We start from the raw sequence: 53186 nt of genomic DNA, 5'->3' as shown, positions 1-53186 counted from the left end.
GCAACCCGCTTCGAAAAGACCGCCCGAAACTTCCTCGCCGTCGTCACCCTCGCGGCCATCATCTTATGGATGCGATAAGTGTCCACACCACCTAGCGTGTCCGATCGCAACGGCCATCCACCAATGGAATCATGCCCACCCCAATTTCGGTATTATGCCACTCCGGGGAACTTCCGGGGCCAATGCGACTTGTCATTGCGCATTTTAGATGCACCTGCGGCGGGGGTACGCCTTGGATAATTCGATCGTCATTCTGGTCGTCGAAGACGATCCGATGATCCAGAGCATCGTGCTGGAAGCCCTCGAAGAAGGTGGTTTCGAAGCTGTGATCGCATCCTCGGGCGAGGAAGCGGTTGATCTGCTCACGGACGGCGATCGCTTTCGCGGACTGGTGACCGATGTCAATCTCGGCCGCGACCGGATGCCAGGCTGGGAGGTCGGACGCCGCGTTCGCGAAATCGATCCCGCCTTCCCGGTCGTTTACATGACCGGCGACAGCGCTGCGGAGTGGGCGGCCCGCGGCGTTCCCAACAGTATCCTGCTGACCAAGCCTTTCGCGCCATCGCAGGTGGTTGCCGCCGTCACGCAGCTCCTCAACACCCCCAATGCGGGCGCGTCTCCGAACACATGACATCCGTGTCGATATCCGTCAGCGCGTCAGCTGTTTCCTGACACTATCCGGAATCTTGCTTGCGTCATCGGAGGCAGCTTCGGATCGACAGCCAATCGCAGCCGGTTTATTTTTAAAAATCAGTGACATTACCATCGTTCGGAACCAACCTCCGAGACCGGCTGATTCAGGACCTCAATGAAACGGGGACTTAGTTGGACAAGTTTCTTCGCGAGGAAAACCTGAAGCTGTACAGGCGCCTGCTGGCGGAAACGCACGATGAGGAGCGCCGCCGGGTGTTGGTACAGCTGATCGCCAACCTGACGCGCGAGCAATCCGGTCGTGGCGAGACGTGACGGCAGCTATCAGCTGCGCACGGCAAAGTTAGTGCCAGTTATGCTCCAATCCGATTGGGCTCCAATACGGATGATGCAGTCGACCGACCTTTGAAACTTAGTGGTATTTGATTCCACGCAATGCGGCGCGAAGGCTCGCGGATAGCCTAAGCCTCGTCATTGCCGAACTTTCTAGAGGTGGGGAGTTCCGACGCTGACGGGGAGCCCCGAACATGGCCTCGTTCGGGGCTCTCTTTCGTTCTGCTGATGGGCTCTGTGCTAAATTGGCGCGACACTCTGGCGCACGTTCCGCTGACAGCGGTCTGCGCGAAGCGCACCGCAAAATTCGCCTCGCCGAGCGCCCTCACCATCGCCATTCATCTTCATTGTGCCATCCGTTAGTCTTACGCCATCACAACATTTTCCAATCGCTGATGACCTAGGTATTGTGTCTCCGGCAGCGGCCCGCGAGATCCGGCCCGCCGCTGCCGTTGCGCGACGAGTGACCCGTCGCTTTGCAAAGATCGTGCGCACGGCGAAGGAGGGGCGACGTCAGTCGCTCGCATGGGCCCGAAGGTAAACGCTCGGGTCGTCTGTCAGAGGGAGTGTGGGAATGCGTCTCGGAACTTTGATCGTGATGATGACGGCGGCCATCGCGCTGGCCGGCTGCGATACCGGCCTGGGAACGCCCGGCCCGAAGGGCGAACAGGGCGCGCAGGGACCGGCCGGCCCTCCTGGCCCTCCCGGCAAGGACGGCGCCTCCGCCACCAGCATCCGCACGGTGGCGTCGACCTCGTGCTCGTCGAACGGCTGCCCGTCGGCCTGCGACAGCGGCGAGACACTGGTTTCGGCGCTCTGCGTCGGCAACGCGTCCGCCAAGTTCAGCGACTCGATCAGCGTCCAGAACGGCGTGATGACCGCGCGCTGCGGTCCGAGTTCGACCAGCATCGTGCTGAGCTGCGCGCGCAAGTAACCGCTCAGACGAATCGACAAGGGCTGCCCCGGGAGGGCGGCTCTTGCCACCCGCCAACGATTTGAGCAGCCCCCCGCATCCGGCTACCGCGGCAGTGAGCACGCACGCGATACAAGCGGCGATCACCGATCAATTTCGCGGTATATAAATACCTTATTGATTCAAATCAAATGATCGAAGCCGGGGCCGGCGATTGTGCTGGAAAGTTCGAGGAAGCCCCCGGCCCCGCCCGATGTCGCATGTGATTTATAAATGCCCGCGGACCGCCATGAAGGTTCAGGCATGGGTCGCTGAGGAACACCCTCAAGCGGCATCGACGTTCGAACTGGTGCGCTGTCCGGCCTGCACGCAAGTGCATTTCGTCAACCGCGCCGACGGCAAGCTGCTCGGCGACAAGTCCTAGAGCGTTTTCGAGCGAAGCGGAAACCGGTTCGCCTGAAGAAAACGCGTCAGAACAGAAAGTTAGAGGTCCGGTTCTGATTTGATCAGAACCGGAAAAGCTCTGGCCCCGGTCCGCGTCGTCCTGGATTTCGCGCCAAATCAGAAAATCGAAATCGCCATCATGCTCGGGGTTTGAGCATGATCTTGTCCGAAAACCGGCACCCACTTTTCGGGATCATGCTCTAACCGGAGCTACGCGCCTCGCCGTCCGGCAACCGCGCCTTGTCCGGCGCGATCGCGCTTCGCAGCGACGGATATACTTCGATATGGCCGTTGTAGTTGATGAAGCCGAGTTTGCGAAACTTGTTCATGAAGTGACTGACGCGCGAGCGCGTGGTGCCGATCATTTCGGCCAGCGTCTCCTGGCTGATATCGACCGGAAGCGACTTTGCCGTATCGCCGGCGCTGAAATCAGCGAGCAGAAGTAACAGCCGCGCCAGCCGCTTCTCGCTCGAGTTCAACAACTGATCGATCAGGTCTTCCTCGACCCTGCAATTGCGCTTCAACAGATGCGTCAGGAAGAACTCGCACATGCCGGGCTCGCGCTGAAGCGTCGAGATCAGCATGGTGTTTGCAAGCGTGGTGACGACGCAGTCCTCAAGCGCCACCGCCGTCGACAAGCGCCGGCGGCCGATCAATCCGCTCTCGCCGAAAAACTGGCCGGGCTGCAGGATCGCGACCACGCCCTCCTTGCCCTGCTCGGACATCACCACGAGCTTGGCCCGACCGCGCTGCAGAAACAGCACGCTCTCGGCCTCGTCGCCCTGCGCAAATATCGCCTGATTCTTGCGGAACTGCTGGACGGCCCGGCCCGGCCCAGCGCTACCAAGAAACGCCTTGGAATCGAACGCCGCCTCGTATGAATTCACACGTCGTGTCCCGCAATCGAAAACGACCAACCGGGCCGTTACCCACGGCGGTCGCACAGCCTCACGGCGAAACACTCGCCGCGACTGTCCTTCAACATCAATTCGGGATAAAAATCTGTGCCGTTTTGATCACGCCATTCAGACCTGGCGCACTTACCAGCTTGTATTAGCGCATGATACCGAAAGTAGACGCCGGTTTTCAGAAATGATCATGCTCAACGGGCACCTGGAGCGGGATGACAGTTCGAAGACAAGTCATCCTACTCTATTCCGCGGCGGAGCCGTTTTTCTTCTGTCTGGTCGTCGCTGTTTTGGCCTTGGGGGTCGCGGAGGAGTCGCCACTACGCACATCGCCCCAGGGATCGTTCGACGCCTTGGCGTCGGGAATCTTGCGCAGCGATTCCCGGTAGGCCTTCTCACGAATGGCGTCCTGAGCCTTTTCCTCAGGCGTCTTGTGCTGGATCTCGGGGACGAGATTGACGTTGGGCATGCCCTGCGCATAGGCCGGCCCGGCCAACAGGACGCTCACGGCGACGCCGCGCAACAACTTCATTCGAAACTCCTTCGCGTGCATGACGGTCGCGGCATTAGGGACGCTCGGACCTGCAGGACTTCGGCGATTGCGTCCAATCCTCCCAGATCGGACCGCATTTGGTACAGCCGTTGAGAAGGATCGCCGCACCAACCACGCCGAAAATCAGAGCCGAACGCTTGACCATACGCCACCCCACAAAAACTGCCGGACCTTAAGGGAACGACCGTGGCGTTTTCAAGCCGCCCCGAATCGGGTCCGCTCACCGGAACGACCGGTCGGAGCAAGCTCCGTACGGCGACGTACAAAACAAGGAACGGGAGACCACATGCCGGAGAGCGGGACAACCACGGATTTTGGCCTCGACGACGCGAGGCGCACGCTCAGCGATGTATTCGCGCCCTGGGTGCTCGATCTCGGCCTGACGGTGGATGCGATCGAGACCGCGCCGCCGCCCGGTGCTGGCGGCGACTGGCAGCCCGGCGCGACGCTGCGAATGGGGTTCTCGGATCGGCTCTGCCGCAGCGGCGGCATCGTCTGCGGACAGGCGCTGATGGCTCTCGCCGACACCGCGATGGTGATCGCGATCCTGGCCGCCAATCGCGGCTTCAGGCCGATGACCACGGTCGATCAGACCACACATTTTCTGAAAGCGGTCGCCTCGTCCGACGTGCTGGCGGACGCGCGGGTGGTGCGGCTCGGGCGCACCATGAGCTTCGGCCGGGTGACGCTGCTGAGCGCGGCCGATGGCAAGCCGGTGGCGATGGTGTCGAGCGCGTTCGCGATGCTTTGAACGGGGCCGGCCCCGGACGCCCCCGGTGCAGGGGCGTTTGGTAAACGAAGTGTAAAGCGACACCGGCCGGGCGCGGTGATCGCGTTCAGCCGTTTGTAATTCGCATGCGCGATGTTCGCAGCCATCGACGGTAAGCTCGGACAACGGCGATGACAGAACGACGAGGCGCGCCGCGCCACAGGGTGTTCAAACGCGGAACGATCGCATTCAGCGGTGCGGGATTCGATTGCACCATACGCAATCTGTCGGCGACCGGGGCGCGGATCGACGTCGAAGCGCCGGTCGCCCTGCCCGAGGAATTCGTGCTGGTGATCGAGACCGACAAGGTGAAACACCGCTGCCGCCCGGTATGGGTCGCCGCCCGGCGCATCGGCGTCGCCTTCCAGTAAAACGGGCGAGCCGTGGCTCGCCTTCGTCGACCGCATTGCGCTGAGATCAGTAGCGGCCGCCGCCGATCCGCCCGCCATTGCCGCCGCTCGGTCCACCGCCGTAGCCGCCACCGTAGCCCCCACCCCGAATGCCGCCGCCGATCGAAATGCTCGGGCCGCGCGGCGGATCGTAGTAGACCGGCGGCGGACGCCGCACCACGACCACATCCTCCACGTCGTCTTCGTAATACACCCGCTCGCGCGGCGGCTTCACGGCCGTGCGCTTCGGCGGCTCGGCGCGCTCGGCCCGCTTCGGCTTGGTCTTGTCGATCTTCTTGTCGATCGCCGGCGGCGTGCTGCATGGGCAGGTTGCCGTTGCCGCGGCCTGAATCGCCGGCGGCGTCAGGCTGGCCTGCGTGGCGGCCGGGATCGCCACCGCGGGCACCGGCTTGTTGCGCTGCCGCTCTTCGAGCTTTTTCGCGGTCGGGGTCAGGTCGCTGTCGGGGTACTGGTCGAGGAAGGACCGATACGCCGGCCCGCTGTTGGCGAGGACCGCCCGGTTCCAGGCCTGCATCTGGCGAAAGCGGTCGAGCCAGCGCTTCGCCTCGGTGCCGAGCGGCGGCTCGGCATACAGTGACACGAACGCCTCGTAGGCGTCGCCGGAACCGTCGGAGACGATAAGCTCGTTGGCCTGTTCGATCGGCTTACCCTTCAGGAAGGCCTTCCATTCCTCGACGGTGCGTTTCTTCTCCGGCTTGATGCCGTCCTCGGCCGAGCCGAAGAAGCGGAAATCATCCACCAGCGACGAGCTTTCCCACGGCGTCTGCCGGCCGGAGGTGGCCTGATTGACCGCCAGCCGCACCCGCTTGAAGGTGTCCTCGATCTGCAGACCGCTCTCGCGACCGGCCTTCAGCAGCGCCGCCGTGTAAGGGCTGTTGGCGCCGCCGCCGTCTTCGGCTTCGGCGCCCGGCGAGGTCGAGAACGACAGGAAGGTGCCGGGCGCTCCGGTCTTGGCATCGACCAGCGCCAGCCCCTGGCCGGTGATCTTCTTGATCTCGGGGAACGGATTGTTGCGGCAGGCATCGAGCATGATGATCCGGGTCCGCGTCGGCACCGAGGTCAGGGTGTTGAGCACGTCGTTGAGCCGGACCGCCTGCAGCGGAATGTCGGCCTCGCGTTTCGGATCAACGTCCACCGGCACCAGATAGTTCTCGCCGTCGACCTGGATGCCGTGGCCGGCATAGAACATCAGCGCCACGGTGTCCGGCCCCTTGGCCGCAACCTTGGCGGCGAAATCGCCGACCATCTGCCGCAGTTCGGTCTGGCTGAGATCGTTGGCGGCGGTGACCTCGAAGCCGGCGTCGCCGAGCAGCTTCTCGATCGCCTTGGCGTCGTTGACCGGATTGGGCAGCGCCGGCACCGCGCGATAGGCCGACTGCCCGACCACCAGGGCAACGCGGCTTTCGGCCAGCGCCGCTTCCGTCCCGAGCAGCATCGTCGCCGCCAGCGCCGCGTTCCACAGCATCGCACGCAACATCGGCCCGTCCTTTCCTTGATCAATTCCCGCTGTTGGTCGGTCGCCAGCACAAGCGGGTTCACCACCGGCCCGTGGCAATTGCACGCCGAACCTCAAAAAACGGACCGGCGCCGCGCCCGGCCGCTCGCGCCGGCAAGCCGCGGTTAATAATACCCCCTAAAATGGTCTGCGGAACTCACTCAATCTCGGGATCTCTAAGTTACTTTCCGACCGGCACAAGCGCGCCGCGTGACTCGCGGCTGCGCGCTCGCGCGGGAAGGGGTGGACGTGGTCGACATTTCGAGTTCATCGCCGATCACACGCGCCGAGCAAGGCGGCGCCGCGACGGCACGTGCCGCGCTGCCGCTGATCGCCGAGATCGATTGCGCTGCATGGCGCGACCTCGCCGGCCGGGCGATCGAACCGAATGCCTACTACCTGCCGGAATGGACCATCGCCGCCAATGGCGACCGGCGTGCCCGCGCGGTGACACGTGCGCTGACGGCGCATGATACAGCCGGCGCACTCCCGGATTACTGCCGGTGCTCTCGGCCTGGCATGGCTTCCGGCTGCCGCTGCCGGTGCTGGTCGCCGCCGATCCGTTTCGCTCGCTCGATACGCCGCTGCTCGACCATGACACCGCCGACCGCGCCGCCGCCGTGATGATCGCACAGGCGCGGGCTTCGGGCGCTCGCGCTTTGCTGCTCCGCGACGTCGCGCGCGACGGCGAGGCCGTCCAGGTGTTTTCGCGCGCCGCTGCGGCAGAGGGCCTGGCGCCGGTGCTGCTGCGCGGCTGGTCGCGCGCCTGCCTCGACGCCACGAGCGATGCCGACGAGCTGCTGCGCGACGCGCTCGGCGGCAAACGGTTGAAGGAATATCGAAGGCTGATGCGCCGGCTCGGCGATCACGGCGAGGTACGCTTCACCGTGGCGCGCACGCCCGACGCGGTGGCGCAGGCCTACGAAGTGTTTCTCGCGCTCGAAGCCAGCGGCTGGAAAGGTCGCCGGGGAACAGCTTTGCTGCACCAGCCCGAACTGGCGGCTCGGCTCCGTAGCGCGGCGACGGCGCTCGCCACGCGCAACGCCTGCGAAATCGCGCTGCTGCACGCCGGCAACGCGGCGATCGCCGCCGGCATCGTGTTGCGGCACGGCGACCGCGCCTATTTCTTCAAGCTCGGTATCGCGGAGAGCTTCGCGCGCTATTCGCCGGGCGTGTTGCTGACACTGGAGCTGACGCGGCATCTGTGCGCCGATCCCGCGATCACGATGGCGGATTCCACCGCGAGCCCGGATCACCCGATGATCGATCCGATCTGGCGCGGGCGCTTCGCCGTCGGCGACCTACTGATCCCGCTGCGTCCGCTCGATCCGCTGTTCGGCCCGATCACACGCGCACTCCGCGCCCGCGAGGCGCTGCGGCAGACGGCGAAGCGGTTGCTCAAACGCTAACTTCTCGTATCTGACGCGTCTTCTTCACGCGAACCGGGATCCTCTTCGCTCGAAAACCCGAGAGTTACTCCGCCGCCTCGGCGTTGATCTCCGCCGAAATGTGACGGATGGCCTTGGCGAGCTGCGCCGGGTCCTGCGCGCCGGACACCGCGTATTTCTGCGCGAACACGAAGGTCGGTACGCCGGAGATGCCCTTCTCGGCCGCCTCCTCCGCCTGCCCCGAGATCAGCTCGATATCCGCGTCGGTCGCGAGCCTGGCGCGCACCTCGGCGGCGTCGAGGCCGACATCGGCCGCGGCCTGCACCAGCACCTCGGTGTCGGTGAGATCGCCGCCGTCGCGGAAATACAATTCCATCAACCGCTGCTTCATCGCGGGCCCCTGACCGATCGCCTCGGCCCAATGGATCAGCCGATGGCAGTCGATCGTGTTCGGCTGCCGCTGCACGCGGTCCGGATGATAGTCGAGCCCTTCCTGCGCGGCGACCTCGACGACGCGGCCCGCGATCTCCTTGTAGCGCTCGGGCGAGCCGAATTTCTTGGTGAGGTATTCGTCGCGTTCGATGCCTTCCCGCGGCACCCACGGATTGAGGAAGAACGGCCGGTAGTTGAGCTCGACCGGCACATCGGGGGCGAGCGCCAGCGCCTGCTCGATGCGGCGCTTGCCGATGTAGCACCACGGGCAAACGACATCGGACACGACATCGATCTTCAACGGCCTGATCGCGCTCATCGGCGCCTCCTTCGTCGTTCCCTTGCCGGACGGTCTCACAGAGATAGGCCTGCGGCAACGCCGCGCAAGACGTCAGAGGCTCGCGGCCATGCTGCGCAGCCGCGCCGCGGTGGCGTCGTCGGCCGCAAAGAACGTCTCGATCGCGATCTCCGACAGCGTGACGTCGATCGGCGTGCCGAACACCATGGTGGTCGAGATGAAACTCAGCACCTCGCCGCCGCGCTTCAATTTGAACGGCACCGCCACCGCATCCGCCGAAATCGGCGCGGCGCGGGCCGGCACCGGATAGGTCTTCAGTTCCTGATACAACGCGAGCAGTTGCGGATCGGCGGTCGCCTCGCATTGCCGGTGCAGCCGCTCCAGCAGATGCGCGCACCATTCGCCGAGATTGGCGGTGCGCGCCGCGAGCCCGTCGGGATGGAACGACAGCCGCAACACGTTGAGCGGCGGCGCCAGCAGATGCGGCGCGATGCCGTCCAGAATCGGCATCACCATGCGATTGGCCGATACCAGGTTCCAATGCCGGTCGACCGCGAGGGCCGGGCTGGGTTCATGCGCCTTCAAAACCTGATCGACCGCGGCGCGCGCGGCCGTGAGCGCCGGATCATCGAGCGTCCGTTGCGGAAACGCCGGCGCGAAACCCGCCGCCACCAGCAGCACGTTACGCTCGCGCAGCGGCACGTCGAGCCGCTCCGCCAGACGCATCACCATGTCGCGCGACGGCGCGGCGCGGCCGGTTTCGACAAACGACAGATGCCGCGCGGAAATCTCCGCGTCGACCGCGAGATCGAGCTGGCTGAGATGGCGGCGCTGCCGCCATTGCCGCAAGTAATCGCCGACGCGGACCGGCTGCGCACCGGCGGACGCTTTGGCGGAAGAGATGATCGTGGTCATGCCCCAAACTAGCATTCGCGCTTCGCAGCTTCCATGACCTTCGAGGTAATCGAACTCGGCGGCGAAGGTGGTCATCTTCCGGTGATCGCAACCGAACCGAAGGAGACGACCATGATTCACCCGTCACTGCTGCTCCGCCGCGCCCTTCAGGCCGACGCGCTGGTCAGCGGCGCGATGGCAGTGCTGCTGGCTTTCGGCGCCGGCGCGCTATCGCCCTGGCTCTCCCTGCCTCAGCCGCTGCTGTTCGAGACCGGACTGTTCCTGATCGCCTATGCGGCGTTCGTCGGCTGGCTCGGCACCCGCGCCACGCTGATCAAGCCGCTGGTCGTCGTCGTGATCATCGGCAACGCCCTATGGACGCTCGGCAGCGTCGCACTTCTGATCAGCGGCGCGGTAACGCCGAATGCGCTCGGCATCGCCTTCGTGGTGATCCAGGCGATCGCGGTCGGCGTGTTCGCCGAGTTGCAGTTCATGGGGCTCAGCCGCAGCCGTCCGGCGGCGACAGCCTGAGCGCGCTCAGGCGGCGGCCGCCGCGTTCGCCGCCGCCTTGCGCGGCGACGGTTTTGACGATGCAGCCTTTTTGGAGGATGCAGCCGTTTTAGACGATGAAGCCGCTCTCGATGAGGAACCCTTGGACCTCGCCTTCACCGGCGAGGTCTTGCCCTTCGAAGGCTTTTCCTTCGAAGGCTTGGCCGCTGGAGACTTGGCCGCTGGAGACTTGGCAGCCGAAGACTTGGCTTTCGCACGCGTCGCCTTCGGCGTTGCGGCCTTTGTCGTCTTCGGCGGTTTCGAAACCTTGGCTTTGCCGGCCTTCACATCCGCCTCAGGCTTGCCCTTGCCGTTGGACTTGCCCTTCGCCTGACCTGCAGCCTTGGCGGCTTCCTTCTCGGCCTGCTTCTGCGCCTTGCGCTCGGCTTTCTGCTTCAGCCGCATTTTCTCGGCGCGGGCCTCGACGCTTTTCTTCTTGCGCTTCTTTTCGCAGGCATCACATTTGCACCCGATCGGCTTCAGATATTCCTTGAAGTAATCGGTGCCGTAATCGTAGTTGATCTCTTCGCCCGGCTCGATGTTCTTGATGGCGCGGATGATGATCTTGCGCTTGCGCACACTGACATCCGACTCCGCATTCGGCTTGCAGGCGTGGTTGATGTAGCGCGCGATGTTCTTGCGCACCGATCCGTCCACGGTCCAGCGCTTGTTGATCTGGAACAGATATTTGTTCTCGACCGCGTCGTCCTTCTTCTTGTTGCAGTCGAGCATCGGCCCGAAATAGCGGACGATCTTGGCGCCCTTCTTGATCGGCTGGGTGGCGAACAGGCCGAGTCCGGTTTTGGAGCGGCCAACGCGGTAGGGCTTGTTCGACAAAGCGGGCATGATCTTCGGACGTTGCAGGCGTGGAAGGGATCGCAAGCGGGCCTTCTAGATCGATTCCGCGCGGATTGGCAGGGGTTTCGTGGCTTTCAGGCGAAACTTCCCCAGCTTGGATCGTCCGATCAGCGTAGTTCCGCCCAAAAACAAGGCCTCGATGATCCCCTGCCGCGTCGCACGCGCCGGCTCCCGCCCCGCGCGAACTGCGGCCGCGACCGTGCGACCTGTGAATTGGCCCCGGTTTACTTCGCCCAATACTGCCCGCAATATCCGCAACGGGCGCGCCGCTGGCCAGGGCCGGGCAGCGCCCCAACAGACCGAGAGGAAACTGCGATGAAAGCCGTGTTCGCCAAGCTCGGCAGCGACTTCTTCTCCACCATCATTTTCGTGGTGCTGTATTTCTCGACAGGCAATGTCGCGCTGGCGACGGCGGTTGCGGTGATCGGCGCTGTCGGTCAGTTCATCCATGCGCGGATCAAGGGGCTGCGGCTCGACGTGATGGCCTATGCCAGCGTGGCGCTGGTGGTCGTGCTCGGCGGCGCCACGCTGCTGACCAACGACCCGCGCTTCGTGCTGGCGAAGCCGAGCGTGGGCCACATCGCGGTCGGCGCGATCATGCTGCGGCGGGACTGGATGCTGCGCTACGTGCCGCCGATCGTCGCCACGACGATCCCCGAATATGTCCGGGTGGCCGGCTATCTGTGGGCCGCGCTGATGATCGCGCTCGGCGGCGGCGTGATCGCGGCGGCGCTGACCGGCGATATCAAGGTGTGGACCGCCTATGTGATGATCGTCGCGCTGGCCGCCAAAATCGCGGCGGTCGCCGCGCAATATCTCGTCTTCCGGCTGGTGATCCGCAACCGGCTCCGCGCCGCCGCCTCGATCTCTTCCGCGATGGCGGAATAGCAGTTTCGCGCGGCGGGAACGCTACATTCGCGGCGCGGCCGATGCGACGACCGCGGTGACGACGTGTTCGATCTGCGCGCGTGCCTTGGCGTAGCGCGCATCGCCTTCATATTCGACGACGATGCTGCGCGCGCCGTCGGTCAGCGCCGACGTGGTGAATGCCGCGGTCCCGGCACGGTCGAGCGGGACATGCGCCGCGAGCACGCAGTCGCCGTCGCGAACCGTCACCACGCCGCCCGGCACGCCGGCGCTGCCCTTCACCGTCACGGTGAAGGTCACAAGTTCGCCCGGCGCTGTGACGCCCTGCGACGACGACAGCGTCAGCGTGGGTTGCGCCGGCACATCGAGCGCGAGCTCAGCGGACTGGCTCGGCAGCACGATCACCGGCATCAGCTTGGCGCTGCCGCTGTAATCGGCGCGCAGCTTGTGACGGCCGGGCGCGAGATCGTCGACCGTGAGCTGCGGCTGCGCGACGCTGGTCCAGCCCAGCACGCGCATCGTCGTCATATCAAGGAAGGTGATGCGGCCATCCGCGACGCCGGCGCCGAGATCGGTCTTGATGTCCGCCGTCAGGGTGACGCGGCCATGCGCCATCGGATCGGCCGAGGCCGACACGGTGATCATTGTCCGCTCGCTGATGATTTCGTATTGCGCAGACGCAGCGCCGGTCAGCGCGACCGGCAGCAGCAGGGCGCCGAACGCCAGGCCGCCCAAATACAATAAACGCATGTCAAGTCTCCACCGAGCGAACGGTCGAACCTCGAAGCGTCCTCCGATGTTGAACATATCACGATTGGTGCGTCGCACCACAGGTACTCTTATGCTGGAAAGGCAGAGCAGAGCACCGTTTCCCCTCGCCCATAGGGGCTAGCGGCCCCTCGCCGCAGCCGATGCGGGCGATCAGGCTTGTTTGCGCGCCCTACGGCATACTAAGAGGGGCCGCCCGGCAGCCTTCGAGGCCGGACCCAAGGGAGAGACAGATGGCAGTCGACGGAAACTGGAAGATCACCATGAGCACGCCGATGGGCGAGCGGCAGGCCGACCTGACGCTGAAGGCCGACGGAACCACGCTCACCGGAACGCAATCCGCCGACGGCGATGCGGGAGAGATTTTCGACGGCACGGTGAATGGCGACGATGTCGCCTGGAAGCTGTCGATCACCAACCCGATGCCGCTGACGCTGAGCTACAGCGGCAAGGTGACCGGCGACAGCATCTCCGGCGAAATGGGCATCGGCCCGATGGGCTCGTTCCCCTTCTCCGGCGCACGCGCGTAACGGCTTTTTCCGCACTTCCCTCCCCCCGCTGTCGTGCGCTCTGGCGGGGAGAGGGCGAGACGTTGAGCGCCGCCGGTCCGCGCATCCGCCGCGCAGAAGCGATAGGGCCGCGGTGAAACGAGCCCGGCCTTCAACATCTGCAAATCCCCGGACGCTGCTACGCATCGGCGATGCCGCCGCAGCGAAGTCCTTCGGCACGCGCAACACCGGCCGACGCGCCGGGCGGTTGCTTCGCCTGGAATTGCATTGACACGTCGCCTCCTCGCTGGTCACATCCTTCGCATTGTTAGTCCGCGCATGGCTGCGCGAACTATCGGTCTTTCATTCTTAAATCGTTATTGCTGCAGGTGCATTTGCTCGTTGCATTTTGATAGTTGGCCGCTCGGCCTCCCGAAGGAGCAGCGCTGATCATGACGCCCCCTTTCAGATCGCTTCTGACCACCCTCGCCTGCGCCGCGCTGTGCGGCAACCCGGCCGCCGCGGCCGCCGACCGGATCAAGCCGGAGCCGACGCAATGGACGAGCAGCGGCGATCTCGGAAAGAGCGCCGACGCGCGGCAGAATCTCAGCGGCGCCGCCTGCGCGCCGACCTCGCCGCCGCTGCGATCCTGCCTGATCGTCAACGACGAGAAGAAATATGCGCAGGCCTTCAGCATCGCGGGAACGGCGCTGACGCCGGGCGCGGTGATTCGACTGGTCGACAAGGGGGATGACGGCGATCCGGACGCGGAAGCGACCGCCTATGACGACAGCCATTTCTATGTGACCGGCTCGCACGGCCGCAAACGCCACGACTGGAAAGCCCACAATCCATCGAGCTACGCGCTGTTTCGCTTTCCGCTCGACAAGGACGGCCAGCCGATCTTCGTCGGCGACGAAAAGGTGCAGGGTCTGGCGCACAGCGCGCGGCTCGCCGAGGCGCTGAAATCGATCAATCCGGTCGCCGCTTATTTCGACCAGCCGCTCGACGAAGGCGGGATCAATATCGAGGGCCTCGCGCTGCGCGGCACGCGGATGTATCTCGGCCTGCGCGGCCCCTCGCGCGACGGCGAGGCGTTCATCGTGTCGATCGACAAGGCCGCGCCGTTCACCCCGGATGCGCCGCTCGACGCCAAGCTGCATTCCCTGAAGCTCGGCCGCCACGCCGGCATCCGCGACCTTGCGGCGGTGAAAGACGGTCTCCTCGTCCTGTCCGGCCCGGTCAACGAGCAGACCGACGCCGCGCCGGCGGTGTTCCTGTGGCGCGCCGACGATCAGATTGCAAAGCTCGGCGAACTCGAGCTTCCCGACGTCAAGGGATCGGCGAAGGCCGAAACCCTGCTGGTGCTGCAGGACGCCGACGGCGCGCCGTTGCGCGTGCTGGTGATGTTCGACGGCCCCGACAACGGCCGGCCAACGGAATACGTCCTGCGGCGCTGAGCGGCGGGCGGCTCAATACCAGATCCGCATTGGCAGACCATGGTCGTCCAGAGGCGCCTCTCCGCTGGGCACGCGGGCATCGCTATCACGCGCCGCCAGCGCGCAGGCGCAAGCGTCGAGCACATCGTCCGCCTTGGCGCCGCGGCCGATCCGCGCTCGGTCCACCCACTGATCGATCTGATCAATCCCCTGCCAGCTCAGCAGATCGCGGCGAAGCCGCAGGCCCTCCGCAGTCCGCTTGGGCGGCAATGGCTGATCATCGTTCAATCGCCGGAACACCAGTTCCGGATGCGTCTCGCGGATGTCGAGCGCATGATGGGCGCGCACGAAGCTGTCGACCTGCATGATCTTCGGACCGAGATGCCAGAGCTGCAGCGATACTCGCGGCTGGCCGCGGGCGACCGCCGCAGCGTTGGCTCGGGCAAACTGATCGGGATAGCGAAATTCGGTCCACAACCAGCGCCGTGCGCCGGTGAACACGCGGCTGGTATGCGGCCGCAACAACGCCCGCGCCTCGAGATCGCAGGCGCGGGCGCCGTCGTCGCGGAGGCCGATCGGAATATCGATGGCGGCGCGGGTGAAGCGCTGCGCCGCGAGCCAGGAAATGTCCGCGATGAAATCGATTGCATGGCGGTCGCCGTCGAGCGTGACGGCGACCCAACCGTGTCGATAGCCATCGAGGCCGACGGCGATCATCGGCGACGCAGCGGCGTCAGCCGAGGTTCAACTCCTTGAAGAAGTCGTTGCCCTTGTCATCGACGATGATGAAGGCCGGGAAGTCGACCACCTCGATCCGCCAGATCGCTTCCATGCCGAGCTCGGGATATTCCAGCACCTCGACCTTCTTGATGCAGTGCTCGGCGAGATTCGCCGCCGCGCCGCCGATCGAGCCGAGATAGAAGCCGCCATACTTCTTGCAGGCCTCGCGCACCGCGGGCGCGCGGTTGCCCTTCGCGACCATCACCATCGAGCCGCCGGCGGCCTGGAACTGATCGACGAAGGAATCCATCCGCCCCGCGGTGGTCGGCCCGAACGCGCCCGAGGCATAGCCATCGGGCGTCTTGGCGGGGCCCGCATAGTACACCGGATGATTCTTGAAATAGTCCGGCAGCGGCTCGCCCTTCTCCAGGCGGTCGCGCAGCTTGGCGTGGGCGGCGTCGCGCGCGACGATCATCGTGCCGGTCAGCGACAGCCGGGTCTTGGTCGGATAGTTCGACAGCGTCGCGAGGATATCCTGCATCGGCTGGTCGAGGTCGATCTGCACCACCTCGCCGCCGAGCGCCTGCTCCACTTCCGGCAGATACTGCGCCGGATGATGCTCCAACTCCTCGAGATAGACGCCGTCGCGGGTGATCTTGCCGAGCACCTGGCGATCGGCCGAACACGACACGCCGAGTCCGATCGGCAGCGACGCGCCGTGGCGCGGCAGCCGGATGACGCGGACGTCGTGGCAGAAATACTTGCCGCCGAACTGCGCGCCGACGCCGAGCGACTGGGTCATCTTCAGGATGTCCTGCTCCATCTCCAGATCGCGGAAAGCATTGCCGTTTTCCGAGCCCTGGGTGGGCAGCGCATCGAGATATTTCGCCGAGGCGAGCTTCACGGTCTTCATGGTCGACTCGACCGAGGTGCCGCCGATCACGATCGCGAGGTGATAGGGCGGGCACGCCGCGGTGCCGAGCGTCATGATCTTCTCTTTCAGGAACGCCAGCAGCCGGTCGCGGGTCAGCACCGATGGCGTCGCCTGGAACAGGAAGCTCTTATTGGCCGAGCCGCCGCCCTTGGCCATGAACATGAACTTGTAGGCGTCATCGCCCTCGGCGTAGATCTCGCACTGCGCCGGCATGTTGTTGGCGGTGTTCTTTTCCTCGAACATCGACAAGGGAGCGACCTGCGAGTAGCGCAGATTGCGGCGCAGATAGGCATCGCGCGCGCCCTCGCTCAGCGCCGCCTCGTCGCTGCCGTCGGTGATGACGTTGCAGCCCTTCTTGCCCATGATGATCGCGGTGCCGGTGTCCTGGCACATCGGCAGCACGCCGCCGGCGGAGATATTGGCGTTCTTCAAGAAGTCCAGCGCCACGAACTTGTCGTTCGGGCTCGCGTCCGGATCGTCCAGGATGGCGCGGAGCTGCTTCAGATGGCCGGGGCGCAGATAATGGTTGATGTCCCCGAACGCCGCCTCCGACAACGCCCGCAGCGCTTCGCGCGACACCACCAGCATCTGCCGCCCCAGCACCGTCTCGACCCGCACGCCCTCCGACGTGATCTTGCGATACGGCGTCTCGTCCGGGCCCAGCGGAAACAGCGGCGTGTGCTTGTAGGGCGGAACCGGGGTAGCGGCGGACGGGACAGGCGTGGGAGCGTTCATGGGCGGGCCTCGGCAGGTGGAGTTGCCGAGTTGTCTAGTCGGTTTCGCCGGAGTTTTGAAGGGTTCAAAAAAGAGCGGTGGCGCTCCGTTGGCGCGTCTGCGGACTTCTCGATTGATATTTCGCGATCCCGAGCGCCATGAAAGATCGCGATGACGATGATGTGCTGACCGATCTCATCGCATTCAGACGATGACATAAGGCAGGCGCGGGACCACCCATTCTAGTGTACCGATCTCGGACCCGGACCGTCCCATCAAAGGGAACGATGTCAACAGTTCGGCGCTGCTGAACAGCCGCGCAACGACACTCTTTGCCGTCGCCGGGCTGTCTGTTGCGATCCATCTGTGGATCCCTTCGAGATCGGCCAACGCCTGATCGTCGAAGACGAGCTTCATTCGTCTGGCTGCGTCCCGAGCCGCGCAATCCGCTCTCGAGCTTCCTCATGAGATATCAGCCTGCGATCAGGCTGCGCACGGCGACGACGAACTTCGGCCACCTGCGCATCAGTCAGCGATGTGTCGTGCAAATGCCTGACGTAGTCGAGCAACGCCCCGGCCGCCGCATTCTGCTCGGCGTCCGACAACTGTTCGACCTCGCGCAAAGCCTGCTCTAGCAGTTTCGTCATGATTTCAACCTAGCACAGCGGCCCGACTTTTTCACCCCTTCAACCGCGCGCGACCGCGATATCAGAGCAGCAATCTCGCCGCTTAGGTGAACCGGAGGCCAACCGACACTTCAGGTTGGCGAAGGCCAGATCGGCTCGGCCGCTCCGCCCCATTTTGCATTCTCCCGCGCCTTCGCTATGTTTCTTGGCCGGGTTGTTCGCGGAGCATTGCCTGATGATCGTCCTTTCAGCCGCCTTGTCCCTCCCCCGCTTTGCGCGCCTCGCCGCCCTCGCGCTCACCGCATGCCTGCTCGCCGCCGCCCCCGCCCGTGCTGATCGCTGCGACGATCTCGCCGCCCAGCTGAAATCGCAGATCGACGGGATCACGATCGGCAAGACCATTGCCAACGTGATCTATCTGTCGCATCCGGCGGCGAAGTCGTTGCGGCTGGGCTGCCCGAACCGCACCATCAAGAACGAGGTGTTCGGGATCGCGCCGACGCGTCAACCGTCGCCGGCGTTCCAGGAGTTGATCGCCAGCGCCGCGGCGATCGTATTCACGATCCCGAAGCCGGACACGCTGCGCGGCGTCAAGCGCTGCTTCGGCCGGATCGGCCTGCTGCGCGGTAACGACGTCAAGTCGCGCTACCGCCGTCTCGACATACGCTGCATCCGCGGCAAGGCCGACTCGTCGATCGCGGTGTCGCGAAGCAACGCGGAGTGACGCCGCGAAGGTAACGCTCGACTTTTAGCCAAATGCGATCGGGCGACTGCGCGCAAACTTCATCTGCTGGGGGGATGATGATGCGGTCCGACGACGGGCGCGGTTTGGGGGCCGAGCACTCCGCTTCAAGCCGCACCATGTGATTGTCGGTGACACTCGCAAACCTACGAGGATCAATCATGAGTAGTATTTCGAGCGTGTCCTCGACGCCCGTCTCGAAGCCGGTTCAGGCGAGCCCTCCACCCCCGCCGCCGCCGCCGCCGGCCAAAGACGACGCAACCACGACGCCTCCCCCCAAGGCGGCGCTGCCGCCCGGACAAGGCACGCGGGTCGATCAGCTCGCCTGAGCGACGATCTACCCCGGTGATCAGCCCCGCTTCGCGCGGGGCTTTTCACATCCGCTTCAGAGGCTCACCGCTCCGCCCCGGTTCCATTGCCGTTCCATTGATGCGCCTGCGCTATCGCCTGCCGTCCGGCGTCTGCTAATACAGGCGCGCGCCGGCGCCCGACCGGCGGGATGGCGGAGCGACACCATGACTGGCCTGAAAGTGTGCACCGGCGGCTGCCATTGCGGCCAGGTGCGGTTCGAATGCACCACCGACCTCGCAACGGTGACGGCGTGCAATTGCTCGATCTGTACCAAGAAGGGGCTGCATCTGACCTTCCTGCCGCCCAAGAGCTTTCAGCTGCGCGCCGGCGGTGAGAGCCTGAAGGAATATCTGTTCAACCAGCGCGCGATCAGCCACCAACTCTGCAGCGAATGCGGCGTCGAAGTGTTCGCCCGCGGCACCAAGCCCGACGGCAGCGAAATCATCGCCGTCAACGTCTCCTGCATCGACGGCATCGATCTCGCGGCGCTGAAGATGACGCCGATCGACGGACGCAGCAGGTAGCGGCGACCGGCGTCGACTACTTGTCCAGCGCCTTGTAGCGACGAAAGATGCCGTCCTCGTTGAAAGCGATGCGGCGGGGGCTTTCGAGATAGGCGTTGATGTTCGGGCGCGCGGCGACGCGGTCGTGCAGCTCGATCAGACCCGGGGTCTTGCGTTCGATCTTCGCCATCGATTTCGGGAACGCGTAGCGCATTCCTTCGACGATCTGGAACAGCGACAGATCCGCGTAAGTGAGCTTGCGGCCGGTGACGAACGGGCCGCCGCTGCCGCCGATCAGGCGCTCGAAATAGCCGAGATATTTCGGCGCGCGTTCCTTGCGGAACTCGGCGCTGCGCAACTTCGCCGGGCCGCGCTGGTCTTCGTAGTACAGCGAGGTGCCGATCGGATGATGGGTGTCGTGGACCTCCTGCACGAAGTCGGCGATGGTGAGCTGGAGCTGATGGACCCACAGCCGCCCGGCCTCTGTTTTCGGCGCAAGGCCGTGGCGTGCGCCGAGATACAGCAGGATGTTGGCGGTCTGGCCGATCACCAGCGAACCTGCTTTGAGAAACGGCGGCGCGAAGGGCGGCGCGCCCTTGTTCGCCGCCATCATCTGCATCATCGCCCGGACGCCGGCCTTGTTGCGGCGCGCGACGTCGACATAGTCGACGCCCGCCTCCTCGAGCGCAAGCCGAACATACTCGCCGCGGCCCTGAATGGTCGGCCAGTAATACAGCTCGTAACGCATGGGTGATTTTCCCCGCCGGTCTCCGCAAGGCCTTCGTCAGGATAGCCCAATGCCCGAGCGCGGCCTCAGTTCACCGCGAAGCAATACAGCAGCGCGTCGCCGCCGGTGCTCTTGACGTCGTTCTGCGAACATCCGCCGTCCGGCCCGCGCGAGGGATGCGAGCTGTTCCACGATTTCGACGGCTCGTCGTCGCGCAGCCCGATCCGGTCGGAATGCCCGACCATCGCTGCGCCTTGCAGGCTGCTCGTCCAGTTCTTGCAGGTGCGATCCTCGGGCCCGGCGAAAGCGGTGCCGTCCGGCTGCGAGCCGGTCAGGATGTCGTGGCGGTTCGGCGTGTCGCCGCGGCCGTTGATGACCTCGCCCTTTTCGCTGAGCGCGGTCTGCTTCGTCAGCTTGTTCGCGTCGTGCAACTCGGTGACGTCCTTGGCGATCAGCTCGCCCTTGACGTTCTGCCAAGGCCCCTTGCCGATGCGGTCGCGGGCGTTGATCGCGGGCTTGCCGTCTTCGGCCTGGGTCGACAGATAAGCCCGCCAGGTCTTGCCGCCGATGCCGGCCGCCTGCGCCAGTTCCTGGCAATGATTGTCGGCGCCGGCGAGGCCGCCGAGATTGCCGCCATTGCCGATGCTCTTGCTGGTGACGAAGAAGCTCGCATTGGCCGTCTGCGCCTGCGCCGCGGGCGCAGCCCAGGCGGCTAAGGCCGCGACTGCAGTGGCTTTGCCGACACGCGACAATGCCTTCAATCCGATCCGCATAAGGTCCTCCCGTTCGTCGTTGCCTCGGGGGTGAGCGTGGCCGCAGACCCGTCTGGGATCAACCCGCTTTTGCGGTGATTGTGCCGCGACCTGTCGGGCGTGCGCGCGCCAAAAAAAAGCGCCGCGGAAACATCCGCGGCGCTTGGGTCTTTGAGGGAAAGCGAGGCTCAGGCGGTTTGCTGGATCGCCGACAGTTCCCAGTCGGCGCCCGACCGCCGCGCGAAGGTCCACACTTCGGTGACCTCGATCGGCGTTTCGCTTCCGGAGACGAGCCGGTTGGTGCCGCGCTCCAGGGTCTTGTCGACCAGCGAGAACCGCATCGCCACGGTGGCGTAGTCGGTTTCGCCTTCGCGCCACGACTCGGCGAGATCGCCCTGCAGCAGCTTGACGTCCGACACCTTGTTGATGTCGTTGGCCGCCTTGTTCTCCGCCAGATCCTTGGCGAAATACGAGGCCATCTCGGGGGTCGTGAGCTGGTTCAGCTTCTCGACGTCCTCGTTCGACCAGGCGGACTGAACGTCGCCGAGCAGACGCTCGAACGCCTCGTAGTCCTCCGGCTTGATCTCGAGCGGCGGCGCATTCGGGGCGCTGCCGCCGCCACCGCCGAAGCCGAAGCCGGTGCGATAGCTCGGCTCGGGACCCGGACCGACGGTCGGACCCGCGTTGGAGGCATAGGCCGGGGCGGGCTGCGGGTTCTTGCGACGCTGCCACCACGACCAGGCGAGCCGCGCGACCACAACGACCAGCAAGACCTGCAGGACGAGGCCGATAATCGAGGCGAAGCCGCCGAGACCCGACATGAAGCCGCCGCCGAACAGCATTCCGAGCAGGCCGGCGCCGAGGAAGCCGGCAGCGAGGCCGCCGAGCATGCCCATGCCGGGCCGATTGAAGAAGCCGCCCTTGGCGGCCGCGCCGGCGGCCGGAGCGGCCATTCCCGGGCTGCCCGGCTGGGCCATGCTGCGATTGAACGGCTGCGCCGTTCCCGGCGCGGTCGGCGTCGATTGCGGCGCCGAGAAGGAGCGCGAACCGCGCGATCCGGAGTTGCCGCCGCCGCCGACGCGCGCGTCAGCTGCCGACGAGAGCGCCAGCGCCAGCGGCATGGCCAGCGACAGGGTCACGGCCAGTGCAGCAACGGCGCCACGCGTGCGATGAAAAAAGTTCATTGGTTTCCCTCAATCCCCGGCAGGGGGAAGCTCGATTAAAATGGGCAGCGCCACCCAAAAGGGAAGCCTCCGCGACGTCGCAGGGGGCGTCGCAAGCTGCGACGCTCGGTCGCGGCTGGCGCTAGCACGATGAAATCCCGGCGAAACTACGACGAACGGCTTAGTTCGGCGCCATGGTTTCCTTGACCTTGGCGACCAGCGCGCTCAGCGCGAACGGTTTGGCAAGGAAGGCGAACTGTTCATTCTCCGGCAGGCTTTTCTCGAAGGCGTCCTCGGCGTAGCCGGAGACGAAGATGATCTTGAGGTCGGAGTTGCGCGCGCGCATCGCTTTCAACAGCGACGGCCCGTCCATCTCCGGCATCACCACGTCCGATACCACGAGATCGACCGAGCCGCCATGCTCGTCGAACGCCTCCAGCGCCTCGATGCCGTTGGACGCCTCGATCACGTTGTAGCCGCGCGAGCGCAGGCCGCGGGCGTTGAGCGAGCGCAGCCCCTCTTCGTCCTCGACCAGCAGGATGGTGCCCTGCCCGGTCATGTCGGCGCGCTGCTTGGCGGCGGCGGCCGCTTCGCTCGACACCGCGATGCTGGTCACGACCGGGGCTTCCGGCAGCACTTCAACCGCATCGTGGCGCGGCAGGAAAATCTGGAAGGTAGTGCCTTTGCCGGGCTCCGAGTCGACATACACGAAGCCGCCGGTCTGCTTGATGATGCCGTAGACGGTCGACAGCCCGAGGCCGGTGCCCTTGCCGACTTCCTTGGTCGAGAAGAACGGCTCGAAGATCTTGTCGACGATATCGGCGGGAATCCCGGTGCCGGTGTCGCTGACGTCGATGCGCACATAGTCCGCCGCCGGCATTCCCTTGTGGGCGAGCTGCGCGGCGTCCGCTGCGGTCACGTTGCAGGTGCGGATCGTCAGCTTGCCGCCATCGGGCATCGCGTCGCGCGCATTGACCGCGAGATTGACGATCACCTGTTCGAACTGCGAGACGTCGGCCTTCACCCGCCACAGATCCCGACCGTGCGGCATTGTGAGCGTGACCTTCTCGCCGATCAGCCGCTTCAACAGCCGGTCGATATCCGTCAGCGCCTCCCGAAGATCGAGCACCTGCGGCCGCAGCGTCTGCTTGCGCGAGAACGCCAGCAGCTGCCGCACCAGCGTCGCGGCGCGGGTGGCGTTCTGCTTGATCTGCATGATGTCCTGGAACGACGGGTCGGTCGGCTTGTGCGCGTTCAGCAGGAAGTCGTTGGCCATCATGATGGCCGAGAGCACGTTGTTGAAGTCGTGCGCGATGCCGCCGGCGAGCTGGCCGATGGTATCCATCTTCTGCGCCTGGTTGACCTGGTTCTCGAGCGCGCGACGCTCGGTGGTCTCGAGCAGATAGACGATCGCGGCCTCGGCATCGCCGTCGTCGGCGACCGCCGTGACGAAGAACTGGCCCCAGCGCTCCTTGGCGCCGTCGAGCATCACCTCGACCGGCGCGATGTCGGCCTGGCCTTGCGCAGCCTGATCGATCGCACCGCCGAGGGTGTTGCGATCGCGGATATTGACGGCAGCGAGGATCGACTTGGCGGCGGCGCCGGTCGGATCCAGGCTCTGCGCCAGCTTGGCGAAACGGGCATTGGCGCGCACCACGACGCCGGACTTGTCCACCGTGGCGATCGCCATCGGGGTGTGGTCGAAGAACCGCATGAAGCGGATCTCGGCGGCGCGCTGCGGATCGAGCCGCTCGTCGCGGGCGCGGCTGATCACCAGCGTGCGCGACGCGCCGGGCGCGCCGTCGGCGCCGAAGGCGAGCTTGTGATACAGTCGCACCGGCATGGTCTTGCCGTTGCGCATCTTCAGATCGATGTCGAAAACCTCGGTTTTCACCTCACCCGGCTCGGGCACGATCGAGGTCAGCAGCGCCGCGCCGTCGCCGGAGACGATGTCGCCGAGCTTCAGCCCGCCGGAGCCGATCTCGGCAAGGTCGTGGTCGAGCCAGTTCGCCAGGGTAGCGTTGACGTAGACGAGATTGCCGTCGGCATTGACCGAGAAGAAGCCGCAGGGCGCATGGTCGAGATATTCGATCGCGTGCTGCAGCTCCTGGAACACGTCCTCCTGGTGCTCGCGGTCGCGGGTGATGTCGGCCAGCGACCAGACCGTCTGCCGCGCCTCGCGCTTGCCGGGTCCGAGCGGACGCACCCGCATCCGCATCCAGCGGCCCTGCGCGCCATCGGCGCCGGCGACCCGGACCTCCTCCTGCAGCCGCTTGCCCTCGCGCGCCGCCTTCAACAGGCGGAATACCGCCTCGGACACGTCGGGGTTGCCGATGAACACCCGCTCGACCGGGCGGACGTCCTGCATCGTCGCGGCGCCGGTCAGCGCCAGATAGGCCGAGTTGGCGTAAACCACATGCCCGCGCGGATCGGTCACCGCGATGCCGTCGAACGCGCCTTCGGCGATCGCCCGCAGCACCGGATCGTCGGCGGCCCGGTCGGCGAAGCCGACGATGCCGGCGGCGAAGGCGAACAGCATGAACAGCCCGACCATCGCCAGCAGCGCCAGCAGGCCGAGAATATAGGGCTGCGCATCGGCGCGGCCGAGCGTCATGAACGCCACGGCGGCGGCGACGATGGCGCCCGCCACCAGCAGAACCAGCACGATGCTGCCGCCGCGGCGCGCCGGCTCCGCCGCAGCGGTCGTCGGAGCCTGATGGTCGTTGATGGTCATGGTCACCGAACCGATCCCTTGCCCGCCTGCGCAGCGGCGGCCGGCTCCCACCTGCCTGAATCGGAGCCGCCCGCGCAAGACCATCCTCGGCCCGGGAAGCTTCCCCGGCCGGCCCGGACGCCGCTGCGGATGCGGGGCTTCCGGGGATGCCCGCCCTCGCCAACGGCTCGCAGCAGCCTCGCCATCCGGCTCAGCCCCGCCGCGCGGAGAAGCCGCGCTTCAGGTTCATGACATAGCCGATCACCTCGGCGACCGCGTGATAGTGCTCGATCGGGATTTCACCGTCGACCTCGACGGTGGCGTAGAGCGCGCGCGCCAGCGGCACGTTCTCGACGATCGGGACGTTGTTGGCCTTCGCCACTTCCCTGATCTTGAACGCGATCGCGTCGGCGCCCTTGGCGACGCAGATCGGCGCCTGCATGCCGCGCTCGTATTTCAGCGCCACCGAGAAGTGGGTCGGGTTGGTGATGACCACCGAGGCGCTCGGCACCGCCGCCATCATCCTTTTCTTCATCCGCTGATAGCGGATCTGCCGGATCCGCCCCTTGATGTGCGGATCGCCTTCCGATTGCTTGTATTCGTCCTTGACCTCCTGCAGCGACATCTTTTGCCGCTCGTGCCAGGTGCGATACTGGAAAAAGTAATCGCCGGCTGCGACGAAGGCGAGCACCGCCGCAACCGATCCCATCAGCTTCAATGTCAGCCCGACGGTGACGCCGAGCAGCGAGACCACGTCCATCTGCAGCAGCGCGTCGAGCCGATCGCGCTCCGGATACAGCACCGCGACCATCACCACGCCGAGCGCGATCACCTTGAAAAGGCCCTTGAGAAAATTGGCCAGCGCCTGCTTGCCGAACAGCCGCTTGGCGCCCTCCAGCGGCGACAGCTTGCTTAATTTCGGCGTCAGCCCTTCGGTGGAGAACACCAGGCGGTGCTGGATCAAATTGCTGCCGATCGCGACCAGCATCAACAGGAACAGCGGCACGCCGAGCACCGAGACCAGCATCAGCAACAGGCTCTTGGTCAGCGCCAGCAGGCCCGCGCCATCGACCTTGAGCATCCAGGATTTTTCGATCAGCGCGCGCATCGGACCGGTGACGCCGGTTCCGATCGATCCCGAGAACGACGACAGCAGCAATGTTGCGCCGGCGATCACGAACCAGGTGTTGACCTCCTGGCTCTTGGCGACGTCGCCGCGTTTGAGCGCGTCGTCGAGGCGCTTTTGTGTTGGTTCTTGTTGTTTCTCTTCGTCATTATCGTCGGACATCGCTCAGCCTTCCCGCGCGGTCAGGCTCAGCGTGGCGTCAGCTGTTGCATGACGCCGCCGAAATAATTGAGGAATGTGCCCATCATCGTCGTGAGCACGGCGGCGAGGATGATGAAGCCGATCGCGATGGAAAGCGGCACGCCGACGAAATACACCTGCATCTGCGGCATCAGCCGCGCCAGGATGCCGAGGCCGATGTTGAACACCAGGCCGAACACCAGGAACGGCGCGGCGAGCTGCATCCCGATCTTGAACGATGCGGCGAACGCCTTCGTCGCGAGCGCCGCGACGTCGCCGCTGCTCAGCAATTCGCCCGGCGCGAAGATCTTGTAGCTGTCGCTCAGCGCCTGGATCACCAGATGATGCGAGTCGGTGGCGAACAGCATCGTCACACCGAGGATAGTGAGGAAGTTGCCGATCAGCAGGCCCTGCTGGCCCTGGGTCGGATCGACCGCAGTGACGAAGCCGAGCCCGAGTTGCTGCGCGATCACCGAGCCTGCGACCTGCAGCGCCGACAGCGTCACCCGCGCGGTGGCGCCGAGCACGATGCCGATGATGATCTCCTGAATCATCATTACCAGCAGCGGCGTCAGCGACGACATATCGACCTGATAGGCGCTGCGGTGCAGCGGCAGGATGATCAGCGTCAGCCCCAGCGCGATCGACAGCTTGATGCGCACCGGGATGTTGCTCTCGCCGAGCGTCGGAAACAGCATCACCATCGCGCCGATGCGGGCGAACACCAGCATGAAGGCGGCGCCGAGCGCGGGCAGGAACGAAATGTCGATGCGCATGGCGAGGATCTGTGTCGGGGCACCAAGCGGTCGCGTCGGCGTCGCGGCGATCCGCGGCACCGGCCGCGAACGCTGCGCACCGGCCGGTGGCGCGGGCCCCGATCATGCGTCAACCGCCGATGATTCGCGATGAAATCCGCAACATCTCGGCGTGCAGCACGTCGGCCATGAACGGCAGCGTCAGCACGAAGGTGAGGAACATCGCCAAAATCTTCGGCACGAACACCAGGGTCTGTTCCTGGATCTGGGTCAGCGCCTGCACCAGCGACACCGCCACGCCGACGACGAGGCCGACCACCATCAGCGGCGTAGAGACGATCACGATCGTCCAAACCGCATCGCGCGCCACGTCGAGAGTTTCGGGACCAGTCATGTCGAGTTCCTTTGCGTAACGCTGCGGGCGATTTGCCCCGATCGAGAGGTGAGCGGCGCTGTGCGCGTCGCGAACCGTGAGAACGATGATCCCCGCCCTGCGAAAAGCGACCTGCGGCCGCTCAGGACGAGGGCCTTGAATCAGATCGGCATTCTCAGGATGTCTTCGTAGGACTGGATCACCCGGTCACGCACCGACACCAGCGTCGACACCGCGACGTCGGTTTCGGCGACCGCGGTCACCACATCCATGATGTTCGACTTGCCATTGGCCATCGCCACGGTCTGGGCGTCGGATTTGCGTCCGGCGTCGAGCACGCTGCCCATCGCCTCCTTGACCATCGCGCCGAACGACGGGCCGTTGTCGGTCTGTTTGCCGGCGCCGGCCGGATTGGCGAGCCGGGCCAGGCTCGCATAGGCATTGGCTGCGGAAATCGGGGATGCCATTGGTGGTCTCCTGGATCAGGTCCGGTCAGGCCTTGAGGATGTCGAGGGTGCGCTGAATCATCCGGCGCGTCGCGCTGATGACGTTGAGGTTGGCTTCGTAGGACCGCTGCGCGTTGCGCATGTCGGTCATCTCGATCACCGAATTGACGTTCGGATATTTGACGTTGCCCGCGGCGTCGGCGGACGGATTGGTCGGCTCGTACTTGACGCGGAAGGCCGACGTGTCCGGCTTGACCCGGCCGAGAGCCACGGTGCGCGCGTCGAGCGAGCGGTCGAGCGCCGAGGTGAATGTCGGCACCTTGCGGCGATACGGATCGCCGCCCGCGGTCTGCGCGGTGGATTCGGCATTGGCGATATTCTCCGAGATCACCCGCATCCGCCCGGCCTGCGCGCGGAGCCCGGAGGTGGCAATGCCCATCGACCTTGCGAAGTCGCCTGCTTCATTTGCCATTTTTCAATCTCCCTGTTGGCGCCGGTCAGCGCTTGCCGATCGCGGTCTTGATCAGGCCGAGGCTGCGGCTGTAGAGCGAGGTCGCGGCGGCGTAGTCCATCTGGTTGGCCGACACCTTCATCATCTGGTCTTCGAGGGTGACGGCATTGCCGGCCGGACGTGTCTGGAACCCGATCCGGCGATCCTCCGAAAACGAAACGGTCCCTCCGGGCGGCTTCAGGTGCGAGGTGCTCGTCATCATCATCGGCAGCGCCCCGCCCGAAGTGCTGGCGGTGACGCGCCCGGTCGAATCGAATTTCGGCTCGACCAGATCGCGCGGCTGGAAGTTCGGAGTGTCGGAATTCGAAACGTTCTCGGACAGCACTTTCTGGCGCTCCTGATGCCATTGCATCTTGGTGCGCAGCGCCGCCAGCATCGAAAGATCATTGACCGCCATCGCCGCCTCCGCCCCGGTCACGGCGCCTGTGTGACACCGCCGGAGTAGGCAGAATTTGCCGGGGTCATGGTTAACGGCCGGTTAAGATTGGTTACGAAAGGCTTGCCTGTTCGTTAACAAGAGCTGTTTCGCAGCCCCCGGCTTGGCGTTTGCGGCCGGTCGAAGGCGATTTGGTCCCCATGAATCGTGGCGGATGAGAAAAATCGGATGGCAGTTCTTGCCGCTGCTTATTAAGAAGGATGAAAGGAGCGCGCGCCGCGTCGTCGAGCCTGCACCCGTGTCGGGGGCCGCCTTAGACGAAGCTGAAGGCGACGCGCTTCTCTCCGGGGATCGAGTATGCCGCAGCCATTGATGTTCTTTTTTGCGTTTCTGGCCGTTCTGGCGATGATCGGAGCGGCCGCCTGGCTGGTGCGGCGCTTCGCCGGCAACCGCCTCGGCGCTCACACCAAGAGCGGCCGGATGCCCCGATTGGCGGTGATCGACGCCGCCGCTGTCGATGGCCGGCGGCGGCTGGTGCTGGTGCGGCGCGACAATGTCGAGCATCTTCTGATGATCGGCGGCCCCAGCGACATCGTTGTGGAATCCAACATCATTCGCGCCAATCCGGCGCGCGAGCAGGCGGCGCAGCGCCCGGGCCTGGGCGTCGAGCCGCGGCTGGCCCCGGCGGATTGGGAAGCCGAGGGCGCAACCGAATCGCCCGAACCGCAGACGCCGGAACTGCCGCCGCGGCCGTCACGCCCCTCCTTCGCCGACGAAGCGCGTCGTCCGGCGCCGCCGCCGATGCCGCAGCGGCGCACCACCGAATTTCCCGGCAACGATCCCTTCGCCGGCCTGATCCCGGAGCCGATGACCCGCCCGGAACCGATGCCGCGTTCGGAATTGCCGATCGCCCGACCCGACCCGCGCTCCGAACCCCGGCCTGAATTGCGCCCCGAGCCGCGCGCCGAATCCCGCCCCGAGCCGCGGATGGACCCGGCGCCGCGACCGCGCGCGGAACCTGCGATGCCGCGTCCGCCGCGTCCCGAACCGCCGAAGGCGCAGCCGCCGATTCGGACCGAACGCCCGGCCCCGCCTGTGCCGCCCGCGGCCCCGGCCCCGGCCGCGCCCGTTCTGCCGACGCCCGCCGCGGTCTCGGCCGCGGACCAGAACCTCGCCGAGATGGCCAACCGGCTCGAGGCGGCGCTCCGCCGTCCGCCGGACGCCAAGCCCGAGACCGCCGCGCCGCCGGCCGCCCCCGAGCCGACGGCCCGCCCGGCGCCCCGCGCGCCCGAACCGCGCCCCGAGCCACCGGCTGCGACGCCGGCGTCGACGAAATCAGGCTTCGAGAGCCTCGAAGACGAAATGGCGTCTCTGCTGGGTCGTCCGAAGACGCCTTCGTGAGCCGCCCGGCCACACCGCGTAGAGTATTCATCTTCCTCACCGTCCTGATCGCCGCCGCAGCCGCGCTGGCGACGCCGGCGCTTGCGCAGGACGTCAGCATCAATCTCGGCGGCGCCGGTGGCACCGGAGTGACCGAGCGTGCGATCCAGCTGATCGCGCTGCTGACCGTGCTGTCGATCGCGCCGTCGATCCTGGTGATGATGACGTCGTTCACCCGGATCGTGGTGGTGTTGTCGCTGCTGCGCACCGCGCTCGGCACGGCGACTGCGCCGCCGAACTCTGTGATCATCGCGCTGGCGCTGTTTCTCACCGGCTTCGTGATGGGACCGACGCTGCAAAAATCCTACGACGACGGCATCAAGCCGCTGATCGCCAACGAGATGGCCGTCGAGGATGCGCTGGTGCGCGCCTCCGGACCGCTGCGCATCTTCATGCAGAAGAACGTCCGGGAGAAGGACCTCAAGCTGTTCCTCGATCTGTCCGGCGAGCAGCCGCCGGCCACGCCGGAAGAGCTGTCGCTGCGCATTCTGATGCCGGCCTTCATGATCTCGGAGCTGAAGCGCGCCTTCGAGATCGGCTTCCTGCTGTTCCTGCCGTTCCTGATCATCGACCTCGTCGTCGCATCGGTGCTGATGTCGATGGGCATGATGATGCTGCCGCCGGTCGTGGTGTCGCTGCCGTTCAAGCTGATCTTCTTCGTGCTGGTCGACGGCTGGTCGCTGGTCGCGGGCTCGCTGGTGCAGAGCTATTCGGGCAGCGGGTAGTCCGCGCGGCGCTCGAGGCGCTGCATAGCCCCTGTCGTCGTGGCTCGACGCCTACCGCGTCATCTTGATGACGCGGACCTTCGGGACCTCCGGCAGCGAGCCGGTCGAGTTCATATCGGCGCCGGGCGGCGCGGCGCGGGCGGTCGCGTCGGGGAAGCGCAGCTTCATCTCGCGCAGGAAGCCTTCGAGCGTGTCGACGCTCGCCGCCATCTTGGCGATCGCGGCAAACGCCGCGCTGTCGCCGGCGGCCGGCCTGCTGGCGATGTCGAAGGCGGCGCGGTCGGCCGGGTCGGTCATCAGCGGCGCGAATTTCTCCCGGAAGCGGCCGAGACCGAGCGCATCCTCGGCCAGCGCGTAGCCGACCACGGCGCGGATCACATCGCCCTTTTCGGCCTGCGACAGTGGCGTAAAATCACGCCAGCGATCGCCGAGATACAATTCGATCTGCTCGGAGGATTCCCGCCAGCGCCGCGACGCCCAGTAGATATCGGAGCGCAGACGGATCGCCTCGCGACCGCCGATGTTACTGATGATGTCGAGCGCGAGATCGTGACGGCCGATGTCACTCTGCGCCCGCGCTTCGAGCAGCAACCGCTGCTGACGTATTTCGCCGGCGAGGTCGGCGATCCGCGACGAATGCAACGCGGCGATCGCGCGGTCGGGCTTGTGGTTCATCAGATAGACCATCGCCAGCCGCGCTGCGACCTGGGCGCGCGCCGCGCCTTCGAGCCGCTTGTCGACCTGGTACTGCAACAGCTCGCTCGCCTGATCGAGCAGATCGACAGCGACCAGCCGATCGGCGAGCCGGCGGATGATCTCATCGCCGCGACGGCCGATCGGCGTCAGTTCGCGGAATTCGTAGAACGTCGCCAGCGCCTCGATCGGCGGGATGTCGTCGCCCTTGCTGCCGATGAAGATCTGCGAGAACAGCGCCCGGCTGTCGTCCTGCGCCTGACGCGCGTATTCGGAGTTCGGCGCGAGCTGCGTCGCGATCCGCGCCGCAGCCAGCGAGTCGCGGTAGCGGCCGGCGTTGGCGTAGAGCTTCGACAGCAATTGCTGGGTGCGGACCTCGAGGTCGTCGCCGCGCCACGTCACCGACAACCGTTCGAGCTCCGGCAGCGCTTCGGCCGGCGTCAGCTCGTCGCGCTTGGAGCGCAGCACGATATCGCGAAACTTGGCCTCGCTGGCGGCCTGGCGGTCGGACGAGCCCATCGCCTCCTTGTATTTTCGCAGCGCCTCCTGATCGCGGCCGAGCGACTCGTCGAGCCAACCGCGCATCAAAGCGAGCTGCGGCTTCATCTGCGCCGGAATTCCGACCAGATCGAAGTCGCTGCTGATCTTGGCGGCGCCGGAGTAATCGCGCACTTCGAGCGAGGCGCGCATCGCCGCGGCGAGCACCTCGCGCTGAATGTCGAGCGGCAGCGCGGTGACCGCGAACTGCACCGTCTTCAGCTTCTCACGCGCTTCCGGCCATTTGCCCTGCCGCGCCAGCGCGACGCCCTTCCACAGTTGCGCGTCATAGGTCGAGGAGATCGCCGGATTTGCGACGTCCTTCAGCGTCTGCTCCGGCCGCGACATCAGCGCGCTGGCCGCGGCGTGGCCGATCATCGTCGCGGTGTCCTCCTGCCCGGTCTTGACGCCGAGCAGCGCGAGGTCGAGCACGCCTTTGGCTTCCTGATACAGGCCGCGCGCCATGTAGAACCGCGCCAGATCGAGCCGCGCCGGCAGCCTGTCGTCGCCGGTCGCGGCCGACGCCGCGTTGACCTTCGCGTCGAGGACCTCGAGGAAACGGCCTTCCTGATCCTTCGACCATTGCGCGATGTCGAAGAACGGCTTCTCGGTCGGCGAGCCGGCCTGCCCAGCCGGCTCGGCCGACGACAGCGTCAACCCGCCCGGTCGCGTCAGCACCACCGCATCGGCCGCGGCGTCGACGGTGACGTCGTCGGACTTCAGTTCGATCACCACGCCGTGGATCGACTCCAGGAGATTGAACTCGACGAAGGTCTGCCGCTTGATGAAGCCGCGCGGCGGCGGCAGCGCGGTCACGACGGTGAGCGCGTCGCCGGCTTCCGGATCGGTGAGACGATGGATCTGGCCGAGCCCGTTGAGCGCGACAGTGACGGTGGAGCGGGCGGGATCGGCGATGTTGCGCACGGCGGTCAGCGGTCGCGACGCGCCGCGACCGGAATCGGCCAGCGTGATCGACCAGCTCTTGCCGGAGCCGTCTTCGTCGCTCAGCGCGGCCAGTTGCGGGCGATCGAGCCGGATGCGAACTGCCTGGCCCTGCGGCAGCGCGACCCGGGCGACGTCGCCGACGATGCCGCCGCCTTCGCGGCGGATCGCGGCGAGATCGAACGGAGCGGTGTTGTCCAACACCAGCCAGATCATTTCGCCGCGCCGGAACAGCGCCGCCGGGGTCGGCGTCGCGAAGGTGAATGTGAGTTGGAGGCCGTCGGTCGAACGGCGCGCCTCAGCGGCACGGGCGGCGCTCGACGCCGCGGCGGGCATTGCGACAACGGCGTCGGCCGGAGCGGGTGGCGGCGCTTGCGGGTTCTCCGCGACGACCGGACCAGCGCTTGGCTGGGGCGAGGCGGCGGGTGCAGCCGAAGCCTCGGCGCCAGCCGTGGCCGGCGCGGCGGACGTGGGCACGGCCGCGACAGGCGCCGCAACAGGCGGCGCAGCGGCTTTGGACGGCGTTGCTGCCTCGGCCTGGCGCGGCGGAGGGCCAGCGGGCGCCGGCGCTGCCGCGGCGGCCTTCGGCGGTGCGGCCGCGGATTGCGGCGCCGCCTGCGCCTGGGGCTTGGCGGCAGGTTTGGTTTCCGGCGTCGCGTGGTCGGCGTCGCCGGCACCGTGGGTGTCGGCCTTGCCGTTCTCTGCGCCGCGCGCCGGAGCAGCGGGCTTGCGTTCGAGCTTGGCGATCTCCGGCAACGTCAGCGCCGACGAGTTCCGCTTCAGCGGCTCACCGTCCTGCGGCTGGAAACCGACGTCGACGACGAAGTTCTTCTCCTCGCGGAACGAGCGCACGTCGGCTCCACCGATCAGCGGAAAATCGACGCTGGACCCATTGCCGTCGATCCTCTGGCTGATCGCTCCAACGTTCGGAGCGCCGGCGAGCTGGGCATCGGCGAGATCGAAGCTCAGCCCGGTGTTGAACGACACCGTCAGTTTCTTGTCGGTCAGCGTCGAGGAGACTTGGACGTCGTTCGGGATCTCGAACAAATAGCGCACGAAGGTCGGCTGCATCGAGGCTCGGACACGGATCGGCGGCCGCTTCTTGACGTCCGCCCTCGCCTGTTGCGCCCGCAGCGCACGCTCCGCCAGGCGCGCGCGTTCGGCCAGCGCCTTGACGACGTCCTGCGGCAGGCCGGGCGGCGCGCCCGACCAATTGTCGGGAAGAAAATCGACGTACAGCCGCTCGCCCGCCGCCATCGGATTGACGTTGAGCTTGCGGACCAGCGCAAGCCGCACCGCAGACCCGTCGGGGTCGAGACGCGCCGAGCCGATGTAGTTCGGGGCGGAGTCGGCGAGCTTGTCGATCGGGATGTCCACCGGACGTTTGAAGCGGATCACCAGGATCAGTCCGGCCATGGTGACGTCGGACTCGACGTCCTCGGCAAGCTTGAGCAACAGCCGGCCATAGCCGCCGGTCGCATCGAAGCTGGCTTCGCCGCGCACCGCTTGCGCGGCCGCCGGCCGCGCTGCGAGCGCGATGGTGAGAACGAGCCCTAACGCCAGACAGAATCGTGCGAGGCGCCAGCAGAGCGCCTGCGACCAAACTGCAGCGGCAGCCATCCGCGCCATCCGTGTCTTCCGGTCAACGACCCTGTTCTGCCGAGCGGGCCGCGTCCCGCCTTCTCGCATTGTTCCACGCGCGGGTTCAGCGCGGGCACTCACGCGCCACTCCACCATGAAAGCCGTTAACGTTAGCTTAACCATCCACCATTTGCGCGGTCACCCCGGCCAGCGGATCTAGCAACCGGGTCGTGAATCATAAGTTGCAATCTATGATTTAACAGGATCGGATCAACACGTTTTCTGGTATATGATCAAAGACGAATATGCATTCGTCCGCTCACCTCACGACGACGATGCGACAGTGAGACTCCCGATCCAGCCAGTTTCATTCAGGATTCCCGACAATGTTGCTGAAGGGCTTGTACAAAGTCGAGTTCGAAACGCCGCGCCGCAAGGCGGTGGGCGTCGTGTTTGCGGATAGCGGCAGGCTCCGCGGGGGTAGTTCCGCCTTTGCCTATATCGGTTACTACGAGCAGGACGGCGGCTCCATCCGCGGCAAGATCACCAGTCGACGTCACACCAGCGATCCGAGCCAGCCATCCGTATTCGGCCTCGACGAAGTCCGGGTCGATTTCCACGGCTCCTCGATCGGCGACTACGCGCAGGTCGAGGGCGTCGCAGCGGAATCTCCGTCACTCGGATTCAAGGCGGTGCTGACGCGGATCTGCGATTAGAATCCAGCGTTTTCGAGCGAAGTCGCGTACAAGACGCATCATCGAAGCGGTCCGGTTCGGATTGGATCAGGACCGACCGCTGTTCGGCCGTTACTGCCGCGGCGGAAGCGGCCGGCCCTCGATCTTCGGTAGCGCAGCGGCCGACGCCGTGGCGGCCGACCTGCCGCTGGCCCGGCGCGCCATCTCGACCGTCAGCTTCTCGGCGGCTTCGGGCGTCATCAGACCGAGAATGTCGGACATCTTGCGCGGCGCGATCTGCGAAGCGATTTCGATCAGAACCGGCATCTCGAGCCGATCGAAGATCTTCGCCGCGTCCTTCGGCTTCATCGATTCGTACATCGTGATGATGCCCTTGAAGCGCGCGGCGTCGGCTTCGGTCTTCTGCTCGGTCGCCTTTCCGATTTCGCCCTCGCTGGCCTTTATCTGCTCGACTCGCGACTCGATCCGCTTCTCCGCCGCCTTCAGCAGACTCTCGCGGATTTCGACCTCTCGCGCGCGCGCATCCAGTTCCTGCCGCCGAGCCTGCAGCCGCTCCAGAATGGCGCGCTCGGCGGGAGATATCGCCTGCGGCGGCTCGGTCTCGGCCGGCTTGGCCTCCTCCGGCGGCGCGACCACCGGCTTCGGCTCTTCCTTCTTCGGCGCCGCCGGCACCGAGCCGGTGATGTCGGAATCTCCGGTCTTGGCGTTGCCGCCGGGAAAATTCAGGTTGGCCTGCGCCCAAGACGGCTTGGTGGCCTTGGGATCGTAATCGAACATATAGCCGCCATCGAGCATCAACCCGGCGACCTTGAGCACGACAAGGCCGAGGATCGCGACCAGCACGACCGGAAGGATGCGGATGTCGCGAAATGCGTTCATGCAGCCAGGCCGCTATGCCGTCGCCGCTCGGCGAACGCCTCCGCCGCCGCGGCGTTGGCGCGCGCCGCCGACAACACCGGCTCGTCGGTCTGCTCCGAGGACGGCCGCGCCGCCGCGACGATCTTCGACAGCCGGCGCAGCACGTTGTCGCCTTCGGCGAGCTGCTTCCTCAGATGATCGGACAGCGCCGTCGCCGAGGCGATGTCGCGGCCGAGATTGTCGTTGACTTCGCGCACCGTCAGCTTGAGCCCGCCGATCGCGCGCTCGGCGATCTCGGTCACGGTGATCAGTTCGCCGATCGTCGCCTTGAGCGATTGCTCGTCGGCCTTGAGCCGCAGCAGCCGCTTGTTGAGGAGCCAGCAATAGCCGATGGTCAGCATCAACAGGACGGCGACCAGACTTTCGATAACGAGTGCGAAGGTGTGGCTCATTGTGCCTCCATCATTTTGCTCTGCTCATCGGTCCGCTCGAACATCGCGTAGGTCGTGACCGGCCTGCGTAACGGCTTGGTGACCCGAATGGCGACGCGGTCGCCGACCCGGCCCATTCGGCCTTCCGTCAATGTGACGCTGCCGCAGCGGACGGCCACCAGCGCATCGGCCCGCAGGTCCAGCGGTAGCGTGTCGCCGACCTGCAGCGCCATCAATTGCTTCAGAGGAACCTCGGCCTCGTACAGCACCGCGTCGACCGAAATCTCGGCCTGCACGACCTCGGTGGCGAGGTGGCCCTCCCAGACCTGATCACGGCCGAACTTCTCGCCCATGAACATCTGCATCAGCACGCCGCGGATCGGTTCGATCGTGGCGTAGGGCAGCAGCAATTCGATGTTGCCGCCGCGGTCTTCCATGTCGATGTGCAGGCGCACCAGGATCGCGGCGTTGGCGGGACGGCTGATCGCGGCAAAGCGCGGATTGGTTTCGAGCCGGTCGATCGAGAACGCCACCGGCGACAGCGGCCGGAACGCCTGCTCGGCGTCGGCGAGCACGACCTGCAGCAGCCGCTTCACCAGATTGGTCTCGATCGTGGTGTAGGGCCGGCCTTCGATCCGAAGCGCGGCCTGGCCGCGGCGGCCGCCGAGCAGCACGTCGATCATCGAATAGATCAGGCTGGAATCGACGGTGGCGAGCCCGAAATTCTGCCACTCCTCGGCCTTGAACACGCACAGCACCGCGGGCAGCGGAATCGAATTCATGTAGTCGCCGAACCGCACCGAGGTGATGCGGTCGAGCGAAACCTCGACGTTGTCGGAGGTGAAATTGCGCAACGACGTCGTCATCAATCGCACCAGGCGGTCGAAAACGATTTCGAGCATCGGCAGACGCTCGTAGGAGACCATCGCCGAGTCGATGATCGCGCGAATGCCGGAGTTCTCGTCGAGATGCACCTCGCCGACGCTGAAGCCGAGGAGATTGTCGATCTCCTCCTGCGACAGCACGCGCTCGCCGCTGTTCTTGCCGGCGCCGAGATCGCGGCCGCCGTCCTCGACCATGGCGGCCCATTGCTCCGCCATCGTCCCGGTGAGTTCGTTCTCCTCAGCCGCCTTCGCTGCGGCCTCGGGGTCCTCCGAGGCCATCGACGCTTCCCATTGGGCAGCTATGGCGTCTTGATCGAGTTGTTCCTGGCCAGCCATGTCAGTTCACTGCACCAGTACTTCCTTGAACAGCAAGGCGCTGACCTGCGCCGGTGCGATCGCCACGTTGACCCGGCGGGTGAGCTCTTCCTTCATCCGGAACATCCCGACCGAACCGTTGAGGTCGCCCGAGCGCAGTTCGCGCAGATAGGTCTGGAACAGATCGGTGATGCGCGGCATCGTCGGCTTGATCTGCTCGACCAGCTTCTCATCCTTCACTTCGAGCACGATCTTGGCCTTGAGATACTGCACCCGTTCGCCCGGCGAACCGGCCAGGTTGACCATGATCTCCGGCACTTCGATGAAAGACGGCGGCTTCACCTTCTCGGCGGCCTCGGCATGGTGCTTGTCGTCTTTATGTCCCGCGAACAGGAAGAACCACGCGCCGCCGCCGCCGCCGATCAGCAGCAGCGCTGCAGCGGCGATGATGATGAGCTTTTTCTTGCTCTTCGGCGCCGCGCCTTCTGCGGCTTCGGCGCCTTCTTCTGGTTTCTCTGAGTCCGCCATCGGCGCAAATCCGCGTTGCGAGAAGAGCCGCCGTGCCGCGAAGGCGAACCATTACGCGAAACGAAAGCCGCCAGCGCCCGAGGCTCTGATCTGGCGACGCTAGGGCAGCAATGGTTAACGGAACCTTTCCAGACCGCGCCAACTAGGAAGATTTTGCCGGGCAACATGGTCAACAAGTCCTTATTGCCGACCTCCCCGCCCCCTTCAAAAACAATCAACAGATTGAAATATATCGTCTTTCGCAATTGGCACGAGGTTCGCAAGACAGATTGGCGAACCACTGCTTGGGAGAGCGTGGTTCACGGCGATCCGCGAGAGGTCTGGGAGGACCGGGCGCGGGTCCTTAAAGGGAGAACCACCGATGCAGAATACGCTTCTGGTCGGCTTGTCGCGGCAGGTCGTGCTCGAACGGCAGATGGATGTCGTCGCGAACAATCTGGCGAACATCAACACCAACGGCTTCAAGGCCGAGCGCTCCGTGTTCCAGGAATTCCTGAACACCGGGGCACATGAAGACAATTTCCAGGCGCAGGACCGCCGGGTCAGCTTCGTGCAGGACCGCGCCGCGTATCACGACTTCGCCTCCGGCCCGATGGAGGAGACCAAGAACCCGCTCGACGTCGCGATCGACGGCTCGGCCTTCCTCGTGGTGCAGACGCCGCAGGGCGAGCGCTACACCCGCGACGGCAAGCTGTCGATCAATCCGCAGGGTCAGCTCGTCAACGCGTCCGGCTATCCGGTGCTCGGCAATTCCGGCCCGATCGTGTTTCAACCGACCGACAAGTCGATCAACATCTCGTCGGACGGCAATGTCAGCGTGCTGGAAGGCGTCGCCACGATCGACTCGCTGCGCGGCAAGCTGCGGATGGTGTCGTTCGCCCGGCCGCAAAGCTTGGAGAAGCAGGGCGGCAACCTGTTCGCCGCGACCTCCGATCGCGGGGCGCCAGATCCCAAAGCGATCGTTCGCCAGGGCTACGTCGAGAAGTCGAACGTCAATTCGGTGCTCGAAATGACGCGGATGATCGAAGTCACCCGCTCCTACCAGTCCGTCTCCGCGCTGCTGCAGCAGGAGAGTGATCTGCAGAAGGCCGCAATCGAGCGGCTTGCCGACGTTCCGGCGTAAGGAGACCGACGATGCGCGCACTCTACACCGCGGCGACCGGCATGGCCGCCCAGGAGCTCAACGTCCAGGTGATCTCCAACAATATCGCCAACATGCGGACCACGGGCTACAAGAAGCAGACCGCGGCGTTTCAGGACCTGATCTACGATCACGTCCGGCGGGTCGGCGCGCAGGCCTCCGACCAGGGCACGATCCTCCCGGTCGGCGTCGACATCGGCGGCGGCGTCAAGACCGTCGGCACCCCGCGGATGATGGGCCAGGGCACGATCTCGCCCACCGGCAACGATCTCGACATCGCGATCCGGGGCGAGGGCTTCTTCAAGATCCAGATGCCCGACGGCACCTTCACCTATTCGCGCGACGGCTCGTTCACCACCGACAACACCGGCCGCATCGTCACCTCGAACGGCAACCCGGTGCAGCCGACCATCACGATCCCGTCGGGCGCCTCGGGTATCACCATCAACGCCCAGGGTCAGGTGACGGTGAACGTCCCCGGCTCCACCACGCCGGTGCTGCTCGGCCAGATCGGCCTTACCCGCTTCATCAACAAGACCGGCCTGCTGCCGATCGGAGACAATCTGTTCACCGAGACGCCGGCCTCCGGTCCGCCGCAGGACGGCACCGCCAATACCGACGGCTTCGGCGACATGCAGCAGAAGGCGCTCGAACAGGCCAACGTCGAAGTCGTCAACGAAATCTCCGACCTGATCGCCGCGCAGCGCGCCTACGAGATGAACGCCAAGGTCGTCAGCGCCGCCGACCAGATGCTGCAATCCACTTCCAACATGTTCCGCTGACGGGATCCGACAGATGATCCGCTCACTCCTGATCACCACGCTGCTCGCAGCGCCGCTCACCGCAGCCGCGGCGGAGTCGACGCCGCCAGCCGCCGCGCCCGGCCTCGACCCACGGATCGAGGAGGTGCTGCGCACGCCGGTGCTGCGCTCCCATGTCGAGGTGACCGACGAGCTGGTGCGGATCGGCGACGTCATCGACAACGCCGGCGGCGCGGCGCGGATCGCGATCTATCGTGCGCCCGACCTCGGCACCACCGGCGCACTGCCGACCGCATCGGTGATCGCCGCGCTGCGTGCCCATCAGGTGATTGGCGTCGACACCCGCGACATCCGCGAAGTCACCGTGACCCGCCTCGCCCGCAGCCTGCCGGCGAAGCACATCCAGATGCAGGTGATCGAAACGCTGCAGCGCCGCCACGGTTTCGGCGAAGCCGAGGACGTCACGTTGAGCTGGGACCGCGAGATCGAAAGCCAGACCCTGCCTTCGAGCTACAGTGGCGCGCTGCAGCTCGTCGCCGAGCGGTTCGATCGACGCAGCGGCCGGTTCGACATCAGCTTCGAGATCACGGGCGCCGCCGGCAACGTACCGGTGCGGCTGCGCGTCACCGGCACGGCGGTCGAGACCTTGGCTACGGTGGTGCTGACCCGGCCGGTTGAACGCAACGAGGTGATCAAGATCTCCGACGTCGCGATCGAGCGGCGGCCCAAGGCCGAGGTCGCCTCCGATGCAATCGCACGCGACGCCGTGATCGGCATGCAGGCGCGGCGCGCGCTGCGCAGCGGCCAGATCGTGCGTAGCACCGATCTCGCCAAGCCCGATCTGGTGACCCGCGATCAGGGCGTGACGCTGATCTATCAGGCCGCCGGCATCTACCTGACGTCGCGCGGCAAGGCGCTGGAGACCGGCACCGAGGGCGACGTGGTGAACGTACTCAACCTGCAATCCAAGCGCACCGTGTCCGCGACCGTGGTCGGCCGCGGCCAGGTCATGGTGACGGTCGCCGTGCCGCGCATTCTCGCCAGCGCGCAGCCCGCCACGGCGCCGAGCGCTCCCGCCGACACCGCCATCGCCCCAGCCGTCCCGGTCGCCCCCGCCGCCGCCCGAACCGAGTAAGTTTCATGTTCAAGTCAATACCAACCAACCGCATCGTCCTGATCACCGCGCTGCTCGCGACGGGCGGTCTCGCCGGCGGTTGTTCGTCGATCGACCGGCTCGCCTCGATCGGTGAAAGGCCGGCGCTGAGCGCGATCGAGAATCCGACGACGCAGCCGGGCTACAAGCCGGTGCAGATGCCGATGCCGAAGCCGGAGGTCGCGTCCTACAACGCCAACTCGCTGTGGCGGAACGGTTCGCGGGCGTTCTTCCGCGATCAGCGCGCCGCCAAGGTCGGCGACATCATGACGGTGACGGTGAATTTCACCGACAAGGCCAACATCGCCAACCAGACTCAGCGCAGCCGCTCCAGTTCGGAAGATTCCGGCATCACCGATTTCGCCGGCAGCAAACTTCTGACCGGCAACGCCGCGCAGGTGCTGCCAGGCCGGCTGCTCTCCACCGACTCGACGTCGACGGCCGACGGCAAGGGATCGGTGCAGCGCCAGGAAGCGTTGCAGACCAGCGTCGCCGCGGTCGTGACGCAGGTGCTGCCGAACGGCAATCTGGTGGTCGAAGGCAAGCAGGAGATCCGCGTCAATTTCGAAGTTCGCGAACTGATCGTCGCCGGCATCGTGCGCCCGGAGGACATCCAGAGCGACAACACCATCGATAGCAGCAAGATCGCGCAGGCCCGCATCGCCTATGGCGGCCGCGGCCAGATCACCGACGTGCAGCAACCGCGCTACGGCCAGCAGGTGATGGACGTGCTGCTGCCGTTCTGACCCGCCTCCGAATTCTCGAGCTCCCACACCGGATCGCGAACCTAGGCGCGGTCAGGTGTACCAGCGCGGCCTCCTCCGGCTCTCCCCCGGATGGAGGCCGCGGCCCTTTCCGAGTGCCTTTCAGGTGACCCGATCATGACTCGGTCCTCGCGCCAGCCCACCGCGGCAAAGTGATCCGGCGCATGGAACATTCCGCGCGCTCGCCGTTGCATCGTGCCCCAGGCACATTAAGTTCCGCCGTGCATTCACCGACGCCGCGTCGACAGCTTCGATAAATGGAGAGCCGCATGACCAGAACCAGCGCCGTCCTGTTTGCGGCCGCCACCGTTGTCAGTTTGGCGGCAGCGCCCGCCCAAGCCCGCGACTTCCCCTATTGCCTGCAGGGCGGCGAATGGGGCTATCCCGGCAATTGCCAGTTCGATTCCTATCAGCAGTGCGTGACAACCGCGTCCGGGACCAGGGCCTATTGCGACATCAACCCGGTGTTCGCGTTCCGTGCCCAACAGGAGCCGCAATCGCAGCCACGGTCGCATCATCACCAGCGTCGGTATTGATCCCGTCGCTGGCGCGCCGGCGGCAGGACGTCACGCTTCGCAACGGCAGACAAAAAAGAAGCGGGCGCAAGGCCCGCTTCTGATCTTGGACGACCGAGGCAGCGAAGCGAAGCTTCGTACTACTCGTCGCGATAAACCTTCTCACGCTTCTCGTGGCGCTCTTGAGCTTCGACCGACAGCGTCGCAATCGGGCGGGCTTCGAGGCGCTTCAGCGAAATCGGCTCTCCGGTCTCTTCGCAGTAGCCGTAGGTGTTGTCGTCGATACGCTGCAATGCCGAGTCGATCTTGGAGATCAGCTTGCGCTGCCGATCGCGCGCACGAAGTTCGATAGCGCGGTCGGTTTCCGACGAAGCGCGATCGGCCAGGTCGGGATGATTGACGTTCTCTTCCTGAAGGGTCTGGAGCGTGAGCTTTGCTTCGCGCAAAATCTCATCCTTCCAGGCCAGCAACTTACCGCGAAAATACTCGCGCTGCCGTTCATTCATGAACGGCTCTTTCTCGGAGGGTCGATAGCTTTTCAACTTATCCAAGGGCAATCCATGATCTTGTTGGGCGGCAATATAACCCGCCTGCGCGGGAGCTTATATAGCGCGCGTCGGTGACAGACAATATCGTCCGCCGCCCGCTTCACGGCTCGCACCTTGTTTCAGATCAGGAACTGCAGGATCCGGGGTGGTGGCTTGATCAGTATTGCCCGGCCTTTGCGAGTTCGACCTCGACCCGCAACTCGATCTCGGACAGCACCGCGTCGAGACCGGGGTCGCCGGACGAGGCCTTCAGTTCCGCCGCCGCGGCGCGCAACCGCGCCACCGTGGCGGTATCGAAATTGCCGGCCAGCAGGCCGATCTTGAGGTCGTCGAGCACGTCCAGCGCGGTCCGGCCGCGCGCCACTGAACGCTTGCGCCGCTCGGTGGCGTCCTCGACACCCTGCATCGCCAACAGGGCCTCGAGCCCGGTGGGCGCCAGCGGCGCGCTGACCGCGCGGGGACCCGGTTCCGGCGGGGCGGCGCTGGTCGGCAGCGAAAAGCCGCTCGAACTCGTGCGCCGGGCGTTGCCGGTGGAAGTCGGAGTTGTGGTGCCGTTCGGGCCGTAAATTCGCATGGTCTCTCTCGCCGGACAGTTCCAGGCTAGGCGCCGCGCCTGAACAGCTTACACCCAAGCCGGCAAGAGCGTTGAGGCTCTCGGAGGCCACCGTCGCGGTTTATGGTTAATAGCCGGTAAACGATCGGCAAAACTTGCCGCCGGCGGCAGTTTTGGCGCTGCCACAACTTCCTCCAATCCCCCTGCCCGGCGCCTTCCCCTCGGAATATCAACAAGTTGCCACCGTCCATCAGACTGGCACAGGTCTGGCATGGCGAGTTGCGTGACTGTCTTGCGGCCCCGCCGCAGCAGCGCCCGAGGAAACCCGAGAATGCCGAGCTTTTCGCCCACGCTCCTGAAGCTTGCCGCAGCCGCCTTGTCTGCGCTGCTGCTGTCGGGCGTGGCCGCCAGCGCCACCTCGCGGATCAAGGACCTCGCCAATATCGAGGGCGTCCGGCAGAACCAGCTGATCGGCTACGGCCTTGTGGTCGGCCTCAACGGCACCGGCGACACCCTCAACAACATCCCTTTCACCAAGCAGTCGCTGCAGGCGATGCTGGAACGGATGGGCGTCAATATCCGCGGCGCCACGATCCGGACCGGCAACGTCGCCGCGGTGATGGTAACCGGAAACCTACCGGCTTTCGCCACCCAGGGCACCCGGATGGACGTCACCGTCTCCGCGCTCGGCGACGCCAAGAATCTGCAAGGCGGCACCCTGCTGGTCACCCCGCTGCTCGGCGCCGACGGCAACGTCTACGCGGTGGCGCAGGGTTCGCTGGCGATCGGCGGTTTCCAGGCCGAGGGCGAGGCCGCCAAGATCACCCGCGGCGTGCCGACCGTCGGCCGGATCGCCAACGGCGCCATCATTGAGCGCGAAATCGAATTCGCACTGAACCGGCTACCGAACGTCCGGCTCGCGCTGCGCAACGCCGACTTCACCACGGCCAAGCGGATCGCCGCCGCGGTCAACGATTTCCTCGGCACCAAGAGCGCCGAGCCGATCGATCCCTCGACCGTCCAGCTCTCGATCCCGGCGGAGTTCAAAGGCAACGCGGTCGCCTTCCTGACCGAAATCGAGCAATTGCAGGTCGAGCCGGACCAGGCCGCCAAGATCATCATCGACGAGCGCAGCGGCATCATCGTGATGGGCCGCGACGTCCGGGTCGCTACCGTCGCGGTGGCGCAGGGCAATCTCACCGTGTCGATTTCCGAAAGCCCGCAGGTCAGCCAGCCCAATCCACTATCGCGCGGCCGCACCACGGTCACGCCGAATTCCCGGATCGGCGTCACCGAGGACGGCAAGAAACTGGCGCTGGTGAAAGACGGCGTGTCGCTGCAGCAGCTCGTCGACGGCCTCAACGGCCTCGGCATCGGCCCCCGCGACCTGATCGGCATTCTGCAGGCGATCAAGGCCGCCGGCGCCATCGAAGCCGATATCGAGGTGATGTGATGTCAATTGTTCCCGTGACCTATTCCCACGTCGCGCCGAGCTACAACGGCCGCCCGGACATCGCGCTGACCGAGGCGCTGGCCCAGGTTTCGCCGAAGGCCCAGGCCAAGGCGCACAAATCCGCACAGGACTTCGAGGCGATGTTCTTGAACTCGATGTTCTCGCAGATGACCTCCGGGCTGAAGGGCGATGGTCCGTTCGGCGACACCGTGGGAACCGGCGTATGGCGGTCGATGCTGACGGATCAATATGCGCAGACGGTCGCGAAGGCCGGCGGCGTCGGCATCGCCAGCGACGTATTCCGCACCCCGATTCTCCAGCAGGCGAACCGCGCAGCCTGAGCGCAAAGGACGACGCCATGACGCAGATGCAACCCCAACAGGCCGCCGCTCCCCAGCCGGTGACGTCGCCGGCCGACGCACGCAAGCTCGCCAACAGTCTGATCGAGGTGATGGACGCGCTGCTGGCGGTGATCGAGCGCGAGACCGAGCTGGTTCGCGCCGGCAAGATCCCCGAAGCGATGAAGCTCGAGCGCGACAAGAACGATTGGACCCGGCGCTACATCGTCGCGATCACGCTGGTGAAAGCCAGCCAGCCCTATATGGCGCAGGCGACGCCCGACCTGCTCGGCGGTCTGCATCGTCATCACGAAGTGTTCCGCGCGATGCTGCAGGTCAATCTCACCGTGCTCGCCACCGCGCACGCGGTGTCCGAGGGCATCGTACGCGGCGTCAACGCCGAGGTGCAGCGCCGCAACATTCCGCAGACCTACACCGCTTATGGAAAGCGCGCTGCGCCCGGCCCGAAAAACCTCACGCCGATCGCGGTCAGTCGCTCGCTGTAGCGTCGCCCGCCTGACACGAACGCCCCGTTTCCACGCGCCGCCGGCCCTCGAGCCGGCGGTGCTTTGGCGTCCGCGAACGCTTCGAGCACATCCGGCAATTTGAATTAAATGGCGACGGAGATTGCAGTGGGAGCTTTAGGGGTTCCGTGCACCATGTCTGGCGGGGGGATGGGTTGACTGAATGGAGCCAGGAGGCTGCCATGAGTTTCGACTTCACCGTTAAGCCCGTCGGGCAGCTGGTGATCCCGCCGGTCGTCAGGCCGGAGCCTGAGGTGGTCCAGAAGGCTGTCGCGACGCAATTACCCGCGCCGCAAAGCGTCACTGCGACGGCCAACGCCAGCGGCAGCAACGCCGTGGCCAGCAACGCCGCCAAGGTCGGCGCCGACACCATCTCGCGCCAAGTGATTTTCGACCAGGCGTCGGCCGCAATGGTCTACGTCTCGGTTGATCAGAGCACGGCTGAGGTGATCAACCAGTATCCTGACTCGTGGCAGCTCAAGGCTCGCGCCTACTTCCGCGAACAGGATCAATCGAAGCTTCAGCCGCGCTCCGGTCCGATACCGACCGACCGAACGGCCTGAGCGAGCTGACATTGATCTTATCGACCCGGCTTGCTGTCGCAAGCGCGGGTGATTTTGCTTGTCTGTACTGATGTGAGAAAATCGACAACCGACCACGTCAGGCGCGGCCGCTGAGACCGGCGGCGATGTTGCGGTTGATCTCGATCAGAGCCTTCAGTGGCTCGACTTCAGCCTTCATCTGCAGCGCGGCAGACTGGCTCAGCACGAACACGCCGATGTTGGCGATGTTCTGACGGATCTCGATCGATTGCGGATTGTCGTCGCGCATCGCATCGCTGACGAAGATCGACCACAGCTTTCGGTTGAACATCAGCGCTTCATTCAAGCCGATGGCGCCGCGCTCGGACCAGTTAGTGACGATGTCCTGTAATTGCCTGGCCGCCTTGAGCAGCGCTTGCGCTTCGATCTCTCTGGGAGAAGCCGTTCTTTGCGCGGTGCGGGCATACGCCTGAGCAGCACTCGACATCGTTACCTCTGTAGGAGTTCTTCTTCACGCTTGATCAGCGGACGCAGTTCCCGCAACGCTTTATAAAGTTGGCCACTTAAAATTAGATTACTCGTGGCCTCGATGGTGTCGCGAAAACTCGGCACAGCTTCGAGCAACTCCTTGATGAAGCCGAGATAGAGTTCCTGATAGGCGGGAATGTCGTTCTGCAGATACATCATCTGCACGCAGAGATAGACGCGCTTCACGGGAGTGTTCGCGCTCTCCGAGGTGAGAATGTCTTTCTCGCGCAGGATCGGTGCATCGCCGTCGATCAGAAACGTGGTGCGCGTGTCGGAGTTGGTGATCACGCTCTGCCCGATCACGATCCGTTCGAACGGCTTCAGTTCAACTCGCAAGGGCATCGTGTTGTCCTTTGATTGCGGTCAATGCGACCAAAGATGAATCGTCACGCCAAGCTGTACGCTTGTTATGCGCAGGCTTTGCGTGACGATCCAGTGCTGTGTTTCGGGGGAAAAGTCGAGCGCGGCGTTGCGACCCGCCGAATCACCGCGCCGCGAGGGCGGATGTCGCGCCCTCGCCGATCGCCGCGGTCGCGATTATCGCAGCAATTGTAGCACGCTCTGCTGCGATTGGTTGGCCAGCGCCAGCGCCGAGACCGCGATCGACTGCCGGGTCGACAGCGCCTGGCTGTTGGCGGCTTCTTCGTTGGTGTCGGCCAGCGTGAGGTTCGACGAGCCGGTCTGCAGCACGTTGATCAGGTTCTTGGCGAAATCCTGCCGGATCTGCACGATCGACAGGTTGGAACCGTAGGACGACGCCTGCGAGCGCAGCGTCGTCGACGCGGTGTTGAGCGAGGCCAGCGTCTTGTTGGTCGCGGCATTGTCGATGAAGTCGACGCCCGACATCAGCGTCGGCATGCCGAGCGCCGCCGGACTCAACGCGGTGCCCACGATATTCAGCGTGGATTTTCCGGTTTCGTTGAACACCAGTTTCAGCGTGTCGCCGTTGAGCAAATTGACGCCGTTGAACGAGGCGTCCTGAGCTGTCGTGGTGATCTGCTGAATGACGTTGTTGTACTGTTCGACGAGCTTGGCGCGCGCCACCTGCGAGTTGACGTCCGCGACCGGCGGATTCGGCGTGGTGAAGCTCAGCGTCGCCGTGATGGTTCCGCCAAGCGCGCCGCCATCCGCGACCGAACCGAGCGTCGCCGAGGCATAGTCGTTGTTCGCCGAGATCGTCAGCAAGCCCTTGGCGTCGATCTGCGCGGTCAGATTGTTGGACGCGAGCTTGACGTTGAGCTGCGCCAGCGTTTGCACCGTGCCGCCGGTGCCGTCGCCGAAGGTCACGCTGACCGGGGTGCCGCCCTTGAACGAGGTGAAGGTCAGGGTCTTGCCGGCGACGCCGCCGGTGCCGGACGAGCGCGACGCCTTGAACTCGGTCGAGGTGCCGGTGTTGCCTGCGAGGCCGAGCGCCAGCATCGCGTTGCCGGTGCCGCTGATGGTGAGGTCGGAGGCGCTGCCGGTCGAGACCTTCAGCGAGCCGCTGGAGAGCGACGAATTGGCGGAACCGGTCTGCGTCGTCAGCGTCGCACCGGCCTGCGACAACGCCGCGGACTGCACGCCGGTGGCAAGGTCGATCGCCTTCAGCACGTCGGCCATGGTGCCGCCCTGCAGATACACGGTGGAATTGCCGAGGCCATCGGTCTCGATATTGCCGGTGACGCCGGTGTGGCTGGCCGAGGGCAGCGGGACCGGCGCATTCTTGAAGGTGATTGTCTTGCCGTTGACGTTGAGCGTCGAGCCGTCCTCGATCAGCCTGCCGATGGTGCCGGGGCCGGTCGACCGGGTGGCGTTGAGCGTCGCCGGGCCCGGCCCGGTCGAAGCGGTGAGGTTGAGCGACTTCAGGAAGTCGGCCGGACCGGTGATGCTGAGGTCGGCGCCGGTCGAGGTCTGCAACGTCACCGCGCCGCCGGCGGAGATCTGGGACGTCGTGCCGTTGGCGGTGAAGGTCGCGACGCCGTTGGCGATCGTCGCCGACTTGACGCCGCTGGCGAGGTCGATCGCGGTCAGCACATCGCCGACGGTGGCCGAGGTGAATGTGTTACTCGTCCCCATATAGATCGTCGAATTGCCCGACGTATCCGTGACGATATTGCCGAGCACGCCGGAGCCGGCGAGCAGCCCCGCGGCGCTCGGCGGCTCGCTCGCCTTGAAGGTGACCGACTTGCCGTTGACCGTCAGCGTGGTGCCGTCGGCGATCGCCGGGCCGAGGCCGCCGACCGTATTGAACAGCTTGGTGGTCGCGGTGATCGGCGAGGCGGCGCCGGTGCCGAGCGGGACCGAGACGCTGACGCCGAAGCCGAGCTTGGCCAGCACCGTTCCGCCCGACGTGTCGCTGATCGCCAGCGCACGGTTGGTGCCGGTGTGAAGCTCGATGTGGCCGGTGACGTCGACCACCGACGGGTTGCTGGTGTTGCCGTTGATGGTGTCGACGGTCGCCAGCAGCGCGCTGATCGGCTGGTTGATGCCGATCGTGTAGTTGCCGTTGCTGTCGGCGGTCGACGAGCCCGTGGTGGTGAAGGTGATGTTCTTGCCGTTGACCACGATGGTGTCGCCGGCCTGTGGGCCGGTCGGCGTCACAGTCGAGCCGTTGGTCAGCGAACTGATCAGGTCCGCGCCGGTCGCGGGAGTCGACGTGATGCCGGTGTAGAGCACGCCGCCGGTGGACGTGGCGTCCGCGGCGATCGCCTTGGTGATGGCGGTGCCGCTGATGCTGCCGACGCCGCCGCCGAGGGTGTCGGTCAGCGACACGCCGTTGGTGCCGCCGGCGGTGCCGTCATAGACCACGTTGCTGGTAGCCGTCGCGCTGGCGAAGGTCTGGGTGCCGCGCAGATCGTCCGGCGTGGCGCCCGCGATGGTCGCCGAGACGTTGGATTTCGTCGAGTAGCCGACGTTCGACTGCAGCGCCTGGTTGGCGATCGACTTGGCGGTGTCGATCAGCTTGTTCAGCGAGGTGATGCCGGTGTTGGCCGCCTGCAGGATCTGGACGCCGTTGCTGATGCCGTCGAGCAGGTTGTTGATGTCGCTGGCGCGGCTGTCGAGCCCTGCCGCGGTGAAGAAGTTTGTCGGATTGTCGAGCGCGGTGTTGACCTTCTTGCCGGTCGCAAGACGGTTCTGGGTGGTCGAGAGCAAATCCGCCGTCGATTGCAGCGAAAGCAGGTTCTGGCGAACCGCTGCCGAGAGAACCACATCAGACATGGTGCAAACCTTCCTGATCCGCGCTGGGCGGCGACTTCAGTCGCGCGCTGCTGCTTGCGTCGAGGGCCGTTGCCGCGACGCTTGCCGGTTGTGTTTAGACGCCTGTTCTGGAGAGGGACCTCGGGCACGCACATACGCGAATGCGGTCCGGATCAACGCGGCCGATTCTCGGCCAACCTTCTTCCTGAGCATCGAGACTATGGCCGCCGGGCTTTAAAATATGGTTAACAGCCCCTTAAGGCCTCGCGGACAGCAAAAACGCAAGCAAAATCAATATCTCAAAACGCAGACCGGCTTCGGCGACCCCGCCGCCGGCATCCTCGCAGTCCCAATCTCCGACGCGAATCAAAGAAAAACGGCGGGGTTTCCCCCGCCGTTTCCAGATCGTTAACTGAACGTTCGCTTCAGATCAGCGCAGCAGCTGGAGCACGCCCTGCTGCGACTGGTTGGCGAGCGACAGCGCGGACACCGCGATCGACTGGCGGGTCGACAGCGCCTGGCTGTTGGCCGCTTCCTCGTTGGTGTCGGCCAGCGTCAGGTTCGACGAGCCGGTCTGCAGCACGTTGATCAGGTTCTTCGAGAAGTCCTGACGCGCCTGGACGATCGAGAGGTTCGAACCGAACGCCGAGGCCTGCGACCGCAGGGTCGTCGATGCGGTGCTCAGCTTGGCCAACACGGAGTTGGTCGCATCGTTGTCGATGAAGTCGGTGCCCGAAGTCAGGGTCGACAGGCCGAGGCCGGTCGGATTGTAGCTGACGCCTTGGATCGAGATCGTCGACTTGCCGGTTTCGTTGAACACCAGCTTCAGCGTGTCACCGTCGAGCAGGTTGACGCCGTTGAACGAGGCATCCTGGGCCGTGGTTTTGATCTGGTCCATGATGTCGTTGTATTGCTTGACCAGGCCGGCGCGGGTGTTCTGGGCATTGGTATCAGCCACCGGAGCCGACGCAGACGAGAAGGTCAGTGTCGAACTCAGTGTGCCACCGATCGCGCCGCCGTCGCTGCTTCCCAATGTGTGGGAAGCGAAATCGTTCGACGCCGAGATCGTCAGCTTGCCGGTCGCATTGTCAACCACCGCCACCATGTTGTTGGCCGCAAGCGCAGTGTTGAGCTGGGCGAGCGACTTGACGGTGCCGTTGGTGCCGTCACCGAAGGTGACATTCACCGCCGCACCATCCTTGAAGGAGGTGAAGGTCAAGGACTTGCCGCTGACATTGCCGGCGCTCGCCGTCCGCGATGCGTTGAACGAGGTGTCGGTGCCTGTCGGGCCGTTGAGGCCGAGGGCGGCGAGTGCGTTGCCGGTACCAGTGATCGAGAGGTCGGCCGCGGTACCGGTCGACAGCTTGAGCGCGCCGCTCAGCACCGTCGACGCGACGTTGCCGGCCGGGGTCGTCACTGTGGCGACGCTGGTGGCAATGGTCGCGCTCTTGGTGCCAGTGGCGAGGTCGATCGCCGACAGCATGTCGGCAGCCGTCGCGTCCTGCAGGAACACGGTCGAATTGCCGTTGCCGTCGGTGGCGTAATGCGCGCCGCTCGGCTTGCCGAAGCCGGTCGGAATCGCATTCACGTCGGTCGACAGCGTGTTCTTGAAGGTGATGGTCTTGCCATTGACGTTCAGCGTCGAGCCGTCCTCGATCAGGCTGCCGAGGCTGGACGACGAGGTGGCACGAGCAGCGGCGACAGTCGTGACGCTCGAACCCAGCGACGCCGTGAGTTTCAGGGACGCCAGCATGTCTGCGGTGCCAGAGATCGACAGATCGGCGCCGGTCGAGCTTTTCAACGTGACGGTGCCGCCGGTGATCGAAGATGCGCCCGCACCGCCGGTCAAGGTCGCGATCTTGGTGGTGGCGTTGATCGCGGTGATCGACTGTGCGCCGCTGGCGACATCGATCGCGGCCATCAGATCGCCGACCGTGGCCGCTGAGTCTGCAGCGGTCCCGAGATAAACCGTCGAGTTGCCGCCGGAGTCGGTCACGACGTTCGTGCTGGACAGGCTGGAGCCGGCCGCAACGGCGCTGGCACCGGGAACCGCCGTCGCACTGAAGGTGATGGTCTTGCCGTTGACCGACAGCTTCGAACCATCGGTGAAGGTGGTGTTTGCCTGGGTGGTAAGACCGGCAGTGCCGCCACCGCCCGCTGCGAACAGACGGGTGGTCGAATCGATTGCCACCGGAACCGTGAGGTTGTTGTTGACCACGCCAGACCCGACAAGCGAACCAGCAGTGCCACCGAGGGTCGCAGCCGAGGTCGCAGCCGTGGCACCGCCGGCGGCGCCCGAATACAGCACGTTACCCGCCGCGGAAGTGCTGGAGTAGCTGGTAGTGCCGCGGAGGTCGTTGGCAGTGGCACCGGTGATCGTGGTCGAGACATTCGACTTCGTCGAATAGCCCGAGACGGTCTGCAGGGCCTGGTTGGCGATCGACTTGGCGCTATCGACCAGCTTGGTCAGCGAGGTGATGCCGGTGTTGGCGGCCTGCAGGATCTGCACGCCGTTGCCGATACCGTCGAGCAGGTTGTTAATGTCGCTGGAGCGGGCATCGAGACCCGACGCGGTGAAGAAGTTGGTCGGATTGTCGAGAGCCGAGTTCACCTTCTTGCCGGACGAAAGACGGCTCTGGGTGGTGGCGAGCAGATCAGCCGTGGCCTGGAGCGACGAAAGATTCTGGCGGACGGCGTTCGAGAGAACGATACCTGACATTTTGCTACCTTCCTGGTGTGCAACTGCGATCTTCTTGATCGACTGCGGAACCATGACCGGCACACTCTAAAAATGCGTAAAGGAGAGGCAGTGGTTTTAACGGATCGAAATCCGCGTAAAACCACGAGGGTTGCGGATCTAACAACCTGCGCCGGTCGCAATGACGGGCGAGCGATTTTCCAGGAAGCCCTTGGTTTCCGTGTGACTTGCGCCGCCGCGCCGTCGATCGGACACGCAAAAAGGCCGCCGTGCGATCGACGCAACGGCGGCTGTTCGTTTAGTAAGTCTTAACTAAAGAAACTTGACGAGGCTCATTTGGTAGAGCTGCGAAGTCACCTGATACGACGCCTGCAGACTGGTCTGCAGCGCCAGAAGCTTGGTCGCGACCTCGTCGTTGTTCACGCCCTCGATCGAGTCGAGCATCGTCTGCGCCAGCGCCTTGGTCTGGGTCTGGCGATCTTTGGTGGCCTTCATCGCCGCCTGCGAGCCGGCAAGGTCGGCCTGGATGTTCTGGATCGATTGCTGGCCCGGCTCGGTCGCGAGATTCGCCGCCACCCTCTGGTTGAGCGCGGCCATCTTGTCGGAGCCGTAAGGATCGGTCGCCGAGGTGGTGACCGCCGCGAACACCGCGACGGTCTGCAACTGCTTGCGCAGCGCCTGCTCGTCGGCGCG

General features: G+C 65.3%; 58 protein-coding genes and 2 pseudogenes (1 of these 60 running past the window's edge). 27 read left to right on the top strand and 33 right to left on the bottom strand.

Annotated features, from left to right (window positions below; all coding sequences use genetic code 11):
* The 5 genes and pseudogenes from BMY71_RS24440 to BMY71_RS25460 form a co-directional block, all read left to right on the top strand.
* A pseudogene (locus BMY71_RS24440) lies at positions 1-78 on the top strand (IS5/IS1182 family transposase); the annotation flags it as partial.
* Between the two features lie 130 nt (positions 79-208).
* The gene (locus BMY71_RS15950) at positions 209-631 is read left to right on the top strand and encodes a response regulator (protein ID WP_049760677.1); all 423 of its coding nucleotides are present in this window, start codon (positions 209-211) and stop codon (positions 629-631) included.
* Between the two features lie 194 nt (positions 632-825).
* Positions 826-966: a hypothetical protein gene (locus tag BMY71_RS24940; RefSeq protein ID WP_011502146.1), complete on the top strand. Its 141-nt coding sequence runs from the start codon at positions 826-828 to the stop codon at positions 964-966.
* Between the two features lie 592 nt (positions 967-1558).
* On the top strand, positions 1559-1918 hold the full coding sequence (locus tag BMY71_RS15945; RefSeq protein ID WP_011502145.1) for a hypothetical protein: 360 nt from the start codon (positions 1559-1561) through the stop codon (positions 1916-1918).
* A 268-nt stretch (positions 1919-2186) separates the two neighbouring features.
* A complete protein-coding gene (locus BMY71_RS25460; RefSeq protein ID WP_283804818.1) occupies positions 2187-2321 on the top strand; it encodes a hypothetical protein in 135 nt (44 codons plus the stop codon).
* 220 nt (positions 2322-2541) lie between these two features.
* Here the strand turns inward: BMY71_RS25460 and BMY71_RS15940 are convergent, their stop codons facing one another.
* Both BMY71_RS15940 and BMY71_RS15935 read right to left on the bottom strand, forming a co-directional pair.
* Positions 2542-3228 carry a Crp/Fnr family transcriptional regulator gene (locus BMY71_RS15940; RefSeq protein WP_092684997.1) on the bottom strand — a complete coding sequence of 229 codons (687 nt, stop codon included), beginning with the start codon at positions 3226-3228 and terminating at the stop codon, positions 2542-2544.
* 265 nt (positions 3229-3493) lie between these two features.
* A complete protein-coding gene (locus BMY71_RS15935) occupies positions 3494-3781 on the bottom strand; it encodes a hypothetical protein (protein ID WP_092684995.1) in 288 nt (95 codons plus the stop codon).
* 307 nt (positions 3782-4088) lie between these two features.
* Between BMY71_RS15935 and BMY71_RS15925 the strand changes: the two genes are divergently transcribed.
* Positions 4089-4553, top strand: a complete 465-nt coding sequence (locus BMY71_RS15925) for a PaaI family thioesterase (protein WP_011502141.1) — start codon at positions 4089-4091, stop codon at positions 4551-4553.
* A 149-nt stretch (positions 4554-4702) separates the two neighbouring features.
* The gene (locus tag BMY71_RS15920; protein ID WP_092684991.1) at positions 4703-4942 is read left to right on the top strand and encodes a PilZ domain-containing protein; all 240 of its coding nucleotides are present in this window, start codon (positions 4703-4705) and stop codon (positions 4940-4942) included.
* Between the two features lie 46 nt (positions 4943-4988).
* On the opposite strand, the gene BMY71_RS15915 is transcribed toward BMY71_RS15920, so the two are convergent.
* On the bottom strand, positions 4989-6458 hold the full coding sequence (locus BMY71_RS15915; RefSeq protein WP_092684989.1) for a caspase family protein: 1470 nt from the start codon (positions 6456-6458) through the stop codon (positions 4989-4991).
* A gap of 267 nt (positions 6459-6725) precedes the next feature.
* Here BMY71_RS15915 and BMY71_RS15910 point away from each other — a divergent pair.
* Positions 6726-7885: pseudogene (locus BMY71_RS15910) on the top strand (GNAT family N-acetyltransferase).
* A 64-nt stretch (positions 7886-7949) separates the two neighbouring features.
* Here the strand turns inward: BMY71_RS15910 and BMY71_RS15905 are convergent.
* Both BMY71_RS15905 and BMY71_RS15900 read right to left on the bottom strand, forming a co-directional pair.
* Positions 7950-8615 carry a DsbA family oxidoreductase gene (locus tag BMY71_RS15905; RefSeq protein ID WP_092684987.1) on the bottom strand — a complete coding sequence of 222 codons (666 nt, stop codon included), beginning with the start codon at positions 8613-8615 and terminating at the stop codon, positions 7950-7952.
* A gap of 72 nt (positions 8616-8687) precedes the next feature.
* On the bottom strand, positions 8688-9509 hold the full coding sequence (locus tag BMY71_RS15900; RefSeq protein WP_092684985.1) for a helix-turn-helix domain-containing protein: 822 nt from the start codon (positions 9507-9509) through the stop codon (positions 8688-8690).
* A gap of 111 nt (positions 9510-9620) precedes the next feature.
* Here BMY71_RS15900 and BMY71_RS15895 point away from each other — a divergent pair, with 111 nt between their 5' ends.
* A complete protein-coding gene (locus BMY71_RS15895; RefSeq protein WP_092685031.1) occupies positions 9621-10019 on the top strand; it encodes a hypothetical protein in 399 nt (132 codons plus the stop codon).
* A 6-nt stretch (positions 10020-10025) separates the two neighbouring features.
* On the opposite strand, the gene BMY71_RS15890 is transcribed toward BMY71_RS15895, so the two are convergent.
* Positions 10026-10883 (bottom strand): SET domain-containing protein, encoded by an 858-nt coding sequence (locus BMY71_RS15890; RefSeq protein ID WP_092684983.1) that lies wholly within the window; start codon positions 10881-10883, stop codon positions 10026-10028.
* Between the two features lie 327 nt (positions 10884-11210).
* Between BMY71_RS15890 and BMY71_RS15885 the strand changes: the two genes are divergently transcribed.
* The gene (locus tag BMY71_RS15885; protein ID WP_092684981.1) at positions 11211-11783 is read left to right on the top strand and encodes an inner membrane-spanning protein YciB; all 573 of its coding nucleotides are present in this window, start codon (positions 11211-11213) and stop codon (positions 11781-11783) included.
* Positions 11784-11804: 21 nt separating this feature from the next.
* On the opposite strand, the gene BMY71_RS15880 is transcribed toward BMY71_RS15885, so the two are convergent.
* A complete protein-coding gene (locus BMY71_RS15880) occupies positions 11805-12512 on the bottom strand; it encodes an Ig-like domain-containing protein (RefSeq protein ID WP_092684979.1) in 708 nt (235 codons plus the stop codon).
* A 251-nt stretch (positions 12513-12763) separates the two neighbouring features.
* Between BMY71_RS15880 and BMY71_RS15875 the strand changes: the two genes are divergently transcribed.
* Together BMY71_RS15875 and BMY71_RS15870 are read left to right on the top strand one after the other, a co-directional pair.
* Positions 12764-13060, top strand: coding sequence for a hypothetical protein (locus BMY71_RS15875; protein WP_092684977.1), 297 nt, complete (start codon positions 12764-12766; stop codon positions 13058-13060).
* A gap of 410 nt (positions 13061-13470) precedes the next feature.
* Positions 13471-14478: a DUF3616 domain-containing protein gene (locus tag BMY71_RS15870; RefSeq protein ID WP_092684975.1), complete on the top strand. Its 1008-nt coding sequence runs from the start codon at positions 13471-13473 to the stop codon at positions 14476-14478.
* A 12-nt stretch (positions 14479-14490) separates the two neighbouring features.
* Here the strand turns inward: BMY71_RS15870 and BMY71_RS15865 are convergent, their stop codons facing one another.
* The 4 genes from BMY71_RS15865 to BMY71_RS15850 form a co-directional block, all read right to left on the bottom strand.
* A complete protein-coding gene (locus tag BMY71_RS15865) occupies positions 14491-15174 on the bottom strand; it encodes a DUF429 domain-containing protein (protein ID WP_092684973.1) in 684 nt (227 codons plus the stop codon).
* A gap of 16 nt (positions 15175-15190) precedes the next feature.
* Positions 15191-16846 carry a fumarate hydratase gene (locus BMY71_RS15860; protein ID WP_092684971.1) on the bottom strand — a complete coding sequence of 552 codons (1656 nt, stop codon included), beginning with the start codon at positions 16844-16846 and terminating at the stop codon, positions 15191-15193.
* A 183-nt stretch (positions 16847-17029) separates the two neighbouring features.
* Positions 17030-17242: a type II toxin-antitoxin system RelE/ParE family toxin gene (locus BMY71_RS25295; protein WP_244526074.1), complete on the bottom strand. Its 213-nt coding sequence runs from the start codon at positions 17240-17242 to the stop codon at positions 17030-17032.
* On the bottom strand, positions 17239-17472 hold the full coding sequence (locus tag BMY71_RS15850; protein WP_011502126.1) for a hypothetical protein: 234 nt from the start codon (positions 17470-17472) through the stop codon (positions 17239-17241). The genes BMY71_RS25295 and BMY71_RS15850 overlap by 4 nt, the downstream gene beginning before the upstream one ends.
* A gap of 214 nt (positions 17473-17686) precedes the next feature.
* Here BMY71_RS15850 and BMY71_RS15845 point away from each other — a divergent pair, with 214 nt between their 5' ends.
* The 3 genes from BMY71_RS15845 to BMY71_RS15840 all read left to right on the top strand — a co-directional run bounded on the left by BMY71_RS15845 (position 17687) and on the right by BMY71_RS15840 (position 19068).
* On the top strand, positions 17687-18175 hold the full coding sequence (locus tag BMY71_RS15845; protein ID WP_092685029.1) for a hypothetical protein: 489 nt from the start codon (positions 17687-17689) through the stop codon (positions 18173-18175).
* A gap of 179 nt (positions 18176-18354) precedes the next feature.
* Entirely contained in the window at positions 18355-18522 is a 168-nt protein-coding gene (locus BMY71_RS24935; protein ID WP_175557688.1) for a hypothetical protein, read from the top strand.
* A 186-nt stretch (positions 18523-18708) separates the two neighbouring features.
* Complete coding sequence (locus BMY71_RS15840; protein ID WP_011502124.1) at positions 18709-19068, top strand: GFA family protein; 360 nt, start codon at positions 18709-18711, stop codon at positions 19066-19068.
* A gap of 16 nt (positions 19069-19084) precedes the next feature.
* Here BMY71_RS15840 and BMY71_RS15835 read toward each other — a convergent pair whose 3' ends face one another.
* The 10 genes from BMY71_RS15835 to flgB form a co-directional block, all read right to left on the bottom strand.
* A complete protein-coding gene (locus BMY71_RS15835; protein ID WP_092684969.1) occupies positions 19085-19795 on the bottom strand; it encodes a glutathione S-transferase in 711 nt (236 codons plus the stop codon).
* Positions 19796-19860: 65 nt separating this feature from the next.
* A complete protein-coding gene (locus BMY71_RS15830; protein WP_092684967.1) occupies positions 19861-20547 on the bottom strand; it encodes a lectin in 687 nt (228 codons plus the stop codon).
* A gap of 167 nt (positions 20548-20714) precedes the next feature.
* A complete protein-coding gene (locus tag BMY71_RS15825; protein ID WP_011502121.1) occupies positions 20715-21710 on the bottom strand; it encodes a Tim44 domain-containing protein in 996 nt (331 codons plus the stop codon).
* Between the two features lie 160 nt (positions 21711-21870).
* A complete protein-coding gene (cckA, locus tag BMY71_RS15820; RefSeq protein WP_244526076.1) occupies positions 21871-24423 on the bottom strand; it encodes a cell cycle histidine kinase CckA in 2553 nt (850 codons plus the stop codon).
* A 190-nt stretch (positions 24424-24613) separates the two neighbouring features.
* Complete coding sequence (gene flhB / locus BMY71_RS15815) at positions 24614-25690, bottom strand: flagellar biosynthesis protein FlhB (RefSeq protein ID WP_092684963.1); 1077 nt, start codon at positions 25688-25690, stop codon at positions 24614-24616.
* A 26-nt stretch (positions 25691-25716) separates the two neighbouring features.
* Positions 25717-26484: a flagellar biosynthetic protein FliR gene (gene fliR / locus BMY71_RS15810; protein ID WP_092684961.1), complete on the bottom strand. Its 768-nt coding sequence runs from the start codon at positions 26482-26484 to the stop codon at positions 25717-25719.
* 109 nt (positions 26485-26593) lie between these two features.
* Complete coding sequence (locus tag BMY71_RS15805; protein WP_011502116.1) at positions 26594-26857, bottom strand: flagellar biosynthetic protein FliQ; 264 nt, start codon at positions 26855-26857, stop codon at positions 26594-26596.
* Positions 26858-26997: 140 nt separating this feature from the next.
* Complete coding sequence (gene fliE, locus BMY71_RS15800) at positions 26998-27303, bottom strand: flagellar hook-basal body complex protein FliE (RefSeq protein WP_011502115.1); 306 nt, start codon at positions 27301-27303, stop codon at positions 26998-27000.
* 25 nt (positions 27304-27328) lie between these two features.
* The gene (gene flgC, locus BMY71_RS15795) at positions 27329-27754 is read right to left on the bottom strand and encodes a flagellar basal body rod protein FlgC (RefSeq protein WP_011502114.1); all 426 of its coding nucleotides are present in this window, start codon (positions 27752-27754) and stop codon (positions 27329-27331) included.
* A gap of 25 nt (positions 27755-27779) precedes the next feature.
* On the bottom strand, positions 27780-28190 hold the full coding sequence (gene flgB, locus BMY71_RS15790) for a flagellar basal body rod protein FlgB (protein ID WP_011502113.1): 411 nt from the start codon (positions 28188-28190) through the stop codon (positions 27780-27782).
* Positions 28191-28526: 336 nt separating this feature from the next.
* Between flgB and BMY71_RS15785 the strand changes: the two genes are divergently transcribed.
* Positions 28527-29570, top strand: a complete 1044-nt coding sequence (locus tag BMY71_RS15785) for a flagellar biosynthetic protein FliO (RefSeq protein WP_092684959.1) — start codon at positions 28527-28529, stop codon at positions 29568-29570.
* Positions 29567-30334, top strand: a complete 768-nt coding sequence (gene fliP, locus BMY71_RS15780; RefSeq protein ID WP_011502111.1) for a flagellar type III secretion system pore protein FliP — start codon at positions 29567-29569, stop codon at positions 30332-30334. Before BMY71_RS15785 ends, fliP begins: the two co-directional genes overlap by 4 nt.
* Before the next feature lie 51 nt (positions 30335-30385).
* On the opposite strand, the gene BMY71_RS15775 is transcribed toward fliP, so the two are convergent.
* Positions 30386-34135, bottom strand: coding sequence for a tetratricopeptide repeat protein (locus BMY71_RS15775; protein WP_092684957.1), 3750 nt, complete (start codon positions 34133-34135; stop codon positions 30386-30388).
* Between the two features lie 338 nt (positions 34136-34473).
* On the opposite strand from BMY71_RS15775, the gene BMY71_RS15770 reads away from it, so the two are divergent.
* Positions 34474-34803 carry a GrlR family regulatory protein gene (locus tag BMY71_RS15770; RefSeq protein WP_011502109.1) on the top strand — a complete coding sequence of 110 codons (330 nt, stop codon included), beginning with the start codon at positions 34474-34476 and terminating at the stop codon, positions 34801-34803.
* 90 nt (positions 34804-34893) lie between these two features.
* Here the strand turns inward: BMY71_RS15770 and BMY71_RS15765 are convergent, their stop codons facing one another.
* From BMY71_RS15765 to fliL, 4 genes are read right to left on the bottom strand one after another with little or no spacing between them, the layout of a single operon-like run.
* Entirely contained in the window at positions 34894-35661 is a 768-nt protein-coding gene (locus BMY71_RS15765; RefSeq protein WP_092684955.1) for a MotE family protein, read from the bottom strand.
* Positions 35658-36092 carry a DUF6468 domain-containing protein gene (locus BMY71_RS15760; RefSeq protein ID WP_011502107.1) on the bottom strand — a complete coding sequence of 145 codons (435 nt, stop codon included), beginning with the start codon at positions 36090-36092 and terminating at the stop codon, positions 35658-35660. The genes BMY71_RS15765 and BMY71_RS15760 overlap by 4 nt, the downstream gene beginning before the upstream one ends.
* Positions 36089-37291 (bottom strand): flagellar motor switch protein FliM, encoded by a 1203-nt coding sequence (gene fliM, locus BMY71_RS15755; protein ID WP_011502106.1) that lies wholly within the window; start codon positions 37289-37291, stop codon positions 36089-36091. The genes BMY71_RS15760 and fliM overlap by 4 nt, the downstream gene beginning before the upstream one ends.
* A gap of 6 nt (positions 37292-37297) precedes the next feature.
* Entirely contained in the window at positions 37298-37798 is a 501-nt protein-coding gene (gene fliL / locus BMY71_RS15750; RefSeq protein ID WP_092684953.1) for a flagellar basal body-associated protein FliL, read from the bottom strand.
* A 361-nt stretch (positions 37799-38159) separates the two neighbouring features.
* Here fliL and flgF point away from each other — a divergent pair, with 361 nt between their 5' ends.
* From flgF to BMY71_RS15725, 5 genes are all read left to right on the top strand, one after another.
* Complete coding sequence (flgF, locus tag BMY71_RS15745; RefSeq protein ID WP_011502104.1) at positions 38160-38921, top strand: flagellar basal-body rod protein FlgF; 762 nt, start codon at positions 38160-38162, stop codon at positions 38919-38921.
* 11 nt (positions 38922-38932) lie between these two features.
* Positions 38933-39721 carry a flagellar basal-body rod protein FlgG gene (gene flgG, locus BMY71_RS15740; protein ID WP_011502103.1) on the top strand — a complete coding sequence of 263 codons (789 nt, stop codon included), beginning with the start codon at positions 38933-38935 and terminating at the stop codon, positions 39719-39721.
* Between the two features lie 13 nt (positions 39722-39734).
* Positions 39735-40835, top strand: coding sequence for a flagellar basal body P-ring formation chaperone FlgA (flgA, locus tag BMY71_RS15735; protein ID WP_092684951.1), 1101 nt, complete (start codon positions 39735-39737; stop codon positions 40833-40835).
* 5 nt (positions 40836-40840) lie between these two features.
* Complete coding sequence (gene flgH / locus BMY71_RS15730) at positions 40841-41599, top strand: flagellar basal body L-ring protein FlgH (RefSeq protein ID WP_092684949.1); 759 nt, start codon at positions 40841-40843, stop codon at positions 41597-41599.
* 287 nt (positions 41600-41886) lie between these two features.
* A complete protein-coding gene (locus BMY71_RS15725; RefSeq protein WP_011502100.1) occupies positions 41887-42153 on the top strand; it encodes a DUF3551 domain-containing protein in 267 nt (88 codons plus the stop codon).
* A gap of 119 nt (positions 42154-42272) precedes the next feature.
* On the opposite strand, the gene dksA is transcribed toward BMY71_RS15725, so the two are convergent.
* Positions 42273-42638, bottom strand: coding sequence for an RNA polymerase-binding protein DksA (gene dksA / locus BMY71_RS15720; protein WP_175557691.1), 366 nt, complete (start codon positions 42636-42638; stop codon positions 42273-42275).
* Between the two features lie 199 nt (positions 42639-42837).
* The gene (locus tag BMY71_RS15715; protein ID WP_092684947.1) at positions 42838-43254 is read right to left on the bottom strand and encodes a flagellar assembly protein FliX; all 417 of its coding nucleotides are present in this window, start codon (positions 43252-43254) and stop codon (positions 42838-42840) included.
* A 310-nt stretch (positions 43255-43564) separates the two neighbouring features.
* Here BMY71_RS15715 and BMY71_RS15710 point away from each other — a divergent pair, with 310 nt between their 5' ends.
* The 4 genes from BMY71_RS15710 (at position 43565) to BMY71_RS15695 (ending at position 46111) form a co-directional block, all read left to right on the top strand.
* On the top strand, positions 43565-44686 hold the full coding sequence (locus BMY71_RS15710; protein WP_011502097.1) for a flagellar basal body P-ring protein FlgI: 1122 nt from the start codon (positions 43565-43567) through the stop codon (positions 44684-44686).
* Positions 44686-45027 carry a flagellar assembly peptidoglycan hydrolase FlgJ gene (flgJ, locus tag BMY71_RS15705; protein ID WP_092684945.1) on the top strand — a complete coding sequence of 114 codons (342 nt, stop codon included), beginning with the start codon at positions 44686-44688 and terminating at the stop codon, positions 45025-45027. Before BMY71_RS15710 ends, flgJ begins: the two co-directional genes overlap by 1 nt.
* Positions 45028-45044: 17 nt before the next feature.
* Complete coding sequence (locus BMY71_RS15700) at positions 45045-45530, top strand: hypothetical protein (RefSeq protein ID WP_011502095.1); 486 nt, start codon at positions 45045-45047, stop codon at positions 45528-45530.
* Between the two features lie 200 nt (positions 45531-45730).
* Positions 45731-46111 (top strand): hypothetical protein, encoded by a 381-nt coding sequence (locus BMY71_RS15695; protein ID WP_092684943.1) that lies wholly within the window; start codon positions 45731-45733, stop codon positions 46109-46111.
* A 97-nt stretch (positions 46112-46208) separates the two neighbouring features.
* Here the strand turns inward: BMY71_RS15695 and flaF are convergent, their stop codons facing one another.
* The 5 genes from flaF to BMY71_RS15670 all read right to left on the bottom strand — a co-directional run.
* Complete coding sequence (flaF, locus tag BMY71_RS15690; protein ID WP_011502093.1) at positions 46209-46577, bottom strand: flagellar biosynthesis regulator FlaF; 369 nt, start codon at positions 46575-46577, stop codon at positions 46209-46211.
* Positions 46578-46579: 2 nt separating this feature from the next.
* Positions 46580-46960 carry a flagellar biosynthesis repressor FlbT gene (gene flbT, locus BMY71_RS15685; RefSeq protein WP_011502092.1) on the bottom strand — a complete coding sequence of 127 codons (381 nt, stop codon included), beginning with the start codon at positions 46958-46960 and terminating at the stop codon, positions 46580-46582.
* Between the two features lie 195 nt (positions 46961-47155).
* Positions 47156-49816, bottom strand: a complete 2661-nt coding sequence (locus tag BMY71_RS15680) for a DUF1522 domain-containing protein (RefSeq protein WP_092684941.1) — start codon at positions 49814-49816, stop codon at positions 47156-47158.
* A 409-nt stretch (positions 49817-50225) separates the two neighbouring features.
* Positions 50226-52514 carry a DUF1522 domain-containing protein gene (locus BMY71_RS15675; RefSeq protein WP_011502091.1) on the bottom strand — a complete coding sequence of 763 codons (2289 nt, stop codon included), beginning with the start codon at positions 52512-52514 and terminating at the stop codon, positions 50226-50228.
* Between the two features lie 291 nt (positions 52515-52805).
* Positions 52806-53186: the 3' portion of a flagellin gene (locus BMY71_RS15670; protein ID WP_092684939.1), read on the bottom strand. 1227 nt of this gene lie beyond the right edge of the window; only the last 381 of its 1608 coding nucleotides appear in the window; its start codon lies beyond the right edge, outside the window; the stop codon is at positions 52806-52808.

This window comes from Rhodopseudomonas pseudopalustris (genome assembly GCF_900110435.1).
Lineage (GTDB): Bacteria > Pseudomonadota > Alphaproteobacteria > Rhizobiales > Xanthobacteraceae > Rhodopseudomonas > Rhodopseudomonas pseudopalustris.
The sequence above is the reverse complement of the archived record's forward strand: the minus strand, read 5'-3'. Positions and strand labels throughout refer to the sequence as shown.

Bases quoted from the DNA above. Each gene is read 5' to 3' on its own strand.
- BMY71_RS15885 (WP_092684981.1), top strand. From the start codon at position 11,211: ATGAAAGCCGTGTTCGCCAAGCTCGGCAGCGACTTCTTCTCCACCATC.
- BMY71_RS15770 (WP_011502109.1), top strand. From the start codon at position 34,474: ATGTTGCTGAAGGGCTTGTACAAAGTCGAGTTCGAAACGCCGCGCCGC.
- BMY71_RS15905 (WP_092684987.1), bottom strand. From the start codon at position 8,615: ATGAGCGCGATCAGGCCGTTGAAGATCGATGTCGTGTCCGATGTCGTT.
- BMY71_RS25460 (WP_283804818.1), top strand. From the start codon at position 2,187: ATGAAGGTTCAGGCATGGGTCGCTGAGGAACACCCTCAAGCGGCATCG.
- dksA (WP_175557691.1), bottom strand. From the start codon at position 42,638: ATGAATGAACGGCAGCGCGAGTATTTTCGCGGTAAGTTGCTGGCCTGG.
- BMY71_RS15865 (WP_092684973.1), bottom strand. From the start codon at position 15,174: ATGATCGCCGTCGGCCTCGATGGCTATCGACACGGTTGGGTCGCCGTC.
- cckA (WP_244526076.1), bottom strand. From the start codon at position 24,423: ATGACCATCAACGACCATCAGGCTCCGACGACCGCTGCGGCGGAGCCG.
- BMY71_RS15915 (WP_092684989.1), bottom strand. From the start codon at position 6,458: ATGTTGCGTGCGATGCTGTGGAACGCGGCGCTGGCGGCGACGATGCTG.
- BMY71_RS15860 (WP_092684971.1), bottom strand. From the start codon at position 16,846: ATGAACGCTCCCACGCCTGTCCCGTCCGCCGCTACCCCGGTTCCGCCC.
- BMY71_RS15715 (WP_092684947.1), bottom strand. From the start codon at position 43,254: ATGCGAATTTACGGCCCGAACGGCACCACAACTCCGACTTCCACCGGC.
- BMY71_RS24935 (WP_175557688.1), top strand. From the start codon at position 18,355: ATGAGTAGTATTTCGAGCGTGTCCTCGACGCCCGTCTCGAAGCCGGTT.
- BMY71_RS15765 (WP_092684955.1), bottom strand. From the start codon at position 35,661: ATGAACGCATTTCGCGACATCCGCATCCTTCCGGTCGTGCTGGTCGCG.
- BMY71_RS15725 (WP_011502100.1), top strand. From the start codon at position 41,887: ATGACCAGAACCAGCGCCGTCCTGTTTGCGGCCGCCACCGTTGTCAGT.
- BMY71_RS15850 (WP_011502126.1), bottom strand. From the start codon at position 17,472: ATGACGAAACTGCTAGAGCAGGCTTTGCGCGAGGTCGAACAGTTGTCG.
- flgH (WP_092684949.1), top strand. From the start codon at position 40,841: ATGTTCAAGTCAATACCAACCAACCGCATCGTCCTGATCACCGCGCTG.
- BMY71_RS15880 (WP_092684979.1), bottom strand. From the start codon at position 12,512: ATGCGTTTATTGTATTTGGGCGGCCTGGCGTTCGGCGCCCTGCTGCTG.
- BMY71_RS15695 (WP_092684943.1), top strand. From the start codon at position 45,731: ATGAGTTTCGACTTCACCGTTAAGCCCGTCGGGCAGCTGGTGATCCCG.
- BMY71_RS15675 (WP_011502091.1), bottom strand. From the start codon at position 52,514: ATGTCAGGTATCGTTCTCTCGAACGCCGTCCGCCAGAATCTTTCGTCG.
- BMY71_RS15785 (WP_092684959.1), top strand. From the start codon at position 28,527: ATGCCGCAGCCATTGATGTTCTTTTTTGCGTTTCTGGCCGTTCTGGCG.
- flaF (WP_011502093.1), bottom strand. From the start codon at position 46,577: ATGTCGAGTGCTGCTCAGGCGTATGCCCGCACCGCGCAAAGAACGGCT.
- BMY71_RS15700 (WP_011502095.1), top strand. From the start codon at position 45,045: ATGACGCAGATGCAACCCCAACAGGCCGCCGCTCCCCAGCCGGTGACG.
- BMY71_RS15870 (WP_092684975.1), top strand. From the start codon at position 13,471: ATGACGCCCCCTTTCAGATCGCTTCTGACCACCCTCGCCTGCGCCGCG.
- BMY71_RS15775 (WP_092684957.1), bottom strand. From the start codon at position 34,135: ATGGCGCGGATGGCTGCCGCTGCAGTTTGGTCGCAGGCGCTCTGCTGG.
- fliM (WP_011502106.1), bottom strand. From the start codon at position 37,291: ATGGCTGGCCAGGAACAACTCGATCAAGACGCCATAGCTGCCCAATGG.
- flhB (WP_092684963.1), bottom strand. From the start codon at position 25,690: ATGTCCGACGATAATGACGAAGAGAAACAACAAGAACCAACACAAAAG.
- BMY71_RS15825 (WP_011502121.1), bottom strand. From the start codon at position 21,710: ATGAACTTTTTTCATCGCACGCGTGGCGCCGTTGCTGCACTGGCCGTG.
- BMY71_RS15890 (WP_092684983.1), bottom strand. From the start codon at position 10,883: ATGCCCGCTTTGTCGAACAAGCCCTACCGCGTTGGCCGCTCCAAAACC.
- BMY71_RS25295 (WP_244526074.1), bottom strand. From the start codon at position 17,242: ATGAAGCTCGTCTTCGACGATCAGGCGTTGGCCGATCTCGAAGGGATC.
- BMY71_RS15895 (WP_092685031.1), top strand. From the start codon at position 9,621: ATGATTCACCCGTCACTGCTGCTCCGCCGCGCCCTTCAGGCCGACGCG.
- BMY71_RS15760 (WP_011502107.1), bottom strand. From the start codon at position 36,092: ATGAGCCACACCTTCGCACTCGTTATCGAAAGTCTGGTCGCCGTCCTG.
- BMY71_RS15680 (WP_092684941.1), bottom strand. From the start codon at position 49,816: ATGTCTGATGTGGTTCTCTCGGCAGCGGTTCGCCAGAACCTGCTTTCG.
- BMY71_RS15845 (WP_092685029.1), top strand. From the start codon at position 17,687: ATGATCGTCCTTTCAGCCGCCTTGTCCCTCCCCCGCTTTGCGCGCCTC.
- flgJ (WP_092684945.1), top strand. From the start codon at position 44,686: ATGTCAATTGTTCCCGTGACCTATTCCCACGTCGCGCCGAGCTACAAC.
- BMY71_RS15710 (WP_011502097.1), top strand. From the start codon at position 43,565: ATGCCGAGCTTTTCGCCCACGCTCCTGAAGCTTGCCGCAGCCGCCTTG.
- flbT (WP_011502092.1), bottom strand. From the start codon at position 46,960: ATGCCCTTGCGAGTTGAACTGAAGCCGTTCGAACGGATCGTGATCGGG.
- flgG (WP_011502103.1), top strand. From the start codon at position 38,933: ATGCGCGCACTCTACACCGCGGCGACCGGCATGGCCGCCCAGGAGCTC.
- BMY71_RS15935 (WP_092684995.1), bottom strand. From the start codon at position 3,781: ATGAAGTTGTTGCGCGGCGTCGCCGTGAGCGTCCTGTTGGCCGGGCCG.
- BMY71_RS15840 (WP_011502124.1), top strand. From the start codon at position 18,709: ATGACTGGCCTGAAAGTGTGCACCGGCGGCTGCCATTGCGGCCAGGTG.
- flgA (WP_092684951.1), top strand. From the start codon at position 39,735: ATGATCCGCTCACTCCTGATCACCACGCTGCTCGCAGCGCCGCTCACC.
- fliL (WP_092684953.1), bottom strand. From the start codon at position 37,798: ATGGCGGACTCAGAGAAACCAGAAGAAGGCGCCGAAGCCGCAGAAGGC.
- BMY71_RS15950 (WP_049760677.1), top strand. From the start codon at position 209: ATGCACCTGCGGCGGGGGTACGCCTTGGATAATTCGATCGTCATTCTG.
- BMY71_RS15875 (WP_092684977.1), top strand. From the start codon at position 12,764: ATGGCAGTCGACGGAAACTGGAAGATCACCATGAGCACGCCGATGGGC.
- flgC (WP_011502114.1), bottom strand. From the start codon at position 27,754: ATGGCAAATGAAGCAGGCGACTTCGCAAGGTCGATGGGCATTGCCACC.
- BMY71_RS15830 (WP_092684967.1), bottom strand. From the start codon at position 20,547: ATGCGGATCGGATTGAAGGCATTGTCGCGTGTCGGCAAAGCCACTGCA.
- BMY71_RS15920 (WP_092684991.1), top strand. From the start codon at position 4,703: ATGACAGAACGACGAGGCGCGCCGCGCCACAGGGTGTTCAAACGCGGA.
- BMY71_RS15835 (WP_092684969.1), bottom strand. From the start codon at position 19,795: ATGCGTTACGAGCTGTATTACTGGCCGACCATTCAGGGCCGCGGCGAG.
- BMY71_RS15900 (WP_092684985.1), bottom strand. From the start codon at position 9,509: ATGACCACGATCATCTCTTCCGCCAAAGCGTCCGCCGGTGCGCAGCCG.
- flgF (WP_011502104.1), top strand. From the start codon at position 38,160: ATGCAGAATACGCTTCTGGTCGGCTTGTCGCGGCAGGTCGTGCTCGAA.
- BMY71_RS15945 (WP_011502145.1), top strand. From the start codon at position 1,559: ATGCGTCTCGGAACTTTGATCGTGATGATGACGGCGGCCATCGCGCTG.
- fliE (WP_011502115.1), bottom strand. From the start codon at position 27,303: ATGGCATCCCCGATTTCCGCAGCCAATGCCTATGCGAGCCTGGCCCGG.
- BMY71_RS15925 (WP_011502141.1), top strand. From the start codon at position 4,089: ATGCCGGAGAGCGGGACAACCACGGATTTTGGCCTCGACGACGCGAGG.
- BMY71_RS15805 (WP_011502116.1), bottom strand. From the start codon at position 26,857: ATGACTGGTCCCGAAACTCTCGACGTGGCGCGCGATGCGGTTTGGACG.
- flgB (WP_011502113.1), bottom strand. From the start codon at position 28,190: ATGGCGGTCAATGATCTTTCGATGCTGGCGGCGCTGCGCACCAAGATG.
- fliR (WP_092684961.1), bottom strand. From the start codon at position 26,484: ATGCGCATCGACATTTCGTTCCTGCCCGCGCTCGGCGCCGCCTTCATG.